This window comes from Pedobacter jeongneungensis (assembly GCF_039538295.1).
In the GTDB taxonomy this organism is placed as follows: Bacteria; Bacteroidota; Bacteroidia; order Sphingobacteriales; family Sphingobacteriaceae; genus Pedobacter; species Pedobacter jeongneungensis.
Genome location: NZ_BAABBY010000014.1, coordinates 1 through 57,671 on the forward strand (window position 1 = coordinate 1; position 57,671 = coordinate 57,671).

Here is a 57,671-nt window from a genome sequence, read left to right on the forward strand (position 1 = left end):
CGTAATTAATGCCGTTAGAAACAAAATAGCGCTAAGAATTGCTGCTGTTATTAAAAACCAGGAGAGCTATAAAAATAACTTTAATATTGCCGCTTAAAATTTGTTTTTATCATAACAATCATTTCGACTGTAGCGAAGCGAAATGGAGAAATCTATTTAAAAAGATCCTGAAACAAGAGTTTAGAATTACTATTAGAAAATGGGCGGACAGTCGTTTTTGGAGGCCTGCTGTCCCGCTCTTCGTTACAAGTCCTCGCCCTCGTGCTTCGGTCTGCGGGCTTTACACTACGATCGGGTTTAGGTACAATGGTTCAGTGCCTTAAATTCTAATTCTGCGCAGATCTTAATAGAATCGTCATTTCGACCGCAGTGGAGAAATCTATTTAAAAAGATCCTGAAACAAGAGTTTAGGATGGCTATTAGAAAATGGGCGGATAGTAGTTCTTGGAGGCCTGCTGTCCCGCTCTTCGTTACAAGTCCTTGCCCTCATGCTTCGGTCTGCGGGCTTTACACTACGATCGGGTTTAGTTACAATGGTTCAGTGCCTTAAATTCTAATTCTACGCAGATCTTAATAGAATCGTCATTTTGACCGTAGAGTTTAGGATGACTATTAGAAAATGGGCGGATAGTAGTTCTTGGAGGCCTGCTGTTCCGCTCTTCGTTACAAGTCCTTGCCCTCATGCTTCGGTCTGCGGGCTTTACACTACGATCGGGTTTAGTTACAATGGTTCAGTGCCTTAAATTCTAATTCTGCGCAGATCTTAATAGAATCGTCATTTTGACCGTAGAGTTTAGGATGACTATTAGAAAATGGGCGGATAGTAGTTCTTGGAGGCCTGCTGTCCCGCTCTTCGTTACAAGTCCTTGCCCTCATGCTTCGGTCTGCGGGCTTTACACTATGATCGGGTTTAGGTACAATGGTTCAGTGCCTTAAATTCTAATTCTGCGCAGATCTTAATAGAATCGTCATTTTGACCGTAGAGTTTAGGATGACTATTAGAAAATGGGCGGATAGTAGTTCTTGGAGGCCTGCTGTCCCGCTCTTCGTTACAAGTCCTTGCCCTCATGCTTCGGTCTGCAGGCTTTACACTACGATCGGGTTTAGGTACAATGGTTCAGTGCCTTAAATTCTAATTCTGCGCAGATCTTAATAGATTCGTCCTTTCGACCGCAGTGGAGAAATCTAACAGATAAGGTCCGGATACAAATCCATACCAACAAAAGAAAATTCATGATGATTTCATATTAAATCTTTACTTTCGCCTTTTGAAAGCAAAGCGCATCGTATAAACACAAAAGCAGGAGCTTACCTTATTAAAAAACCACAACAAACGTGTTAGATAGTTTAGTCATCATTCCCACCTACAACGAGAAGGAAAATATCGAAAAGATCATTAGAAAGGTTTTTTCTTTAACCCAGCCTTTTCATGTCTTAATTATTGATGATGGTTCGCCGGATGGAACTGCCGAAATTGTAAAATCTTTACAGGCCGAATACGACGGGCATCTTTTTATCGAAGAACGTGCAGGTAAACAAGGCCTGGGCACTGCATATATTTACGGTTTTAACTGGGCTTTACAAAGGGCATACCCTTATATTTTCGAAATGGACGCCGATTTCTCACACAACCCGGATGATTTGGCCCGTTTACGCGAAGCTTGTGTAAACGGTGCAGATGTGGCCATAGGTTCGCGTTATGTAAAAGGTGTAAATGTGGTAAACTGGCCAATGGGCAGGGTTTTAATGTCGTACTTTGCTTCGATGTACGTACGCTTCATTACCAGAATTAATATTCAGGATGCTACTGCTGGTTTCAAATGTTACCGCAAAATCGTGTTAGAAACCATTCCGCTCAACAAAATTAAATTTGTAGGCTATGCCTTTCAGATCGAAATGAAATTTACCGCCATTAAATTCGGTTTTAAGGTTGTCGAAGTGCCTATTATCTTCACCGACCGTACCGAAGGAACTTCTAAAATGAGTACCAAAATTTTTAGAGAGGCTTTTCTAGGGGTTATTCAAATGAAAATGAACAGTTGGTTTAGAAATTATAGTCGGAAGGTTTAAGTTTGGAGCCGGGAGACTGTAGTTGAGAGTTGCTAAATGTCAATCGTCCCAAGCTCAGAAATTTGAATTTAACCGTTAAATGTTTCTGCTCTTTGTAAACTCCGCACTCAAAATTCCAAACTTACAACTTACTTTCCCTCATCATTGCGCCGAAATCCTGCCCCTTATCCATTGCTTTAACCGTCATGGTAAGTCGTTTTGTGCGTGTGGCTTCGGTTTTCGCCTGATTGATCCAGTTGATGTAATAATTCTGGTGTGATTTAGGTTGTTTTAAGAAATTTTCCATTAGATGCTCCTCTTCCGAAAGGCAGATTTCGAGATCCTCAGGCATTTCGATTTTAAAATCTTTATCTTCTTCTAAATACAGTTCGATAGCTGCTCCTGCTTCTTTTTTCAGTTTTTTACGGAGTTCGCCTTTTAAGGCAATAATAAAATCGCCCTCGCCCATTGGGATGGTTGCCAGTCCGACTACCTCAACCTGATCTATTTTCCCTTTTACCCTGAAACTCTTTTTACAACCTGGCTTCATTTCGCTGGCTAAAGCAGCAGAAATAAATACATAACTCCAGCCGGTTTTTTCGCCCATGGCTTCGAAACGTTCTATTTCTGCTTTAAAGTGGATCATGGCTCTAGAAATTAAGATTCCTTTATTTTATAATGTATGTTTCTTCCACCACCAAAAGCGGCCAGAATACCTAAACTTTCTAATTCTTGCAAATCTCTGGTAGCAGTAGCTTTTGAGGTTTTAGTAATAGATATATATTTTTTAGCCGTCATTCCTCCTTCAAAACCATCTACGCCGAAGCTGTACATTTTATGTAAGACTTTCTTTTGCCTATGATTTAACTTTTCCTTAAATAAATCAAAAACCTTAATTTTATTAAGTGTAAAATCAATCATTTTCTTTGCATCAAACTGTGCCTGCAGGGCAACAGTTACAAAAAATTTTAACCATTCAGTAATTTCATTGCTTCTTTGAGCAACTTTTAAAGCCTGATAATATGCAGACCTGTTGCCTTCAATAGTTTTTGATAAACTTAACATTACTGGTCTTCCCAATGTTTGAGAAATTGCCTTTTCAGCAATTGCCCTTCCAATACGGCCATTACCATCTTCAAATGGATGAATTGTTTCAAAATACAGATGAGCAATTGCTGCCCTTATCAAAGGATCTTTAATTTCTTTAGGTCCAAATGGCTTTGTTTCGTTAAACCATGTTATAAATGCCTTCATTTCTCCTACAACACGGGCAGATGGCGGTGCCTCAAAATGGACTTCTTCTTTTCCAAAGCTACCGGATACAACCTGCATCGGATCGTCACTTTTTCTCCATGCACCCGCAGCTATATGTTTACTTTCCCCGAACAAATAATTATGCCAATTCCATAAGGTTTCATTGCTCAGTACGTCAGAAAATGTATTCCTAACATCAATCATTAAATTGGCTATTCCAGAAGCCCTTTTATCTTTAATAATATCAGGTGTTTTATTAAGTCCTAAATTATTTTTGATTGAAGACATTACATCTTTCCTGCTTAAAAACTCGCCTTCAATCTCAGAGGTTTTTATTGCTTCCGACAATATCGTTTCTAATAGTGCTTCCCGCCCAACATCTTCAGGCAATAACTTTAATAAGGCATTAACTTCGCCTGTTTCTTGCGCAAAATCGTACAATTGATGCTCAATTTCTCTGGTAGAAAAAGTAAAATTTGGCCATGTAGGAAGTTCCCAATTATATTGCATGAGCCGAATATACCATTTATTCGGCTCAAAAAAAAGCCATTTTATGAGCCGATTAGCAAAATTATTCGGCTCATGATATTTAGAATGTATTTGAAATTTATAACAGTTGAGCTTTATTGTTTGTACCATAGGAGGCATTTAAGAACATATAAGTTTAATATCATCCTTCCCGCGCAGGCATGAATTTTAAAGCTTATTGCATTAAGATTCCCAATCAAGTTGGGAATGACGAATCCTTATTTTTTAATCAATCGCCACCGGGTTCATCTGGATATCCAGCTTGGCAAACTTTAATACTTCAATGCTCTGAAATCCGAAATCTTCAACCACTTTACCTAAAATGAGGTAACAGCCTTTTCCTTTAAAAGGGTACATCGGTGTGGTGTTAGGGAAATGGGTGGTATCGAAGAAATCGCCGTTTGCATCTAAAAAGGTACCGAACCACATTTTGGTATTTTTAATGGTATGCACTGTTTTTTCGCATACATAATTGCCTACCATCCTTACGGTTTTACCTAAATATTTGTGCAGATCGGCTGTCATTACATCACCGCGGTAAGGTGTTTTTAGAAAATCGAACATTTTATAATTAAGCGGATACCCCAGTAGTTCGAGTTCGGTATAGGCATTTTCGAGTTCCGAATCCATTAATGCAGGCAGCTCGTAAGTTTTGTAACTCAGCTTGAAAAGCTCCGCATGGTTTATCTTTTTCTGTTTAAAGCCAAGGTAATTATGCACGTCCCAAAGCAGGGTTTTGCGGTCTTTCCCGGTAAAGCGAAATGCACCCAGGCGGATTAAGAGAATGGCCTGTTCGAGCGAAACGCAGGTTCGTTTCACAAAGTCTTCGAGATCGAGATATGGCCCGTTTGCTTTGCGTTCCTGAGGAATAATTTTAATGTTTTTTTCTTCCAAACCCTGAATGCCAATGAAACCCAGATGGGCATCTTCGCCTGTTATGGTTACCACCTCATCGCTTTGATTAACACAGGGCAGATGCACCCTCGCGCCTGTTTTTTGCAGTTCGTGCACATATACCCAGCGACTATAAAAACCACCATAATTATTGAGCACCGCAACCATAAACTCCTTAGGGTAATAGGTTTTTAAGTAAAGGCTCTGATAACTTTCTACGGCAAATGAGGCCGAATGGGCCTTAGAAAAACTATAACCCGCAAAAGATGAAATCTGCCGCCATACTTCGTTAACCAGTTCTTCGGAATGCCCCTGGTTCCTGGCCGAAACTTTAAATTTGTTCACCAACTCTTCAAAAGCGAGTTTAGACCGGTATTTACCACTCATCGCCTTGCGGAGAATATCCGCATCGGCCAGATCCAGCCCTGCAAAATAATGGCAAACTTTAATTACATCTTCCTGATAAACCATTACACCATAGGTTTCGCCAAGCCGCTCTTTCATCACGTCACAGAGGTACACTACTTTTTCGGGCGCATGATAACGCTCGATATAGGATTTCATCATGCCTGAGCTGGCTACTCCCGGGCGGATAATGGAGCTGGCCGCCACCAGGGTAAGGTAATCATCACATTTCAGCTTTTTAAGCAGTTGCCGCATGGCCGGCGATTCGATGTAAAAACATCCGATAGGTTGTCCTTCTTTAAGAATATTATTTAGCTTCTGATCTTTTTTAAACTTTGGAAAATCGTGGATATCGACCTCTTTTCCTCTATTCTTTTTAATTAATTGCACGGCCTCACGGATGTGCCCGATGCCCCGCTGGCTTAAAATATCGAATTTTTCGTAACCTATGGCTTCGGCTTCGTACATGTCCCATTGCACCGTTGGAAAACCTTTTGGCGGCATATCTAATGCGGTATAATAGGTAATTGGCTCCTGCGAGATCAGGATCCCCCCGGCATGGATAGAGCGCTGGTTAGGCATACTTTTCATGTAGCGGTGCACAGCCAATAATTTCTGGTAAGTGGCATTGAGCAGGTTTTCGCGTTCTTTGGTGGGATCGGTAAAACTGTCTATTTCTTCTTTAGGTAAGCCCATTACCTTGCCAATTTCCCTGATGATTGCGCGGTCTTTAAAAGTACTCATGGTGCCCAAAAAAGCCACATGCCATTTGGGATAACTGTCAAAAATATATTGCTGTATGATCTCCCTTTCGTCCCATGAAAAATCGATGTCAAAATCCGGCGGACTTGTTCTTTTTTCGTGCAGAAAACGTTCGAAATAAAGGTCCAGATCAATGGGATCTACATCGGTAATGCGCAAACAATACGCTACGATGCTGTTGGCACCGGAACCACGGCCTACGTGGTAAAAACCGCAATCTTCCATGGCATAACGTACAATATCATAAGTAATGAGGAAATAGGCACAAAAGTTTTTAAGTTCGATAATCCGCAGTTCTTTTTCCAACCGCTTAATGGCAATGGCATTGTTCTCACCATAACGGTCTCTAAGTCCTTTTTCGGCCAGTTCGCGAAGCATCTTTTTATCACCATCGAAATTAGCAGTATAAAAAAACTTATTTTTTGAGGAAGGCGTGGGCGTATCTTCAAAATAAACACTTAAATCGCAACTATTGATCAACTTTTGTGTGTTTTGAACAATAAAAGGATACTGCTCAAATTGCTGCGTGAGGATTGCTTCGGGGATCAAAAATTCGTCGGGATTGCATTTTTGCTCATCGGGCACTTTACTTAAAAGGGTATTGAGTTCTATTGCCCTTAAATATTCGTGCAGCCGGTAAGTAATTTTATCGCCCACGGTAACGGGATGCCATACCAATAATTTTTCTTTCTGTTTTAAAATCGGATGCCCATACAAAAAATTGAGCTGTTTGCCCCGGATGCCTACGAATTCGTTCTCTTTTAATGTTTGGTTAAAAGTTTTTTGAAAGGGATAAATGATGTACACATTTTCCATTTCGGGCGGAACTTCCGGCAATGGAATATGATAAATGTTATGGTGACTTAAAAACTCGTTCAGCTCGCGCATACCTTCCTTATTTCTGGCAATCCCGACATACAACAACTTGTTACCGATCCTAAATTCGATCCCGGCCACAGGTTTGATCTGGTAAGGAATGTTGCCTCTGTGTATTTCGTCGGCTTCTTTGGCAATACCCTGTTTGTAGCACTCGCGGATAAATTCTACCGCCCCGGTTGAGTTGTTGATATCGGTTAATACCATCTGATGGATCCCCAAATGCCGCGCAGTAGCAATAAGCTGATCGATGCTCTGTGTACCATATTTCAGGCTGTAAGAAGAATGTACATTCAAAAACATAACTATTCGTAAGATTTAGTGCCTGTTATTCCTTTTTCGCTCATAAAACTCCTGATTTTTGAACGTTTTCTCACTTCCGGCTCCTGATTTGGCTCTTCTTCTTCAGTATTTTTAAGCAATACTTTCTTTTTTCGTGGATTGTACTTGATTATTTTCCCCTGTTCATCGCGGGGTGGCTGGGTAACAATACAGGCTTTTACCACGGCTTCGGCACCATAATTATTGCGCACTTTATCCATGGCCTGGTAAAGGCTATATTCTTCTTCGGCGATATTATACAGGCCGATCTGTTCGTAACCGCTTACCAGATGCGACAATTTAACGCCCACCAAACGCAGTAACATCCGCTTGGAATATACTTTTTCGAACAGGCTGTGTGCCTTGCTGATTAGCAGTGAATCGAGCGAGGTATAAGGGATCCGCTCCTGCTGGGTAACGGTTTCGAAATTGGTATAACGCACGGTTACGGTAATGCAGGCGGTCAGTTTTTTCTGGTTGCGGAGCTGAAAAGTAAGTCCGGTAACCATACCGGTAATGATGGCTTTGAGTTTGGACATGTCCATGGTATCACTTTCAAAAGTAGCCTGTGTACCGATCGATTTTCTTTCGCGGTAAGGTACTACGGGTGCGAGATCGATTCCGTTTGCTTTTTGCCAAAGGCTCAATCCGTGCTGCCCTAAGATTTTAAACATAAGCTGTTGGGGAATCTGCGTGAGGGTAAGGATTTCGCGGACGCCCATTTCGCTCAGTTTTTTATAGGTGGCATGACCGATGCCGGGAATTTTATGGATGGCGAGGGGATCGAGAAAAGGGCGCAGCTCGGGATAGGTAACCTGTAATTCACCACCCGGTTTTGATTCGTTAGTGGCAATTTTTGCTACCGTTTTATTAATGGACAAGCCAAAGGAAATGGGTAAACGCATTTCTTTTATAATGGTTTGCCGCAGTTCTGAAGCAAATTTCATGCAACCAAAAAAGCGGTCCATACCAGTCATATCGATATAATGTTCGTCGATACTGGCCTTTTCAAAAAGCGGGACTTTATCGGCAATGATTTCGGTAATATCATGTGATGCCTTGGAATACTCTTCCATGTCGCCCTTTAAAAATATGGCTTGCGGGCACAGTAATTTAGCTGTCCGGCCTGGCATTGCGGAATGTATGCCGTATTTACGGGCTTCGTAACTGCAGGAGGCTACCACGCCCCGATCGCCGCCCCCGCCTATAATAACAGGTTTGCCTGTTAGGTTGGGATTTTTTCTGATTTCTACCGACACAAAAAATGCATCTTGATCCATATGAATAATCTGCCTTTCTTTTTCCATTACTATACAATTGGGATGATTGAAAACAAAAATACTAATATTATTAGTTTTAAACTGATTTAAATTTAGTAATTTTTAAACATAATACTAAATATTTTAGTTTTATTTTTTGAAGTAATTTTAAAAATTGTCTTTCTGAACAGGCATGAATTTTGAAATTAAGGTTTGGTTAAAGGCACTGAAAATAACGCGGTGGTGCGTAAGGACACGAACCATGGGATTACCGGAGCAACGCGAAGTGGAGAGACTATTTAGACAGCATTAAATTATTCCATCATCCATTTTCCATCATTTTTGATCATTAAGGAGTTAAGAAAATTAAGCAGAGGAAATATTCAGTTAATGCATCGCGGTGGTGCGTTGGGACACGAGCCACGGAATTAAAGAAGTGGAGAGATCTATTGGACAGCATTAAATTATTCCATCTTACATTTTACATTTTCCATCATTTTTGACCATTAAGAAGTTAAGGACATTAAGCAGAGGAGATATTCAGTTAACGCATCGCGGTGGTGCGTGAGGACACGAACCACGGAATTAGCTAAGTTATCACATTGACAGATTCCAATAGAAAGATCGTCATCCCGACCGGAGCAACGCGAAGTGGAGAGATCTATTTAGACAGCATTAAATTATTCTATCATCCATTTTACATTTTCCGTCATTTTTGATCATTAAGGAGTTAAGAAAATTAAGTAGAGAAGATATTCAGTTAATGCATCGCGGTCGTGCGTGGGGACACGAACCACGGGATTAAAGAATTGGAGAGATCTATTTGGACAGCATTAAATTATTCCATCATCCATTTTACATTTTCCATCATTTTTGACCATTAAGGAGTTAAGAAAATTAAGCAGAGGAGATATTCAGTTAGCGGATTGCGGTGGTGCGTGAGGACACGAACCACGGAATAAACAAAAAATGCCCCTGATTTCACCAGAGGCATATACTAAAAAATTGAATATATTGTTTCCTTATCTGTGTTCTATTGTTTTACAATTTTAAACTCGGTACGTCGGTTTAACTGGTGCTCGGTGTCGCTACAATCTACTCCATTGGCACATTTGTTCAGCAATTGAGTTTCGCCATAACCTTTAGCGGTAATGCGGTTTTTATCGATCCCTCTTGAAATGATATACTGTACAGCAGATTCGGCTCTTTTTTGCGACAGGTTTAGGTTGTAATTATCTTTACCCCTGCTATCGGTATGTGAACCTAATTCGATCCAGATGGTTGGGTTATCTTTCATGATTTTAACCAGCTTATCCAGTTCAACAGCAGCATCGGGGCGTATATTCCACTTATCGAAATCGTAGTAAATGTTTTCTAACCTGATGGCTTTATCAATCACCACACCTTCTAAATACAGGTTTTGGGTAAGTACGCCCGAAGTGGTTAAACCAATGGTTGCCAGGTTTTCTACGTCAGACCGGTAATCTGTTTTTTCTGCTGAAACATTGTATTCGGTTTCTTTGGCCAGATTAAATTTATATCCCCCGTTATCGTCGGTTTCTGTTTTTAAGATCGATCCGTTTACTTTTGCTAAGGTTACCAATGCACCTGCAATAGGCTGATTTGTATTTTTATCAAAAACGCGGCCCTCTAATTTAAAAGCCAGGATCATTTTCTGATCGATGGTATAAATATCATCGCTGCCTAAACCACCATCGCGGTTAGAAGAAAGGTACACAATACCGCCTTTTTCGTTCAGGCTAAAGCCGAAATCATCCTGTGGCGAGTTAAAAGGATAACCCATATTTTCGACCTTACCAATGCCACCACCTTCTCTTAAAGCCTGATAAACATCCAGTCCGCCCATGCCTACCCTGCCATCGCTTGAGAAATAGAAGTTGTCTTTTTCATCAAAAACAGGACTGCGGTCGTTACCTTCGGTATTTACTTCTTTCAGGTTAATTGGTTTACCCCATTCGCCTGCATCGGTTTTTAAACATACATAAATATCGGTACCGCCCAATCCGCCCGGCATGTTGGAAGCAAAATAAAGGCTGTTTCCATCGGTGGTGATAAAAGGATCGCCAACAGAATATTCGTTTACATTGTTATAGGCGAAAGAAACCGGCTCGCTCCATTTGCCATCTGCATTTTTGGTGCTGCTATAAATTTCTACATTTACGGTACTCGGCCTGTTTTTTACTTTTTCGAGCTCGTTAGAGATGCGGGTTAAGGTAAAATACATGGTTTTACCATCGGCGGTAAAACTTGCAGAACCTACGTGGTACCTTGTTCCTGCTTTGATTGGAAATAATTGAAGGCTATCTTTTGGTGAAGCTTTGGAATACAGTTTCAAATATCCGTTACCTGTCCAGCCGTAAACCTGTTTATCGGGTTCTTTTGATCCGTCGAAACGCAGGAAAGGTTTGCTCTCTTCTGATGTTAAACCTTTGGCAGACCTATCGGAAGTAAACACTACCCCGCCCTGGTAATTAACCGCACCCCAGTCAGACTGCGCACTGTTTAAGGCAACCTGATTGATCAGTTCGATTTTTTTAGGGTTTTTGATCCATTTTAAAGCCGAATCGCAGGAAGCAATCCAAACGGCCTGTTGTTTTTCGGATACATCTTTCTTTTTATCGATGTAATTTAAATACTGAAGTTTGGCTTCGCTGTATTTCGAATTGCTTTGTAAAGCTTTGGCATAACCTAAAATATTTTCAGGTTTGCTTTCCGGCATTTTAGAGGCAATGGCGTACCAGCTTTCGGCCTGTTTGTAGTTATAAATCAATGCATAGGCACTGGCCAAGCGCTCTGCAACGTGTAAGGATTTTTTCTTTTTATAGGCCTGTTCGTACAAATCAATCGCCTTGCTATAATTAAACAGCTCGTACTGTTTATCGGCATCTTTGAGTACATACTGTGCTTTTGCTGAAAAATTGAAAGCGAGTAAACAATATGCAGAAAGGCAGGTACCTATTAAAATTTTCTTCATTATGTTGTTTGGATAATTTAGTCAAAAATACTGAAATACTTGGTTAAAACACCCTTGGAGTTGCCAGCCTGATGTTTGGTTTAATGAATGAATAAGATAGCGAAATTTCGTGCGTGCCGCCGCTGTAGCCCTGCAACGGACCAACGGAGAAATCGTATCCATAACCGATCCTGATTTTCTCTGATGGAAAAACCTGGATTGCTGCTACCGCTGAATTTCGCGGGGTAAGGTCTTTTTGAAGATAACTTTTATCGTACAACTTTACACCTGTACGGTAAGAGCCGCCCACCCAAAGGAAATCTTTGATCATTAAGAAGGCGTTTACATCTAAACTGGTCGGGCCGCCACGGTCATCTTTTAACAGGAAGGAAGGTTTGACCTGAAAATCTTCGTTAAGCGGGAACAATGCCCCGGCGGTTAAATAATAATGCGGTTTTGGCTGTGGGATAAAGGCATAGCGGTCGATATTGATGTAAGTGGCAATCAGGTTATCTACCGAAAAACCGGCATAATATTTATCGTTGGCGAAGTACACCCCTGCCCTGGCATCGGGCACAATGGTACTCTGCATGCCTACAGGCTGGTTAGGCTCCGGGTTATTTGGGTTGAGCATGGAGCCGTCGATACCCAATTGCACCATCCCTACCCCAAGGCCTAAAGCTAACCTCGAGCTGCCATCGTCGTTCATCCTGATGCGGTAGGCATAGTTGCCATAAATACTCAGGTTGTTCTGCGCACCAAGTTTATCGCTGGCCACCTGGAGGGCAAGCCCTACGTTACCGCTGTTGGCAATGGCATCTACTGCAAGCGACATGCTCCTTGGTGCTCCGGTAATGCCCGTCCACTGGCTACGGTAAAAGCTATGCACATTGAGCACTTCTTTGTAGCCCGCATAGGCCGGATTAATGTAAATTCCGTTAAACATGTACTGACTGTACTGGGCATCCTGTTGTGCAGATACCGGTCGCGAAAGCAACAAAAACGAACCTGCTATTAACCATATTAATTTCTTCATTATCTTAACATCTTAGTGTTCGGCCTGGTTTTAGAAACCTGGCCGAACTAAGTCTTATCCTATTTTTTAAACGCCCTGATTAATGTGATGTAACCTTTGTACACTTCGAACTCCTCGCTGTTTGCCTTTTTAACACGCAGTAAATAGTAATAGGTACCTTCGTTTAATCCTTCGCCCGTCCAGTTGTTCTGGTAACCTTTGGCATGGAATACTTCATTACCCCATCTGTTTACGATCTGCAGTTCGCTGGCCTGGTATTGGTTAAGGCCAATGATCTCGAAGGTATCGTTAATACCATCGCCGTTTGGCGTAAACAGGTTTGGAATGGTAATGCCGGTGAAGTTTGCCGTTAAGGTTACGGATGCAACATTGGTATAATAGCCGTAAGCATCTTTTACGCGGTAGGTAAATACATCATCGCCCACATAACCCGGATCCGGGGTGTAAGTTAACGTACCATCGGCATTTACTTTTACGGTACCATGTTTAGGCTGGCTTACAATCTCGACTGTTAATTTATCGAAGGTTGAGTTGCCCGGATCATCATTTGCCAGTACATTGATCACCACCGGTGCATTGGCAACGGTTTGCGCCTTATCATCAACAGCTGCCGGCGATTTAGGGAAAGTAGTAACGGTTGGTGTATTGTTCGTTTCGGCTGTTCCGGAAACGTCTGATACATTTGCACCACCCAGTGTTTTAGCATTTACGGTTGCGGTATTGGTTACCGTACCCAAATCCTTATCGGCCTGGGTTAAGGTGTAAACTTCCACATCGGTTGTGGTTGCACCCGGGGCAAGCCCGCCGGCAACGGTAACCACCTTATTGTTTAAGCCCAGTTTTGCATCAGATAAGGTAATGGTATTTAAAGTAATAGAACCTGTATTCTTAATGGTGAAGGTATAGGTTACTTTATTGCCATTAAATACCGACGTTTTAACCAGGGCAATTGATCCGGCATTCGGAACCTGTGTTACCGTTGGGGCATCATTATTCTCGGCTGTACCGGAAACATCGCTTACCGGAAGGTTTGCCGGTGTCCTTGCGTTCACATTAGCAGAGTTGGTTACGCTGCCCGCGTCTTTATCGGCCTGGGTTAACTGATATACATAGGTATCGGTAATGGTACCGCCCGGGGCAACATTGCCAGAATAGGTTTTGTTCAATCCAAGTTTGGCATCCAATAAGTTTACCACGTGCAGGGTAACATTTCCGCTATTCCTTATGGTAAAGTTATAGCTGATGCTGTTTCCATCAGCACTTAGCGTACCTGTTTTAACCAGGGTAATGGCAGATGCCGGAGCAATTACCGTTACGGTTGCATCACCAGTAGCAGGTGTATTCGGATCATCAGATAGTTTGCTGATTGTTGTACCACCCGGCGTTTGTGCAGTTGCTGAAGCCTGGTTGGTAAACGAACCTGCATTCACCTCGGTTAAAGTAACGGTGTGTTTAGCGGTTACGGTTACACTTGCACCTGGTAATAAGCTGACAATGCCTGCAGGAGTGATTGATCCTGCATCGGCACCTGCATCGGTTACCGCAACATTTGTTAAGGTTACGTTACCCGTGTTGGTTACCACGATGTTGTAATTGATTACATCGCCAACTTTGCTTACGCTGTTGGTGGCTACTTTGGTCAGGCTCATTGATGCATTTGCAGTGATTGATGTAACCGTAGCATCATTTGGCGTGGTGGTATTCGGATCGTCAGATACTTTGGTCACGTTGTTTCCTTGCGGATCTTTCGCCGTTGCACTGGCCTGATTGGTTACACTACCTGCATTAATATCGGCCTGAGTTAATACATGTGTTGCCGTTAAAGTTACCGTTGCACCCGGAGCAAGTGTTGCAACCGGCGATCCGCTTACGGTTGCATTGGCATCGGTTACCACAATATTTGTCAAGGTAACATTGCCGGTATTGATTACAGTTAAGTTGTAATTCAAAGTACCACCTACGACTGTCGGAACCGTGCCAGAAGCCACTTTGGTAAAGGTAAAGGCCGGCGATGGCGTTAACGACGTAACAGTTGCATCATTTGGCGCAGTGGTATTCGGATCGTCAGATACCTTGGTCACGTTGTTACCATTTGGATCTTTCGCCGTTGCACTGGCCTGGTTGATTACACTGCCTGCATTAACATCGGCCTGAGTTAATACATGCGTTGCTATTAAAGTTACTGTTGCACCCGGAGCAAGTGTTGCAACCGGCGATCCGTTTACAGTTGCATTGGCATCAGTTACCACGATATTACTTAAGGTTACATTACCAGTATTGGTTACCACCAGGTTGTACGTTAATGTAGCTCCTGCATTTGTTGGCACCGTACCTGAAACTACCTTGGTAAAGGTAAATGATGGTGATGGAGCAAGTGGCGTGATCGTTGCATCATTTGGTGTGGTGGTATTCGGATCGTCAGATACCTTGGTCACGTTGTTGCCATTTGGATCTTTCGCCGTTGCACTGGCCTGGTTGGTTATACTACCTGCATTAACATCGGCCTGAGTTAATACATGCGTTGCTGTTAAAGTTACTGTTGCACCCGGAGCAAGTGTTGCAACCGGCGAACCGCTAACAGTTGCATTGGCATCAGTTACCACAATATTGCTTAGGGTTACGTTACCGGTATTGGTTACCACCAGGTTATAGGTTAATGTAGCTCCTGCATTTGTTGGCACCGTACCTGCAACTACCTTGGTAAAGGTAAATGCCGGCAATGGCGTTAACGAAGTAACCGTTGGGGTATCATTTGTTTTATCAGTACCCGAAACATCGTTTATTGTATTTCCTGATGGGGTTTTAGCGCTTAATGAAGCAGAGTTGGTTACCGAACCGGCATCTTTATCTGCCTGGGTTAAGGTATATACTTCTGTATCGGTTAAACTCTGACCAGCTGCCAATGGTCCGGCTATTGTTTTATTTAAGCCTAGCTTAGCATCGGTTAATACAATGGTATTTAAATCAGTAGTACCGGTATTGAATACGGTAAACGTATAGGTAATATTGTTTCCGTCAGCAGAAATCGCCCCTGTCTTCACTAAAGCTATTCCGCCTTTTAACACTGGTGTACTCACGGTTGCCGAATTGTTTGCCTGATCAGGATCATTGGTGCCTGTTGCCGCAGCTACAGTTACCTGATTGGTTAACGTTCCGGTAAAGGTTGCATTTACACTTCCATTTACCACGAGCGTTACCGATTGACCTGCAGTTAAATCTGCAGCTAAAGTAAATGTGCCTGCGGTTGCACTATATGTACCTCCAGTTGCTATATAAGTTACATTTTCCAATCCTGCCGGAAGACTCTCTGTTATACCGATCGCTTTTCCAGCCAGAACCGTTGCTGGTCCGTTGTTGGTGATGGTAATGGTATAGCTGATTGTTCCATTGTTTTCTACTGAAGTTTTATTGGCCACTTTACTTACCGAGAGATCAGTAATCCAGTTCGGAATAACTACCGTTACGATAGCCGTTGATGATTGTGCCGGATCTAACTTATCAGTTATTTTATACTGTAAAGTATAGGTTCCAGGCAATGTACCCGCAGCTACATTAACACTTCCATCTGCGGGATTAATATTAATGTTTGCATTGCTGGTTGATAACTGCGTAATGGTTACACCTGCAAGGGTTGCAGCAGTACCATTATTGTAGGTATCGTTGCTTATGATATTAGCCACTGCTACCCCACCTGTAAATCCGTTTGCCGTTCCGCTGTCATCATTGGCCAAAATAATACCAGAAGTTACCGTAATGGTTACGCTGGTGGTTTTGGTTTGACCAGGGTTCAGCTTATCTTCAATCTGATAAGTAACCGTATAGGTTCCTACCGGCGTATTTGGCGCTACGATCACTTTTCCTGTGGTTACATCAAGGGTAACATTCGGGTTAGAGGTAGCTACCTGTGTTAAATTAACGTTAGCTAATGTAGCCGGGTTACCATTATAGGTATCGTTTGCCAGTACGTTTGCTACTGCTGTACCACCTGTAACTGCATTTGCGGTGCCAGAATCGCTGGTTGCAATCAGTTCAGGAGCTGTTACAATAATGGTTACGGTTGCATCTGCAAACTCACCAGGGTTTAATTTATCTTCAATTCTATAAACCAGGGTATAAGTACCGGCAGGCGTATTCGGCGCAACATTAACCGATCCTGTAGTAACATTTAAGGTTACATTAGCATTCGAAGTTGATACCTGTGTTAAGGTTACCTGAGCAAGAGTTGCCGGTGCACCATTGTAAGTATCGTTAGCCAATACATTACTCAATGCGGTACCACCTGTTAAACCGTTAACTGTACCTGTGTTTGCATTTGCAACAATTGCCGGTGCAGTTACCTCAATGGTTACTGTTGCCTGTTTAGTTTGACCAGGATTTAATTTATCCTCAATCTGATAAACCACAGTATAGGTTCCGGCAGGAGTATTTGGTGCAACATTAACCTGTCCGGTTGCCGGATCCAAGCTCACGCTGGCATTTGAAGTTGATAATTGTGTTAAAGTAACATTTGCCAAAGTCGCCAGACCACCGTTATAAGTATCGTTGGCCAGTACATTGCTTACTGCTGTACCACCACTGTAACCATTTGCCGTTCCTGAATCAGCATTTGCAGCCAATGCCGGTGCAGCAACCGTTACGGTTATACTTGCAGTTACGGTTTTACCAGGGTTTAATTTATCCTCGATCTGGTAAACCACAGTGTAGGTTCCGGCTGGTGTATTTGGAAGTACATTTACAGATCCGGTTGCCGGATCTAGGGTAACGTTTCCGTTTGTAGTTGATACCTGTGTTAAGGTAACATCTGCTAAAGTAGCCGGATTACCATTATAGGTATCGTTAGCGAGTACGTTTGTAACCACTACTCCACCGGTTACTCCATTTATGGTACCGTTATCTGCATTTGCAACCATTACCGGAGCCGTTACAATTATCACCGCATTTGCAGTTTTGGTTAAGCCAGGGTTCAGGATATCCTCAATCTGGTAAACCACTGTATAAGTTCCGGCTGGTGTGTTTGGTGCTACGTTTACAGCACCCGTTGCCGGATCTAGTGTTACATTGACATTATCTGTTGAAACCTGCGTTAATTTAACATTCGCAGCAGTTGCAGCAATACCATTATAGGTATCGTTTGCCAGTACATTTGATATGGCCGTGCCACCTGTTAAACCATTTGCCGATCCATTGTCGCCATTTGCAACCATTGCAGGTGCAGTTACGGTAACTGTAGCCACTGCAGTTTTGGTCGATCCCGGATTTAAAAGATCTTCGATAGTATAGGTTACTGTGTAGTTACCAGCCTGGGTACCCGGAGCTACAATTACAGTACCTGTTGTGATATCTAAAGTAACATTCGGATTATCAGTTGATGCCTGCGCCAGTTTAATATTTGTTAAAGTTGCAGCAGCACCATTGTAAGTATCGTTTGCCAATACGTTAGCGATGGCTGCTCCTCCTGTAAAACCATTTGCTGAACCGATATCGTTATTGGCCACCATTGCAGGGGCACTAACCGTAATGGTTACTGTTCCCGTTTGGAACGAACCAGGGTTTAGCTTATCCTCAATTCTGTACTCAACAGTGTAAGTACCTGCTTTGGTATCCGGAGCTACATTTATTGCCCCGGTTGTTGGATCTAAGGTAACATTCGGATCAGTAGTTGATAACTGACTCAGGTTTACATTAGCTAAAGTTGCCGGAGAACCATTGTAGGAATCGTTTGCCAGTACATTTGGAACCGCTACACCTCCGGTAAATCCGTTCGCCGAACCTGCATCAGTGTTGGCTACTATCACAGGAGCATCTACCACGACGGTAGCCATAGCCTGTTTGGTTAAACCTGGGTTAAGCTTGTCTTCAATCTCATAAACCACGTGGTACGTTCCTGCTTTGGCACCTGCCGAAACATTAACCTGGCCCGTAGCCGGATCTAAGTTTACATTGGCCGCATAATCAGATGAAATCTGTTTCAGGTTAACCGTAGTTAAGGCTGCTGCTGCGCCGTTGTAACTATCGTTAGCCAGCACGTTTGTAATGGCATTGCCACCTGTTACGCCGTTTACCTGCCCGTTGTCATCATTAGCAATTAATGCCGGCGCAGTTACGGTAACTGTAGCTACTGCAGTTTTGATTGATCCAGGGTTTAATAAATCTTCGATGCTATAGGTTACCGTGTAGGTTCCGGCTTTAGTGCCTGGAGCTACATTTACAGTACCCGTAGCAATATCTAAAGTAACATTCGGATTATCGGTTGCTGATTGTGCCAGTTTAACATTGGCCAAAGTTGCAGCAGTACCATTATAAGTATCGTTCGCCAATACGTTAGCAATGGCTGCTCCACCTGTAAAACCATTTGCTGAGCCGCTATCATTATTCGCAACCAGTACAGGCGCACTAACCGTTATGGTTACTGTTCCGGTTTGGAATGAACCCGGATTTAATTTATCCTCGATTCTGTACTCAATAGTATAAGTACCTGCTTTGGTATTCGGAGCTATATTTATTGCCCCGGTTGCTGGATCTAAAGTAACATTCGGATCAGTAGTTGATAACTGACTCAGGTTTACATTAGCTAAGCTTGCCGGAGAACCATTGTACGAATCATTCGCCAGTACATCTGGAACCGCTACGCCTCCGGTAAATCCGTTTGCCGAACCGGCATCAGTGTTGGCTACCATCACAGGGGCATCTACCACAACAGTAGCAGTTGCCTGTGTAGTTAAGCCCGGGTTTAACTTGTCTTCAATCTCGTAAACCACGTGGTAAGTCCCAGCTTTGGCACCTGCCGAAACATTTACCTGACCAGTAGCCGGATCTAAATTTACATTAGCAGCATAATCTGATGAAATCTGTTTCAGGTTAACCGTAGTTAAAGTAGCTGCTGCGCCATTATAGCTATCGTTAGCCAGCACGTTTGCAATGGCATTACCACCAGTTACACCATTTACCTGCCCGTTATCTGCATTGGCAACTATTGCTGGTGCAGTAACAGTAACGGTAACTGTTGCCTGTTTTACTTCTGTGGTGTTAATACGATCGGTAATGGTATAAACCACTTTGTAAACGCCTGCCGTAGTACCTGGCTGAACGTAAACCTCGCCATTACCTACATTTAATTTCACTTTTGGATTATCTGTAGATATTTCAGTTAAATATACTCCAGCCAATGTAGCAGGGGCGTTATTGAATAAATCGTTGGTTAATACATTTGAAACGGCTACCCCACCTTCGAAACCATTTTCGGTACCGTTATCATCAACCGCCAGCATTGGTGCAGCAGTTACCGTGATGGTTACAGTTGCCTGAGCGGTTTTGCCTGGATTTAACTTGTCTTCGATCTGATAAACCAGCGTATAAGCAGCTTCTGGTGTGCCAGCGGCTACATTTACTTTTCCGGTAGCAACATCTAAAGTTACACCCGGATTTGAAGTAGAAATCTGACTTAAAGTAACATTCGCCAGTGTTGCGGTATTGCCATCGTAGTTATCGTTTGCCAGTACATCTGCTATTGCTGTTCCGCCTGATATTCCATTAATTGCGCCTGCATCATTCACGGCAACAATTGCAGGTGCAGCAACCGTAATGGTTACCGAAGCCTGTTTGGTTAAACCAGGATTTAATTTATCCTCGATCTGGTAAACTAAAGTATAAATTCCTGCCGGAGTATTTGGCGCAACGTTAACTGCACCAGTGGTTATATCTAATGATAAACCTGGATTAGTAACCGAAACCTGGGTTAAGGTAACATTGGTTAAAGTTGCAGGACTCACGCCATTATAGGTATCGTTCGCCAGTACATTTGGTACCGCAACTCCACCGGTAAAGCCATTGGCTGTTCCGGTATCACCATTAGCATTCATTACAGGGGCGTTAACCGTAACGGTAACACTTGCCTGTTTGGTCTGACCGGGATTTAATTTATCCTCGATCTGGTAAACCACTGTATAAGTTCCGGCAGTTGTATTAGGAGCCACATTTACTGAACCTGTAGCCGGATCTAAAGTTACATTTGCATTTGTTGTTGATACCTGCGTTAAAGTAACATTGATTAAAGTTGCCTGACCGCCATTGTACATATCGTTCGCCAAAACGTTATTTACGGCTGTTCCGCCTATGAAACCGTTTGCTGTACCGGCATCAGCATTTGCAACCAATACAATCGGATCAACAGTTACAGTAACGTTAGCCGTAGTTTTCAAGCCCGGATTTAATTTATCCTCGATCTGGTAAACCACCGTATAAGTTCCGGCAATTGTATTAGGAGCCACATTAACCTCACCTGTAGCCGGATCTAAAGTTACATTCGCGTTTGTGGTAGAAACCTGTGTTAAGGCAACATTAGTTAAAGTTGCCGGAGCCCCATTGTAGGTATCATTCCATAATACATTTGATACTGCTACCCCACCGGTATAACCGTTAGCCGAACCAGTATCATTTGCAGCAACAATTGCAGGAGCAGCAACTGTAATGGTTACCGAAGCCTGTTTAATTTGACCCGGATTTAATTTATCCTCAATCTGGTAAATCAAAGTATAAATTCCTGCCGGAGTATTTGGCGCAACGTTAACTGCACCGGTGGTCACATCAAGCGATAAACCCGGATTAGTTGTCGACACCTGGGTTAAAGTAATATTGGTTAAAGTTGCAGGACTTACGCCATTATAGGTATCGTTTGCCAGTACATTTGGTACCGCAACTCCACCGGTGAAGCCATTAGCCGTTCCGGTATCACCATTCGCGTTCATTACAGGAGCATTAACTGTAACGGTAACACTTGCCTGTTTGGTCTGACCCGGATTTAATTTATCCTCGATCTGGTAAACCACTGTGTAAGTTCCGGCCGTTGTATTCGGTGCGACGTTAACTTTTCCTGTAGCCGGATCTAAAGTTACATTTGCATTGGTGGTTGATACCTGCGTTAAGGTAACATTGGTTAAAGTTGCCTGACCGCCATTGTACATATCGTTAGCCAATACGTTGTTTACGGCTGTTCCACCTGTGAAACCGTTTGCTGTACCGGCATCAGCATTTGCAACCAATGCAATCGGATCAACAGTTACAGTAACATTAGCTGTAGTTTTAAAGCCCGGATTTAATTTATCTTCGATCTGGTAAACCACCGTATAAGTTCCGGCAGTTGTATTTGGCGCAACATTTACGGTGCCAGTAACCGGATCTAACGTTACATTCGCATTTGTGGTAGAAACCTGTGTTAAGGCAACATTGGTTAAAGTTGCAGCGGTACCGTTATAAGTATCATTCCATAATACATTCGATACAGCTACCCCACCGGTATAGCCATTGGCCGAACCGGCATCATTGGTGGCGACAATTGCCGGTGCAGCAACTGTAATGGTTACCGAAGCCTGTTTAGTTTGACCAGGATTTAATTTATCCTCAATCTGATAAACTACGGTATAGGTACCTGCGGTTGTATTTGGTGCAACGTTAATTGCACCGGTAGTTACATCCAGGCTAACATTAGCATTTGTAGTAGAAACCTGGGTTAAAGTAATATTGGTCAGGGTAGCCGGATCGCCGTTGTAACTATCATTCGATAGTACATTCGGTACTGCTACCCCGCCTGTAAATCCATTGGCAGAACCTGTATCGTTATTTGCAGTTAATACAGGAGCATTAACCGTAACAACTACATTGGCATTTGTTTTTTGGCCAGGGTTTAATTTATCTTCAATCTGATAAACCAGTGTATAAGTATCTGCAGGAGTATTCGGTGCTACGTTAACTTTTCCGGTTGCCGGATCTAAAGTAATGTTGGCATTTGTGGTTGATACCTGCGTTAAAATAACATTGGTTAAGGTAGCCGGAGCACCGTTGTAGGTATCATTCACCAATACATTTGGTACCGCTACGCCACCAACATAACCATTTACCGAGCCATTATCTGCATTGGCAACAATTGCCGGAGCAGTAACGGTAACCGATACCGTGGCATCTGAAGTTAAGGTTGGATTTACCTTATCTGCAATGCGATACACCAAATTATAGGTTCCTGCCGGTGTATTTGCCGCAACGTTAACTGCTCCAGTAGCCGTATTTAAGGTTACTTTAGCATCTGAAGTAGATACAAGTGAAAGAATAACCTCATTAAGTGTTGGAGTTGTTCCATTGTAGGTATCGTTAACCAGCACATTGTTAACAGCTGTTCCGCCTGCGAAACCATTAATAGAGCCCGAATCGTTTACCGCCAGAATACCAGGTGCATTTACGGTAACTGTTACGTTAGCCGTTTTGGTTTGACCAGGATTTAATTTATCCTCAATCTGGTAAACCAAGGTATAAGTTCCTGCGGCTGTATTTGGTGCTACGTTAACCTCACCGTTTGTTACATTTAAGGTAACTTTTGGATCGGTAGTAGAAACCTGCGTTAAATTAACATTTGTTAAAGTTGCCGGATTACCGTTGTAAGTATCGTTCGCTAAAACATTAGGAACGGCTACCCCACCTGTAAAACCGTTGACCGAGCCATTATCTGCTGTAGCCACAAGTGCAGGTGCAGTAACAGTAATGGTTACTGTTGCCGTTGTTTTTTGACCGGGATTTAATTTATCCTCAATCTGATATACTAAGGTATAAGTACCCGCCTGGGTGTTGGCTGCTACATTTACCTGTCCGGTAGCCGGATTTAAGGTTACATTTGCGTTTGAGGTAGAAACCTGTGTTAAGGTTACATTGGTTAAAGTTACCGGAGTTCCGTTATAAGTATCATTCGCTAAAACGTTAGGAACCGCTACCCCACCTGTAAAACCATTCGCCGTGCCAAGATCAGCATTTGCAATCATTTGTGGCGCGGTAACCGTAACCACCGCATTGGCGGTTTTAACCTGAGCCGGATTTACTTTATCCAAAATCTGGTAAACCACGGTATAAGTACCTGCCGCTGTGTTTGCTGTAACATTTACTTTTCCTGTAGCAGGATCTAAAGTTACATTTGCATTAGTGGTCGAAACCTGCGATAAAGTAACCTGGGCTAAAGTAGCCGGATTACCATTATAAGTATCGTTGGCCAATACATCTGCAATGGCCAGGCCACCTGTAAAACCATTGGCAGTACCTGCATCATCATTGGCTACAAGCGCCGGTGCATCTACCGTAATGGTGACTGTTGCCGTTTTGGTAGAACCCGGATTCAGTTTATCAGCAATCTGATAAGTTAAGGTATAAGTACCGCCCGGTGTATTCGGATCAACATTTACTTTTCCTGTGGTTACATCTAAAGTAACTTTCGGATTTGAAGTAGAAACCTGCGATAAGGTTACTTCATTTAAGGTAGCTACATTGCCGTTATAGGTATCGTTTAATAAAACGTTGGCTACGGCAGTACCTCCTGTGGCACCATTTATAGTTCCGGCATCGTTGCTCGCCGTCATATCTGGTGTAATAACCGTAACTACAGCGTTAGCGGTTTTGGTTTGACCAGGGTTTAATTTATCTTCAATCTGGTAAACCACAGTGTAAGTTCCGGCCTGAGTGCCCGCAACAACGTTTACTTTTCCGGTCGCCGGATCGAGGGAAACTTTAGTATTTGTAGTAGATAACTGGGTTAAGGTAACATTGGTTAAGGTTGCCTGTCCGCCGTTATAATTATCGTTTGCCAACACATTATTAATGGCTGTGCCACCTGTAAAACCGTTAGTGGTTCCTGCATCGGCATTCGCCGCTAAAGCAGGACTGGTTACAATAACATCAACTGTAGCTGTTTTGGTTTGTGACGGAACCGGATTCACCTTATCCTGAATCTGGTAAACCAAAGTATAGTTTCCGGCAACAGTACCCGCTGCTACATTTACTTTGCCTGTAGTGGCATCTAAGGTAACATTTGGATTTGAAGTAGAAATCTGCGATAAGTTAACATTGCTTAATAAAGCAGTGCTGCCATCATATGAGTCGTTAGCCAACACATTGTTTACTGCAGTACCACCTGTAAATCCATTTGCTGTACCATTATCATTGTTGGCAATAATAGCAGGAGCCGTTACGGTTACCGTTACACTAGCCTGTTTAGTTTGACCAGGGTTTAATTTATCTTCAATCTGATAAACTACAGTATAAGATCCGGCAGGTGTACCGGCAGTTACATTAATTGCTCCGGTAGCAGGATCTAAGGTAACGTTAGTGTTAGTAGTAGAAATTTGGGTAAGGTTAACATTCGATACCGTAGCAGTAGCACCATTGTAAGTATCGTTTGCCAGTACATTTGAAACAGCAACACCGCCAGTATATCCGTTTGCCGTGCCATTATCAGGATTTGCAACCATTACAGGTGCATTTACGGTAACGGTAACAGTTGCATTTTTAAACAAACCCGGATTCGCCTTATCTTCAATACGATATACCAAAGTATAAGTTCCGGCTTTTGTATTTGCAGCAACAATTACTTCTCCTGTAGAGGTGTTCAGGGTAACCTTCGGATCAGAAGTTGAAACCTGGGTTAAATTAACTTCGCTTAGATTTGCAGTGCTTCCGTTATAAGTATCGTTTGCTAAAACATTAGCTACTGCTACCCCACCGGTTAAACCATTAGCCGATCCGTTGTCATCATTGGCAATCATCGGTGCAGGCTCAACAGTTACGGTTACAGTTGCCTGTTTGGTTAATGCTGGATTTAATTTATCAGTGATCTGATATACCACCGTATAAGTTCCGGCAAGTGTATTAGGTGCTACATTTACTTTTCCGGTAGTTACATCTAAAGTAACATTTGGATTTGAGGTCGAAATCTGCGCTAAGGTAACATCTGTTAAAGTAGCTGTATTTCCGTTGTATTTATCGTTTGCTAAAACATTGTTTACAGCGGCACCTCCGGTATAACTGTTTACAGTACCATTATCGGCATTGGCAATCATTTCCGGTGCTTCAACCGTTATCACCGCATTTGCTCTTTTCTTCTGCGCAGGATTTAAAAGATCTGTAATTTCATAAACCACAGTATAAGTTCCCGCAGGTGTTTTGGCATCTACAATTACTTTTCCGGTTGCGGGTTCTAAATGAACATTTGCATTCGATGTTGAAATCTGTGCTAACGAAACCTCGTTCAGCGTAGCAGTATTTCCATTGTAGGTATCGTTCAATAATACGTTCGCAATGCCTGTTCCGCCGGTTAAACCGTTTATTGTACCTGAATCATCAACTGCAACCATCGTTGGCAAACCAACAATAATGGTTACCACAGCCGTTTTACTTAAAGTCGGGTTAAGTTTATCGGTAATTTTATAAGTTAAGGTATAGGTTCCTGCCGGGGTATTTGGATCAACAGTTACATTACCATTGGTGGTATTTAATTTAATTTTCGGATCTGATGAAGAAACAAAATCTAAAGTAACGTCGTTTAAAGTGGCCGGATTACCATCGTAGGTATCATTTGCCAGCACATTTGTTAATGCAACACCACCTGTAAATCCGTTAACGCTGCCATTATCTGCATTTGCAACCATAACAGGTGCATTTACCAGCACGGTAGCTACCGCTTGCGATACTTTAGAAGCATCGAGCAAATCGGTAATTTTATAATTAATGGTATAGGTACCGGCAGGGGTTTTCGGATCAACATTTATTTTACCTGTGGTTACATCGAGGTTAACCTTAATGTTATCTGTTGATACCTGCTCTAGTTTTACGTTGCTTAAGGTAGCCTGCTGACCTCCGTTTACTTCATCATTAACCAATACATTATTGATGGCCGCACCACCTAATAAACCACCAATGCTTCCACTGTCGTTTTTAGCCAGGATATTCGCCGAGCTTACCGTAACGGTAATTTTAGCATTTGAAGTTTTGGTGATATCTAATTTATCAATAATCTGATATTCAATCACATAAACGCCGGCTGGTGTATTTGCCGCCACATCAACCGAACCGGAGACTAAATTAAGGGTAACTTTTCCTGAGCTGTTATTGGTGATTTCCTTAATGGTAACAGAAGAAGTGGTTGCGGCATTATCTACGCCATTATAAGTATCGTTGATTAAGATATTGGCAACTGCATTTCCACCAGAAGTTCCGGAAGTACCTGTATCATCTTTAGCCAGCAAAGTTCCGTTGGTAACGGTTACTACTGCATTGGCAGATGATGACTTTGTTCCGTCAAGTTTATCGGTAATGGTATAGTTTATAGTATAAGTACCAACCGGGGTTCCGGCAGCAACATTTACGATTCCTGTTGAGGGATCTAAGGTTACTTTACCATTGCTGTTATTAGTGTTTTCTGTAATGGCAACGTTTGAAGTAGTAGCAGCATTTGTAACACCATTATAGGTATCATTTGCTAAAATATTGGCAATTGCTGTTCCGCCTGTAGTTGCATTTTGAGTACCAGAATCGTTTTGCGCCAAGATTGTACCATTGGTTACCGTTACCACGGCATTGGCGGACGATGATTTTGTGCCATCAAGCTTATCGGTAATGGTGTAATTAATGGTATAAGTACCAACCGGGGTATTTGGAGCTACGGTTACCTCGCCAGTTGTTGTATTTAGGCTTACTTTACCGTTGCTGTTATTGGTATTTTGGGTAATGGTAATATTTGCGGCAGAGGCTACACCTGAGTTTGGCGTACCATTGTAGGTATCGTTACTTAAAACAGAAGCAATTGCTGTTCCACCTGTTGTTCCATTTTGTGTACCAGAATCGTTTTGCGCCAAGATTGTACCATTGGTTACCGTTACCACTGCATTGGCGGACGATGATTTTGTGCCATCAAGCTTATCGGTAATGGTGTAATTGATGGTATAAGTACCTGCAGGGGTTCCGGCAGCAACACTCACTACTCCTGTAGCAACATTTAAGGTTACTTTACCATTGCTGTTATTAGTGTTTTCTGTAATGGCAACGTTTGAAGTAGTAGCAGCATTTGCAACACCATTATAGGTATCATTTGCTAAAATATTGGCAATTGCTGTTCCGCCTGTGGTTGCATTTTGAGTGCCAGAGTCGTTTTGCGCTAAGATTGTACCATTGGTTACCGTTACCACGGCATTGGCAGATGATGATTTTGTGCCGTCAAGCTTATCGGTAATGGTGTAATTAATGGTATAAGTACCAACAGGGGTATTTGGAGCTACGGTTACCTCGCCAGTTGTTGTATTTAGGCTTACTTTACCGTTGCTGTTATTGGTATTTTGGGTAATGGTAATATTTGCGGCAGAGGCTACACCTGAGTTTGGCGTACCATTGTAGGTATCGTTACTTAAAACAGAAGCAATTGCTGTTCCACCTGTTGTTCCATTTTGTGTACCTGAATCATCGAAAGCAGCAATGGTTCCATTGGTTACCGTTACCACTGCATTTGCAGATGATGTTAGTGTTGCATCAAGTTTATCGGTAATGGTGTAATTGATGGTATAAGTACCAACTGGTGTACCAGCAGCTACCGTTACCTCACCAGTAGTTGTGTTAAGTGTAACCTTGCCCGCACTGTTATTTGTATTTTGGGTAATGGTTACATTGGCTGCAGTTGCTGAATTTGCGATACCATTATAGGTATCGTTGGTTAATACAGAAGTAATTGCCGTTCCACCTGCGGTTCCGTTTTGGTTGCCCGTATCATTTTGAGCCAAAATAGCACCATTTGCAACAGTGATAGTTACCGTAACCGGATCAGAAGTTACTCCATTTATATTTAACGTGTAAGTAAAGGTATTGGTTCCTTTAAATCCATTTGCAGGCGTGTAATTTACCGTTCCGTTCGCCTGAACAATAGCCGTACCGTTAGCCGGTGCAGTTACTATATTTACAGTTGCACCTGATACCGCTGCACCATCATTGGCTTTTACGTCCAGATTTTTTAAAGTGTTAATAGATGTACTGAAATTATCATTTACACCTGTAGGCTTCACCGTAATGGTTGCACTCTGGCCAATTGCTCTTGAACAGCCATTTGCATCAGAAACACTTACTAAGTTATAAGTAAAGATGCCCGGGGCGGCAGTCGATTGCGCTACCGTTGCAGTTGCTGTTGCACTATTTAAGGTAGCATTTGTACCGCCATTGATATTATAAGTAAATACGAATGGAGCCGTTCCTGCAGTAGCTGTAAAAGTTACATTCGGATTGGTAGCACCAATATTTACAGTAGTAGTTCCGGCAATTGTGGCGTTTGGTAATGGGTTAACTGTTACGGTTGTACCTGCTGAAGCAGCACTGGTACAACTGCCATTATTTGTGGTTACAGTATAAATACCAGCAGCATTGGCCGTATATGTTTTGTTGGTAGCACCATTTATTGCTATGCCTCCTAAATACCATTGGTTCCCACTTGCTGCGGATGAGGTTAATACTACGCTTCCACCGCTACATATAGCAGTTGAAGGCCCGGGGGTAATTACAGGCGCCGCTGGTGTTACCGGCTGTGCATTTACAACCACACTTGTTGCTGCTGAAGTACAGCTTCCGTTACTTGTGGTAACATTATGCGTACCCGGAGCAACTCCGGTAAAAGTTGAAGAAGACTGGAAAGCCCCGCCATCCAGTGAATAAGTGATACCAGCACCTTGTGCAGGGCTGCTCACCACAATGGTTCCCGTTGCTACTGAACAAGTTGGTTGTACAGTTGTACTCGCTGTCGGAGCGGCTGGAGTTACAGGCTGTGCATTTACAACAACACTTGTTGCCGCTGAAGTACAGCTTCCGTTACTGGTAGTAATATTATGCGTACCTGGAGCAACTCCGGTAAAAGTTGAAGAAGACTGGAAAGCACCGCCATCCAGTGAATAAGTGATACCAGCACCTTGTGCAGGGCTACTCACTACAATGGTTCCCGTTGCTACAGAACAGGTTGGCTGTACAGTTGTACTCGCTGTAGGAGCGGCTGGAGTTACAGGCTGTGCATTTACAACCACACTTGTTGCCGCTGAAGTACAGCTTCCGTTACTGGTAGTAATATTATGCGTACCCGGAGCAACTCCGGTAAAAGTTGAAGAAGACTGGAAAGCCCCGCCATCTAATGAATAAGTGATACCAGCACCTTGTGCAGGGCTGCTCACCACAATGGTTCCCGTTGCTACTGAACAAGTTGGCTGTACAGTTGTACTCGCTGTCGGAGCCGCTGGTGTTACAGGCTGTGCATTTACAACCACACTCGTTGCCGCTGAAGTACAGCTTCCATTACTGGTGGTAACATTATGTGTACCCGGAGCAACTCCGGTAAACGTTGAAGAAGACTGGAAAGCCCCGCCATCTAATGAATAAGTGATACCAGCACCTTGTGCAGGGCTGCTCACCACAATGGTTCCCGTTGCTACTGAACAAGTTGGCTGTACAGTTGTACTCGCTGTCGGAGCCGCTGGTGTTACAGGCTGTGCATTTACAACCACACTCGTTGCCGCTGAAGTACAGCTTCCATTACTGGTGGTAACATTGTGTGTACCCGGAGCAACTCCGGTAAAAGTTGAAGAAGACTGGAAAGCCCCGCCATCAAGTGAATAAGTGATACCAGCACCTTGTGCAGGACTACTCACCACAATGGTTCCCGTTGCTACTGAACAGGTTGGCTGTACAGTTGTACTCGCTGTCGGAGCCGCTGGTGTTACCGGCTGTGCATTTACGACCACACTTGTTGCCGCTGAAGTACAGCTTCCGTTACTGGTGGTAACATTATGCGTACCCGGAGCAACTCCGGTAAAAGTTGAAGAAGACTGGAAAGCCCCGCCATCCAGTGAATAAGTGATACCAGCACCTTGTGCAGGGTTGCTCACCACAATGGTTCCGGTCGCTACTGAACAGGTTGGCTGTACAGTTGTACTCGCTGTCGGAGCCGCTGGTGTTACCGGCTGTGCATTTACAACCACACTTGTTGCCGCTGAAGTACAGCTTCCGTTACTTGTGGTAACATTATGTGTACCCGGAGCAACTCCGGTAAACGTTGAAGAAGACTGGAAGGCCCCGCCATCCAGTGAATAAGTGATGCCAGCACCTTGTGCAGGGCTGCTCACTACAATAGTTCCCGTTGCTACTGAACAGGTTGGCTGTACAGTTGTACTCGCTGTCGGAGCCGCTGGTGTTACCGGCTGTGCATTTACAACCACACTTGTTGCCGCTGAAGTACAGCTTCCGTTACTGGTGGTAATATTGTGTGTACCCGGAGCAACACCGGTAAAAGTTGAAGAAGACTGGAAAGCACCGCCATCTAATGAATAAGTGATACCAGCACCTTGTGCAGGGCTGCTCACTACAATGGTTCCCGTTGCTACTGAACAGGTTGGCTGTACAGTTGTACTCGCTGTAGGGGCGGCTGGTGTTACCGGCTGTGCATTTACAACCACACTCGTTGCCGCTGAAGTACAGCTTCCATTACTGGTGGTAACATTGTGTGTACCCGGAGCAACACCGGTAAACGTTGAAGAAGACTGGAAAGCACCGCCATCTAATGAATAAGTGATACCAGCACCTTGTGCAGGACTGCTCACTACAATGGTTCCGGTCGCTACTGAACAGGTTGGCTGTACAGTTGTACTCGCTGTAGGAGCGGCTGGTGTTACCGGCTGTGCATTTACAACCGCATTGTTAGATGCAACAGAGGTACAGCCATTTGAATTAGTTACTGTAAAAGTATATGTCGCACCAGCTGGGATGCCACTTATCGTTGTTGTAGTCGTATTACCCGTTGTGGTTACATTGCCTGGTGATCTGGTAACCGTCCAATTACCCGAAGGAAGGCCACTAAGTGCAACACTTGCAGTTGCAGTGGCACAGGTGGGTTGAGTAATTGTTCCAATAACTGGTGCTGCTGGAAGTGGGTTTACTGTTACGGCCGTACCTGTTGAAGGCAAACTCGAACATCCTCCGTTGTTTGTAGTAATTACTGTATAGGTTCCTGTTGCATTGGCCGTATAGGTTTGACCAGTAGCGCCACTAATGGCTATTCCACCTACATACCATTGATTGCCCGTAGTAGCAGATGAAGTTAAAACCACGCTTCCTCCATTACAAAATGTAGTAGATGAACCAGATGTGATTGTTGGCGTAGTTGGTGTAGCGGTCATCACTTTACTACCTGGCATAGTTTTGCTACATGAAGTAGAATTGGTTGCTAAAACCGTATAGGTCCCGGCAGCTGTTCTTGATCCGAAAGAAATTAAACTTCCATTGCCGGTACTTGTTACCGGTGCTCCGGAATTCACCCCATCTAGGAGAAGCTGATAACTTACCCCATTTTCACTTCCATCCAATCCAAAAGTAGTAGTAGATCCGCCGGTACACAAAGATCCTGTTGCCGTAATATTAAAATCAGAGGGTAGGTTATTTACCGTTACTGTTACAGCATTTGACATATCACTGGTACATGTTGAACTATTCGCAACAACGGTATAACTTCCTGAGGTACTAGCTGTATAGGCAGAAGAAGTGGCTCCGGAAATCAAAACACCATTTCTGTACCATTGATAAGAAACCGGGCTAGGCGTACCTGTGGTACTAGATGATAAAATTACTGAAGAACCACTACAAAATGTAGTAGAACTGCCCGCTGTAATGGTACGCGTTGCAGGTTTAGTGCCGCCAATCGTAACTGTCCATGCAGTTCTGCCCGAACTCACACATCCCGCTGATGTAACGCTCTGAACGTAGTAAGTCGTATTTACTGTTAAAGCGCCTGTTGTGTACGGAACCGTTCCTAAATAATTTCCGCCGGTAGCCGCATCATAAACATAATAGGAAAGCGAAGCATTTACCGGTAAAATATCCGTAGTATTTAACGTTGCTGTATTACCACTACATATTGTTTTACCTGCAACTGATGTTGGAGCTCCTGGATTGGCAGTCGAATTCGTTAAAACTACCGTACTATTTGAGTTTCCACAGGCTGCACTTGTAATGCTCCAGCGTAACGTTACCGAATTACCTGATGTTAATCCTGTAACTGTTGAAGTATTACTTGTTGGATTAGTGATGGTAGCACCATTTGCTGCTCCTACAATTGACCACACTCCAGTGCCATTTGCTGTCGGATTGCCGGCCAGAGTAAAGGTACCACTTCCGCAATTTGACTGATTGGAACCAGCGCTTGCAGTAGTAGGTGTAACATTAACAGTTACAGTTGCAGCAGGTCCTTCGCAACTTCCATTAGATTGTGTAATGTAATATAAGAATGTACCACCAACACTTGTATTAGGCACTGGTGGATTTACACTACTAACTCCGCCTAAATTTGTATAATAAAGTAAAGTGTAAGCACTATTTGTCCTGGTAGCAGAAATTGCTGTTGCCGTTGCACCAACGCAATAGTTATAGGTACTTGTGGTTACCGTTGGTGCAACTGTAGGAGCTGTTACAGCATTAAGCGATGCTACGTTATTGGCTGTATTTGTTTCAACATTTGATGTTGGTGTATCATCAAGTGTATAAGCAACACTTGCACTGTTATTATAACTGGTAGTGCCTGCCGGAGCCTTTATCGTAACTACAATCGGATTGGCATCGGTAGCACCGGCAGCCAGTGCAGTATTACTTTTATAAAAAACATAGGTTCTTGCCGCCGGTGCTGTCCCGGTTATGGTTGGTCCTGTCCAGCCAGTGTGGGTTTCACTAACCACCGTATAATTGGCCGGAATATTTACAGTAACACTGATCCTTCTGTTTGTGGTAGTTGTGGCCGTAGTTGATGAAAGATTCGTAACCGTATAAGTGTATGTATTTCCATTGGTTAAATCTAAACAGGGATTATTAATGGTACTATTTAAAGTTAAGTCAACATCAGAAGAATATATCGGTGTTTCAACTTTAGAAGTATTGTTGTCCAGATCCTGGTCGGTTATATCTGTTGGTAATGCAACAACCTTATTAATAATTTTGCTTCCCGGAGGCATGCCAGCTCCCGCCTTAAAAGTACCATTAACAGTAATTGTACCAGTGGAGTTTCTGAGCATATTTACAATTGCCGCAAAATTATTTACAGCGGAGGTTGAAGGCATCGAAGTTCCACCGTTAAAACCTGAATAACTAATGCTGTTAATGCTATAATCAGCCAGTGGATAGGTTCCTCCGGCGGCATTCTGGATCGTATCAGTTACATTAATATTTGAAAGATCTGCATCTGTATCATTTATAACTTTAATCGTATAATTGAAGGTTTGATTTGTGCCAAGCGTTAAATTATTTTGAGTAGTGGTTTTAACAACCCTTAAATTCCCAGGAGTAGTAACCAGTAAATTTCTGATTTCATGAAAATTAAATCCTCCACCTGTTGACGCAGCGAAGCCCAGCTTAAGATACTGTGGTGGAGCAGTAGTAGTCGTATAACTGATCAGATCAACAAATGCACCATTAGGTGTTTTAGTCCATCTAACCGTAATTTTATATTTTCCGTCAGCCGTCGGGGTGATCTCGATCTGAACCCGGCGGTAAAATGTACCGTCAGCCGGTCTTGTGGCCGTAACGGTGTTATAATCTAATTCATTTGCGGTAGCATCGGTACTTAATTGTACACTTGTTAAATATTTATTGGTAGGATCTATCCCGTTTACTACTGTTGGATTGGCATTGGTTGTTGTTGGTCCCCTCATCGTTACAGAGTTGGGTCTCAAACCCGGACCACCGTTTCTACCCTCATTGGAATTAGAGAAATTCCCGTACTCATCTAAACCTACGCCTACATAGCCTCCCGCAAGGCCCGTTGTAACCGGATTAGTACCACCAGTATTAGGTGCATATCCGAGTGATCCACCCAATCCACCCAAAGCAAAATTGGCATTGGCATCAAACAAAAATACCCCTATACCGTCCGCTCCGTTATAACTATCTGCTGCGCTCCTCCAGGTTTTATATTCAAAATCCACCAATACTCCTAAAGTAGATGGAAACGATTTATTTACATAGGCATAACCTTTTTGATTACCCGTACCTTTTGTTAATCTTAACCAGCCATCACCAGCTAAATCGTCGCTGCCAGAAGTTAAATAAGCGGTACCTTGGGTACCTCCTCCACCCCCAAGGGTAATTCCGGTAGCATTATTATTTTTAAAGTTTTCTGTGATGGTAAACTGTGCAAAAGATGTTTTTGCTCCAAAACATAACAATATTGAAATGAGTGCTATTTGTGCGAAATATTTACCGAAACCATTCGTTAAATAATTGTTAGTCCTCGAAAAATTTCGCGCAGGGATACACGAAGAGAGTAAAATTTTATTCATACACGGGATGATAGAGCGGCTACCTCATTGGGGATAATGTAACCATTATAAGCTATTTGTCGGTTTTAGAACCACTTACGTAATTTCAAAACCTATGGTTTAAAAAAAATGAACGTAACTTATTATTTATCGCTAAATGTTCATTCTGTTCATTTCAGGCCACAAAGATATATTATTCAGTATGTTTCTTTTTACTTAAGTGGTAATATACGTAGTATAAAAACTACAAAAAATGCAAAATTTGATATTTGTCATAAAAAATATGGTCATAGGCTAAATATGGCCGCTTTTTTAAAAGCCTGGAATCCAAGCGCATTTGATTTAGATCAATTAATTGAGCACAACTAATAGCTATATAATATTTTTGTCATAATAGACGACTGTATTCTGGTGCTTAAATTTTAGCAGTTACGCCTGAGAATATCCAATTGAAATCATGCTAACAGCATTAATAATTAGTTATATCAGGATAATCTGTAAAGACGATAATTTCAGGTAGGATTAAGGATATACCATTAAACATAAAACTTTAGGTATTTTATCTTGTTATATCAGTAATTAAATTGAATGATATGAAAACGGATAATAAAGAAAACGGAACTAAAACCAAAGGAAGTTCAAAAGAAAAAGCATCATTTGACCAGAACGGAAAAGGCGCTTCAGATAAATTTGGACAGGCCGGATCAACCCCGAACGAATCAGGAACGGCAGGAGCCGGTACCGTTAATAAGGATAAAAAGGCATAGAAAAGATAAAAAGAGTAAAATACTCTTTTTATCTTTCGTAGATACTCATCTTTTCAGCAAGTTCTATAATACTTTTTATTTTCAGTTTTTGAAAAAGCCTAAGTTTATATGTACTTACGGTACCCATCTGAAGATTCAGCTGATTAGAAATTTCCAATACGCCAATACCTTTTGTAAGTAATTCTGCTACTTCTAATTCCCTGCCCGAAAGTTTGGTGAAAGGATTATCAGCATCGTTACCCAATATGCTATTGAACATATTTTCTTTCACGTTTCTGCTTGAATAGCGACTTCCGGCTAAAATAGTTGTGATGGCAGTTACAATTTCTGATTCTTCTGCATTTTTGGTCAGGTAACCTGATGCACCAGATTTTAAATAAGGAACCGCATAAATATTCTCATTTAAAGATGAAAATACAAGGATTTTAGCATTCGGCTGAACTAACTTTAACTGATCAATTACTTTCAGGTTATTACCCCCCGGTAAGTTAACGTCAATAATAATTAAGCTTGGCGATTTTTCCGTTTCGATAAGCGCCTGTTCCAATGTGGATGCATGGATGATTTCAACACCAGGCCAAAAGTCTGATATTAAACCTTTTAAACCACGGCGGATGATTTCATGATCATCAGCGATGAGTACTGTAAAAGTACTTACTGCATTTTTTGTTTTCATTATTTATAAGAATATTCTGCAAGTTAGTAAAAAGTTATTTTTTTGTACGCAATTGTAGTAAAATTTTCGCTTAAATGTGTAAATATTATTATACACAATTAAAAATTTTTGTTTAAAACACTCTTGGGGTTGCCAATCTGATGTTTGGTTTAATAAATGAATAAGACAGAGAGATCTCATGCGTCCCGCCGCTATAACCTTGCAACGGACCAACTGAGAAATCGTAGCCATAACCTATCCTGATTTTCTCTGAAGGAAAAACCTGGATTGCTGCTACCGCTGAGTTACGCGGGCTAAGATCCCGCTGTAAATAGCTTTTATCATACAACTTTACACCTGTACGGTAAGAGCCGCCAACCCATAAAAAATCTTTAATCATTAAGAATGCATTTACATCTAAACTGGTCGGGCCGCCACGGTCGTCTTTTAACAGAAAAGAAGGTTTGATCTGAAAATCTTCGTTCAGCGGGAACAATGCCCCGGCGGTTAAATAATAATGCGGTTTTGGCTGTGGGATAAAGGCATAGCGGTCGATATTGATGTAGGTAGCAATCAGGTTATCAACCGAAAAACCGGCATAATATTTATCGTTGGCGAAATACACCCCTGCCCTGGCATCGGGTACAATGGTACTTTGCATGCCTACAGGCTGGTTAGGTTCCGGATTATTTGGGTTCAGCATAGAGCCGTCGATGCCCAATTGCACCATCCCTACCCCAAGACCTAAAGCTAACCTCGAGCTGCCATCATCGTTCATCCTGATGCGATAAGCGTAATTGCCATAAATGCTCAGGTTATTCTGCGCACCCAGTTTATCGCTGGCCACCTGGAGGGCAAGCCCTACGTTACCACTATTGGCAATGGCATCTACTGCAAGCGACATGCTCCTTGGTGCTCCGGTAATGCCCGTCCACTGGCTACGGTAAAAGCTGTGCACATTGAGTACTTCTTTGTAGCCCGCATAGGCCGGATTAATGTAAATTCCGTTAAACATGTACTGACTGTACTGGGCATCCTGTTGTGCCGCTACCGGCCGCGAAAGCAATAGCAACGCTCCTGCTATTAAGCCTAATATTTTCTTCATCATATCTCCGCTCATTAATTTTTAAACGCCCTGATCAGGGTGATATAGCCTTTAAATACCTTCCATTCGTTATTTCCACCTTTTTTAGCACGCAGCAGGTAATAGTAAGTACCTTCGTTCAAGCCCTCGCCTGTCCAGTTGTTTTTATAACCTTTGGCGCGGAAAACTTCATTGCCCCAACGGTTTACAATGGTTAGTTCGTTTTCTGCAAACTCAGCAAGTCCGTTTATTTCGAAAGTATCGTTTATACCATCACCATTTGGCGTAAACAGGTTCGGGATCAATAAATCATCACCCGAAATGGTAGCCGCATCTGCAAGTACCAGGTTATTATTATTTACCGGATCTGGCTGATCTGCTTTTACCGCTGCCGAATTGTTTAATGTACCCGCCGCCAGCGTTCTCGATTTAAAGGTTAAGGTTGCAGTTTGATTAAAATCCAGACTTCCCGCCAACCAGACAAAATCTCTTGTTGTAGCAGAGTAAGTGGTGGTACCGATGGTAACGGTGATCCCTTTCGGTGCATCGATCATGGTAGAAAGACGATCGGTAATGGTAACACCGGTTGCCCTGTTCGGTCCTTTATTGGTAACGGTAATCTTATACATTACATCCGATCCCGTTTTGATCTCGCCTTTAGTCAACAACTCTTTGGTAACCATTAAATCAGCCGATTTATCCACCTCTATTGCAGCTTCCGGACTTAAATTTTTTCCATTTGGAGCAGTCATTACAGCCACATTTTTAATGGTATTGTAACTGTTCACATCCGGAGCCACCCTGGCATCTAAATTTAACACTGTGCTCGAGTTAGCCTGCATGTTGATGGTCCATTTTAAAGTATTACCCATTACAGTGCCATAGCCAGAAACCGACCCCGGAACATAGGTTAATCCTGCCGGAAGTTCGTCAATAATGGTTACGCCGTTCAATGCAGATCCGCCCGTATTTTTTACAGTTAACGAATAGGTTAAGATTTCGTTGGCCTGTGCCCTGCCATCTTTATTCCCTTTGATATCAGTTACGGCTTTACTTCCTTCCAACATGCCTTCGGTAGGAATTGAAACACCAGGATTTAAAGGCGTTGAAGCATTTGCCGGATCAGTTACTGAGGCGGTATTGTTGATGGCCAAAGTACCTAAAGGAAGAGCCGCATTTACACTAACTTTAAAGTTAACCACCACTTGTCCGTTGGCCGGAATAATTAAATTACTCCAATTGATGGTGTTACCAGTTAAGATACCACCATGATCAGCGCTGGCATTTACATAAGTAGTATTTACCGGGATTGGATCTACAATTTTAACCCCTGTCCTTGCGGTGTTACCATTGTTTTTAACCGTAATGGTATAAGTTAAAATTTCATTGGCTTCTGCTTTACCATTGTTATTGGCATCGGTAACGGTTTTAGCGCTCACAATTTTTGGCAATTCCAAAATGGTAGGATAATCGTTGTCTTCTTCCGTTCCTGAAACATCAGAAATTGAGGTTCCTGCTGGCGAAGTTGCTGTTAATGTAGCGGTATTTCTTACCGAACTTGCATTTTTCTCAGCCTGACTAATGGTGTAAAATGCCGTAGCCGTTGCGGTTTCATCAGGTGCAATACTGGCCGGGCTGAAGGTAATGTTTGATGAGATTTTTGGATCAACCAAACTGAAATTCGTTAATGTTACATTACCGGTATTTTTAGCAGTAAAAGTATAGGTTACCGAATTTCCGTCGGCACTTAAAACGCCTGTCTTAATCAGGGCTAAACCTGGTGCTTCTTTGATCAGGAACATAGTAGGATCATCAGGTGCCAAAGTTTTCGGATCATCCGACAGTTTGCTTAATTTACCAGCGCCGGCAAATTTTGCCGTTAAACCGGCCTGATTTATAAACTTACCATAATCAATTTCCGACTGTACAAGTGTATGTCTGGCCAGGATCATAGCCGTTTCGGCAGGTTCTAGTTTACTAATTACTGATGGAGTGATACTTCCCGCATCTGCTCCCGGATCCGTAACAACTATATCGGTTAAGGTAATATTACCGGTATTGGTAACCTGGATGCTGTACTCAATGGTTTTTACGATACCTGCGCTATTGGCAACCATTTTGGTAAACCTTACGGATGGATCAGGCACAATTGCAGTAAAGGTTGCATCATCTGCAGCAGGTGTTGCCGGATCATCAGATACTTTTGCAATTGTATTTCCTTTAGGATCTTTCACCGTTGCGCTAACCTGGTTACTGAAACCTCCTGCATTTACATCACTTTGTTTTACAGTATGTTTAGCCGTGATATTCACGATAGCACCCGGCAATACCGAAGTAATATTGGCTGGGGTTAAACTGCCCGCATCTGCATTGGCATCTACTAAAGTGATATCGCTTAGGGTAACATTACCCGTATTTTCGAATACAATGTTGTAATTAATTACGTCACCGGCTTTAGTTGCGCCATTGGTAGCCGATTTGGTTAATGTAAAACCTGGTGCAGGTGTTAATTTGGTTACAGTCGGATCATTCGGCGCCGGAGTAGAAGGATCGTCGGATACCTGATTGATGACATTGCCTTTATTATCAGTCAATTTTACCGAGGCCTGGTTGGTAAATGATCCCTGGTTAACATCAATCTGTGTTAAAGTATGTTTCGCTGTAACCGTTACACTGGCGCCAGGTGCTAATGTTGAAATATTTGCAGGATTGATCGAACCCGCATCAGCTGCTGCATCAGTTAAATTTAAATTGCTCAGTGTAACCGTTCCTGTATTGGTGATAGTGAAAGTATAATCAATTGATTCGCCAACTTTTGTTCCAACAGCAGTTGCAACTTTCGTAAAAATGAATTTTGAAGCGCCTGAAACCGGCGTTTCGGTCGGGTTGTCATTCGAATAATCTGTTCCCGAAACATCTGTAATGATATTTCCCGCAGGTGTTTGAGCACTAACAGAAGCCGAATTGGTTACCAAAGCCGCATCTTTATCATTCTGACTTAAAATATAAACCTGACTGTAGATGAAGCTTGCCCCTGCTGCCAATACATTCGGAAAAGTTTTGTTCAAACCCAGCTTGGCATCTGTTAATGTGATGCTGTTTAATTCTACATCTCCAACGTTCGTAACCTTGAAAGAATAAGTAATATTATTGCCATCTGCGCTTAAAACACCTGTTTTAATTAAGGCTATTTTCCCTTTCAATAATGGCGTGGTAACGGTTGCCTGGTTATTTACACTTTCGGGATCATTTGTTTTAGACGTTGGTGTTAAGGAAACACTGTTAACTAAATTTGTCCCTGTAAAACCTGCTGCAACTCGTCCATTAACAGCTAAACTAACCTGTTGTCCGGCGACTAAATCGGCTGTTAAAGTAAAGCTGTTTCCAGTTGAACTATACGTTCCACCAAATGCATTATAGGTTATATTTTCCAGTCCTGCCGGAAGATTCTCGATCAGACCAATCGACTCACCGCTTAAAACAGTAGCTGGTCCGTTATTTTTAATATTAATGGTATAACCAATATTTTCATTGCTTTCTACACCAGTAACATTAGCTGTTTTACTGATCTGAAGATCAGTGATCCAGTTAGGAACAGTTACCGTTACTACCGCAGCAGAAGATTTTGTTGCGTCTAATTTATCGGTTATTTGATAGTTTAAATTATAAATCCCCGGAAGCGTTCCCGCAGCAACATTTACTTTTCCGGTTGCAACATCAATAGTTATTTTTGGATTTGAAGTTGAAATCTGGCTGAGGGTAACATTTGCAAGGGTTGCAGTATTTATGTTGTTATAGGTATCGTTAATCAATATATTTTCGACCGCAACTCCCCCACTGAAACCGTTTGCCGTTCCGGAATCATCTTTAGCGAGGATGACACTTGTTCCTACCGTTACGGTTACTGTAGCAGTTGTTCTCTGTCCAGGGTTCAGTTTATCTTCGACCTGGTAAACCACTTCATAAGTTCCTGCCGGGGTGTTTGGCGCTACGTTTACTTTTCCGGTAGTTACATCTAGAGTAACGTTAGGGTTGGTAGTTGAAACCTGGCTTAATTTAACTTCTGTTAATGTTGCAGGGTTACCATTATAGGTATCGTTAGCCAATACATTTTCAACTGCGGTTCCGCCGGTATAGCCGTTTGCATTTCCTGAATCGGCTATGGCAACCATCGCTGGGGCACCAACAGTTACGGTTACAGTAGCGGTTTTCGTTAGACCCGGGTTTAGTTTATCTTCGATCTGGTAAACAATCTCGTAAGTCCCTGCCGGAGTGTTTGGCGAAACATTCACTTTTCCAGTGGTTACATCCAAAGTAACGTTAGGGTTGGTAGTTGAAACCTGGCTTAATTTCACTTCTGTTAATGTTGCAGGGTTAACATTATAGGTATCGTTAGCCAATACATTTTCAACTGCGGTTCCGCCGGTATATCCGTTTGAATTTCCTGAATCGGCTGTGGCAACCAGTACAGGCGCACCCACCGTTACGGTTACGGTAGCAGTTTTCGTTTGACCAGGGTTCAGTTTATCTTCGATCTGGTAAACAACCTCGTAAGTCCCTGCCGGAGTATTTGGCGCAACGTTCACTTTTCCGTTAATTACATCTAGAGTAACGTTAGGGTTGGTAGTTGAAACCTGACTTAATTTTATTTCTGTTAGTGTCGCAGGATTGCCGTTGTAAGTATCATTCAATAATACGTTTTCTACAGCTGTTCCACCGGTATAGCCGTTTGCGTTTCCTGAATCGGCTGTGGCAACCATCGCTGGCTCACCAACAGTTACGGTTACAGTAGCATTCTTTGTTTGGCCTGGATTCAGTTTATCCTCAATCTGGTAAACCAATTCATAAGTTCCTGCCGGAGTATTTGGTGCAACGTTTACTTTTCCGGTGCTTACATCTAATGTTACGTTAGGATTACTAGTTGAAACCTGGCTCAGTTTTACTTCGTTTAAGGTAGCCGGATTACCGTTATATGTATCGTTCAACAATACATTTTCAACTGCTGTTCCACCAGTATAGCCGTTAACATTTCCAGAATCGGCTATGGCAACCATCGCTGGGGCACCAACAGTTACGGTTACGGTAGCGGTTTTCGTTAGACCCGGGTTTAGTTTATCTTCGATCTGGTAAACAACCTCGTAAGTCCCTGCCGGGGTATTTGGTGCAACGTTTACTTTTCCGGTAGTTACATCTAAAGTAATATTAGGATTAGTGCTTGAAACCTGGCTTAGTTTAACTTCATTTAAAGTAGCCGGATTACCGTTGTAAGTATCGTTAACCAATACATTTTCAACAGCGGTTCCTCCGGTATAGCCGTTTGCATTTCCTGAATCGGCTGTGGCAACCAGCGACGGTGCAGAAACAGTAATGGTTACGGTAGCCATTTTAACCTGACCAGGGTTCAGTTTATCTTCGATCTGGTAAACCACTTCGTAAGTTCCTGCCGGAGTATTTGGTGCAATGTTCACTTTTCCGGTATTTACATCTAAAGTAATATTAGGATTAGTGCTTGAAACCTGGCTTAGTTTAACTTCATTTAAAGTAGCCGGATTACCGTTGTAAGTATCGTTAACCAATACATTTTCAACTGCTGTTCCGCCAGTATAGCCGTTTGCATTCCCTGAATCGTTTGTGGCAACCAGTGCAGGAGCACCAACAGTTACGGTTACAGTAGTCGTTGTTTTCTGTCCAGGGTTCAGTTTATCTTCAATCTGGTAAACAACCTCGTAAGTCCCTGCCGGGGTATTTGGTGCAACGTTTACTTTTCCGGTAGTTACATCTAAAGTAATATTAGGATTAGTGCTTGAAACCTGGCTTAGTTTAACTTCATTTAAAGTAGCCGGATTACCGTTGTAAGTATCGTTAACCAATACATTTTCAACTGCTGTTCCACCGGTATAGCCGTTTGCATTTCCTGAATCGGCTGTGGCAACCAGTGCTGGTGCAGAAACAGTTACGGTAACGGTAGCAGTTTTCGTTTGACCAGGGTTCAGTTTATCTTCAATCTGGTAAACTACTTCGTAAGTTCCTGCCGGAGTGTTTGGCGCCACGTTTACTTTTCCGGTAGTTACATCTAGAGTAACGTTAGGGTTGGTAGTTGAAACCTGGCTTAATTTAACCTCGTTCAAAGTAGCCGGGTTGCCGTTGTAGGTGTCGTTTGTTAATACATTTTCAACTGCGGTTCCGCCGGTATAGCCGTTTGCATTTCCTGAATCGGCTGTGGCAACCATCACTGGCTCACTAACAGTTACGGTTACAGTAGCATTCTTTGTTTGGCCTGGATTCAGTTTATCTTCAATCTGGTAAACCACTTCATAAATTCCTGCCGGGGTATTCGGTGCAACGTTCACTTTTCCTGTGGTTACATTCAAAGTGACGTTAGGGTTAGTGGTTGAAACCTGGCTTAGTTTAACCTCGTTCAAAGTAGCCGGGTTGCCGTTGTAGGTGTCGTTTGTTAATACATTTTCAACAGCGGTTCCACCGGTATAGCCTTTTGCATTTCCAGAATCGGCTGTGGCAAGCAGTGCAGGGGCACCAACAGTTACGGTTACGGTAGCAGTTTTTGTTTGACCAGGATTCAGTTTATCTTCAATCTGGTAAACCACTTCATAAATTCCAGCAGGAGTGTTTGGCGCCACGTTTACTTTTCCGGTATTTACATCTAGAGTAACGTTAGGGTTTGTGCTTGAAACCTGGCTTAGTTTAACTTCATTTAAAGTAGCCGGATTACCGTTGTAAGTATCGTTAACCAATACATTTTCAACTGCTGTTCCGCCGGTATAGCCGTTTGCATTTCCTGAATCGGCTGTGGCAACCATCGTTGGTGCAGAAACAGTTACGGTAATGGTAGCAGTTTTCGTTTGACCAGGATTCAGTTTATCTTCAATCTGATAAACCACTTCGTAAATTCCTGCAGGAGTATTCGGCGAAACGTTTACTTTTCCGGTATTTACATCTAAAGTAACGTTAGGGTTTGTGCTAGAAACCCGGCTTAGTTTTACTTCGTTCAAAGTAGCAGGGTTGCCATTGTAAGTATCGTTTGTTAATACATTTTCAACAGCGGTTCCTCCGGTATAGCCGTTTGCATTTCCTGAATCGGCTGTGGCAACCAATACAGGCGCACCAACAGTAACGGTTACAGTAGCGGTTGTTTTCTGTCCAGGGTTCAGCTTATCCTCGATCTGGTAAACCAATTCGTAAGTTCCTGCCGGAGTATTTGGTGCAACGTTCACTTTTCCGGTATTTACATCTAAAGTAATATTAGGATTTGTGCTTGAAACCTGGCTTAATTTAACTTCTGTTAATGTTGCAGGGTTACCATTATAGGTATCGTTAGCCAATACATTTTCAACTGCGGTTCCGCCGGCATAGCCGTTTGTATTTCCTGAATCGGCTGTGGCAACCAGTACAGGCGCACCAATCGTTACGGTTACGGTAGCAGTTTTCGTTTGACCAGGATTAAGTTTATCCTCGATCTGGTAAACCAATTCGTAATTTCCTGCCGGAGTATTCGGTACAACGTTTACTTTTCCGGTGCTTACATCTAATGTTACGTTAGGGTTTGTGCTAGAAACCTGCCTCAATTTTACTTCATTCAAAGTAGCCGGATTACCGTTGTAGGTATCGTTAACCAATACGTTTTCTACCGCGGTTCCGCCGGTATAGCCGTTTGCATTTCCTGAATCGGCTGTGGCAACCATCGCTGGCGCAACAACAGTTACGGTTACAGTAGCAGTTTTCGTTTGACCAGGATTCAGTTTATCTTCAATCTGGTAAACCACTTCATAAATTCCAGCCGGAGTGTTTGGCGCCACGTTTACTTTTCCGGTATTTACATCTAATGTTACGTTAGGATTAGTAGTTGAAACCTGGCTTAGTTTTACTTCGTTTAAAGTAGCCGGATTGCCGTTGTAGGTATCGTTTAACAATACATTTTCAACTGCGGTTCCGCCGGTATAGCCGTTTGCATTTCCTGAATCGGCTGTGGCAACCAGTACAGGCGCACCAATCGTTACGGTTACAGTAGCTCGTTTTGTTTGGCCAGGGTTTAGTTTATCTTCAATCTGGTAAACCAATTCGTAAGTTCCTGCCGGAGTATTTGGTGCAACGTTCACTTTTCCGGTATTTACATCTAAAATAATATTAGGATTAGTGCTTGAAACCTGGCTTAGTTTAACCTCGTTCAAAGTAGCCGAGTTGCCATTGTAAGTATCGTTTGTTAATACATTTCCAACTGCTGTTCCACCGGTATAGCCGTTTGCATTTCCTGAATCGTTTGTAGCAACCATTGCTGGTGCAGAAACGGTGATGGTTACAGTAGCAGTTGATGCCTGACTAGCATCTAATTTATCAACAATTTTATAAATTATCGTATAAACTCCAGCTGGGGTATCAAGTGCTACATCTACCTGGCCGGTCGTAGCATTTAGTGTTACATTAGGATTTGAAGTAGAAATTTGTGAAAGATTTACTTCATTTAAAGTTGGCGCAATAGTAGTTCCATTATAGCTGTCATTGGTAAGTACGTTGACTACTGCTACCCCTCCTATTAAACCATTTGCATTTCCTGTATCATCTTTCGCTAGCAAAGCTCCCGAAGCAACCGTTACCTTAATGGTTGCGATTGATGTTTTTGAAGCATCAAGTTTATCGGTAATGGTATAAGTTAAAGTATAAATGCCTGCCGGGGTATTTGCAGCAACATCCACTTTTCCGGTTAATGGATCTAAAGTTACTTTGCCATTGCTATCATTTGCACCAGCGGTAATGGTTACATCAGTCAATGTCGGAGCAGTAGCGGTTCCGTTATAAGTATCGTTCGCCAAAACATTTGCCACCGCAATACCACCGATTACCGAGTTGGCTGAACCAGCATCGTCTTTAGCAGTCAAAGCTCCCGAAGCAACTGTTACTTTTATAGTAGCGATTGATGTTTTTGAAGCATCAAGTTTATCGGTAATGGTATAAGTTAAAGTATAAATGCCTGCCGGGGTATTTGCAGCAACATCCACTTTTCCGGTTAAAGGATCTAAAGTTACTTTGCCATTGCTATCATTTGCACCAGCAGTGATGGTTACATCAGTCAATGTCGGAGCAGTAGTGGTTCCGTTATAAGTATCGTTCGCCAAAACATTTGCAACCGCAGTGCCACCGCTTACCGAGTTGGCTGAGCCGGCATCGTCTTTTGCAAGCAAAGCGCCCGTGATTAAATGAACCCTAACCGTTGCCTGTTTCACATTTCCCGGGTTAGCTTTATCTTCAATTTGATAAACCAGGGTGTAATCACCAACCGGGGTGCCGGGTAATACATTAACCTTTCCGGTAGCAGGATCAATAGTGATATTTGGGTTTGTAGTTGAAACCTGACTGATCGTTACATTCACCAGTGTAGCCTGATTACCGTTAATTTTATCGTTAATCAAAACATTATTAACTGCCACACCACCGGTTACCGCGCTTAAAGTTCCTTCATCATCAACCGCATAAACACCGGTATTGGTTACAGTTGGATTATCATTGCCCTCTGCTGTACCCGAAATATCAGATACATTACCGTTCGACGGATTTTTACCCGTCACCGTAGCCGAGTTACTCACAGATCCAGCTGCTTTTTCTGCCGCAGCTATCATATAAGAGGCCGTTGCCGTTGTACTCGCACCAGGCGCTAAAGTTGTAGCACCCAAAGTAATTGCACCGGTAATTTTACTATCTGTTAAAACAAGATTATTCAGCGTAACATTACCAGTGTTTTTAACCGTAAACAAATAACTGATGGTATTTCCACTGAGGTTTAATGTACCTGTTTTCACCAAAGTAACAGCAGGATTTAAAATAATATTTACATCAGCCGTCGCAGTTTTTTCCGCAGGAAGTTCTGTGGTTTTAACACTCGCAGTATTACTGATCTTTCCTGAATTATTGGTTGGATTACCGTTATTGTTTAAGTCAGCCTGAAGTACGGTATAAGTTCCGGTATAAGTCCAGCTCTCCCCTTTTTCTAAAATATTATTGGTATTTCCAATTTTTACAGGATTGTTTAAGTTTCCACCCAATAACGGATCGCTCACCACAACATTGTTCTGATTCGTATTACCTGTGTTCGCTACAGTAACCGAATAGTTAATTACGTTTCCTGCCTGATTAACCGAACTTACATTTGCAGATTTTGTAATCGATATTGACGAACAAGCAGGTACATTTACAGTAATAGTAAATGGATTGCCATCGCAGGCACCCGCAACCGTTGCTTTTGGTGTTACCGTATAAATTATGGTTTGCGCAGTGTTGCTGGTATTAACTAAAGTTTGATTGATAGTATTACCCGATCCGTTAGCTGCACCAGCTACATTAGCGTTCGGATTTACCGTCCAGATAAACGACGAAGGAACTGAATTACCTCCATTTGCTGAACTATTGATATTTTGCGTTTGGATATTATAATTAAAAGCTCCGGTACAATCCAAAGTTTTGGTATCATTAAATCCTTTCGGACTTTGATAAATCGTTACGGTAACCGAAGCCCGGGCCGGACTCTCACAACCGTTAATGGTCTGACTGGCATAATAAGTTCCGTTCGCCAAGGCAGCAGTCGAAGCTAAAGCTGTTCCACCGGTTAACTGGCTATACCACTTAACAGCTGTTCCTGTGGCAGTAAGGTTTGCAACCGTTGCGTTAGAAATTTCACAGAAAGTCTGGTTGCTGGCTGTGGGTGCAGGTGTTGTTGTAATTCCTATTGTACCACTTAAAGAAACTGCTGTGCACGGAGCAGTTTGCCCAACCGTACTCACGCTAAAATTTCCTGCTGAAGTTGGTACCCCACTAATGGTTAAAGTATTGCCGCTCTTTGAAGCCGTAAGTCCGGCAGGCAAATTATTCACAGTTACATCTGTTGCAGCGCCCGACCAGGAATAAGTGATCGGAATAATCGGACTACCTACACATACAGTTTGGTTATTTGCCCCGCCTCCAGCTACTAATCCGGCTGAAGAGTTAACAGTTATGTTGCTTGTAACGGCAGCCGGAGTGCAAGGACTAAGCTGACCTATTGTGCTTACCGTATATGTGCCACCCGAAGTAGGCGTTCCACTAATAGTTAAAACCTTTGTGGCTACATTTTTACCAGCTGTTAAACCGGCTGGAAGTGAAGTATAACTAACATCGGTAGCAGCACCACCCCAGGTATAAGTTATCGGTGTTATTGCGCCGCCGGCACAAGTACTTTGGTCAATATTTCCACCCCCGGTTGTCAATGTTCCTGCAGGGTTTACAGTGATTGCTCCTGTCGCACTTAGCGCACCACATGGTGATGTTTGTCCAATTGTTGTAACCGTATATTGTCCTGAAACAGTTGGCGTGCCACTAATAGTCAGTACTTTTCCACTTTTAGAAGTAGTTAAACCTGCCGGAAGATCAGTCACCGTTACATCCGTAGCACTGCCTCCCCAGGTAAATGTTGTAGATGCAATAGGCGATCCGGCGCATACGGTCTGAGTAGCATTACCACCTGTAACTAAGGTTGGGGCCTGATTAACGGTAATATTATATGCGGTTGATTTTGGTCCGTTTGAGCCATAAGCAATTGCAGTTATCGTTGCTGGTCCGTAATAATCTGCAGCCCATGTTACCGTTGCCGAAGCTGTACCAACATTGGCACTAACCGTCATGGCTGAAGTGCTAACTGTACCAGCATTGTTCGGACTGATGGCAAATGCCATTGAAGTTGCAAAACCTGAACTTGCCGTATATGAAGTATTTCCTGTACCCTGGCACCTCAAATTAATGCCTGAACTAAATGTTGGCGCAATAACATCAGGAGATATGTTTATGGTCACAATAGCATCATCGCAGGTAACCGTTCCGTTAATGTTCGTACAAATGGTGTAGGTAAATGTATCCTGGCCATAATAACCGCTGTTTGGTGTATAGGTAACAGTGCCATTTGCATTTTTAACAATTGTACCATGTGCAGATGAAGCCGGAACGGTATAAGAAGATAGCGCTGCCTGATTGTTAGGCTGATCATTTGCAAGTATGTTGATGTTTACCGGAGCATTTAACGTAGTTGCCGCCTGATCGTCATTTGCTGTTACCAGACTGATAAATTTGGTATTGAAAGCGATAAAAGCAGGATCACTGCTCCCACCAAGTTTATATCTTAAAACAAGCGGCTGCGAATAATTTGAACTGTTAATACCAAAGGCACTCGCATCTGCTGCCCAGATCCGGATAGGTCGGTCTGTTTTGATAAAACCTGGTTGTATTACCCCTGTATTGGGATCATAGAAATCAGGCAGCCATGTACCTATCACCGGAATAACAGATTGATCGATACTGATCTTATTCCCGACCAGATTTCCGTTTCCATCTTCAAAATATACCTGATCTAATGCACCTGTAGCCTGAGCAACCTGTGTAATCAAAATATCAGGAATACCATCACCAATTTGAGTATCATTAGTAATTGCACCAAAATTAAAACTTAACGGGGCGGCTGTTGACGGAATATTAGTGATACACGACCCCATATCTAAGCCCCTGACACCTCTGGTAAGAATCTGTGCAACGGTAACAGGTACAGAATAAGGATATATTCCACCATTATCAACACCATCTTCCATTTGACCAAGGCCTACAAAATTTGAAGCTGTTCCGGGTAGTGGAATGTTTTTAACAGGAAAAGCCTGATAAATACCAGGTGTAAAAGAAACAAGTTTCGATGTAAGCAATAAATCATTTACACCGGTAGAATAATTTATATTATTAAATGTAAATGCAAGCAGGTTGTTTTTATTATCAGGCCAAACAGGATTAATTGCCCCTTGTTTTGAAGTCCAGTAACCCTTATAATCTGTAAATAAACCAGTAACGCTATACTGAGCAGATACCCGACTAATTCCTAATACAAAAAGAAGCAAAACAAAACATAATATCCTGTTAGGTAGATTAGTTTTATAAAAAAAATGTTGTATAATTTTATTCATTCTTCCCATTGGGATAACCGGGTTTTTACTGCTTAAAATTGGCCTCATACGATGAGCACAAAATCTTCCTGAAAAAGGAGTTTGCTTATAAAAAATTTCCCTTTAAGAAATGCGGTAAAAACAGCGTATATACACTGATTATAAAACACTTTTGAAGAGATAGACACTATAAAAAAACTTCGTTTTTGAGGGCGGCAAAAGTATATTATTTTTAACATTCATACAAGTGCCAAAAAGTGCCGGTTTGAGCAGTATTTTATGTACTTCAATTGTAAAAAACTGTCTTTGCAATACTACAAAGCAAACAAAAATAGAAATCGACCTGCCTAACTCACACCTTTGACTGTCGGTCGCCGGTATGATTTTTTGACAATAATCAACAACTATATAACAAATTGACTTATTTATACTACAAACAAAATAGAAAAATGAAAATTTAAAAGAAGAAAAAAGAGGGTTAAAATGTCTTTACATTTTAACCCTCTTAATTGAAGAAAACAGGAAAATAATTGTTATTCGGATGGCTAAATTTTTGCCCTGATCCTGCTCAGCGTTTCTAACCTGATTGCTAAAAAGGACGCGATATGTTTTAGTGAAACCCTGTTAATTAAACCCGGAAAGGAAACAAGAAAACGTTTATATCTTTTTTCTGCAGACGAGATCCGGCACAAGTAAGCCCGCTCCTCTGCAGATCGGTAATACAGTTCCATCATCTTTCGGCCCACTATATTTGCCTCCGGAAAATTTTCGTATAAGAACTCTGATAAAACATGTGGTATAGCAATTAAATCTACATCCTCTAAAGCCTGAAGATACTCTTCCGAATCGCCTTCTATCCACAAATTGCGTATCGTGCCGATTACTTCGTTCTCCTTGGCTATCCATGTGGTAATTTCGTTACTTCCATCCTTAATAAAGCCTCTGACAACCCCTTTTACAATTAAAAAAAGGAATTTATTACGGTCGACCGGAGAAACCAGGTATTTATTTTTTTTATAACTAACCGGAAATGTATGCTGATTGATGCGTTTTTCAATCTCAGCATTAAGGGGATGAAATTTTTTAAAAATCGAGACTAGAGGAGAAAAGTTATTGTATTTTTTCCACCTATCTTCATCAGATAAATTAACTGTGAGCATAGAGATAACGATTGGGATAGACTGCAATTACACTGTAGAAAGTACAATCACATGGTAATTATAAGAAGATTAGAACTGAAAAAAGAATTTTTTTTCAATTTATAAAATTTTTAACATGATTAAAACACTTTTTCTACGCCTAGCCCAAACAACGCAAAATCGTATCTTACAGGGTCTTTGGGATCAAATTGCCTTAAATTTTCGGTTAACTCAACTGCAGTTAACCAATCAGTTTGTTTCCGGCTAATCAAGCCTAATAAACGCCCTACCCGATCTACATGTACATCACACGGACAAATCAGTCCTTCCGGTTTAAGGGTATTCCAGATCCCGAAATCAACCCCATGGTTATCATTCCTTACCATCCACCTTAAAAACATATTTAAACGCTTACAGGTTGATTTCTGCTTTGGCGAAGAGATATGCTTTTTTGTACGGTGCGGAAAATCTTCCAGCGAGAAAAAATAAGCCCTGAAATGGTTCAGTGCCTGCTCTGTCGAAAAATTAAGATCAGCAACAGAAGAAACCGCTATGTTATTTCCCATTGCCGAAACCTCCGGATATTCAGTTCTGAAAGTATCCTGCCGGGGAATAAAAGCATCTTCCAGGCTCTTAAAATTCTGATAATGCTGCTTAAAGAATGAAATAAAATAAAGCAGATCGGTATCATTAAAAGTACGGTGCTTAAAATTCAGCAAACGCCGCAAATCATCATCGGTGTGGTTAAGCACAAAATCGTGAGGTGCATTATCCATCCGGTTAAGCAATTCCCTGCATTTATTGATAATCGTTTTCCGCTGGCCCCAGGCCAAAACCGCAGCAAAAAAACCAGCTATTTCTATATCCTGCTTTTTTTCAAAAAGATGTGGAATACAAACCGGATCGTTTGTTATAAAATTAGGCTGATTATATTGTTCAACTTTACCATCAAGAAAATTTTTCAGCTCCAGAAATTGCATATAAGTAATTATTTAAACGAAAATAGCAGCACAACAGTAGCCACCTAAACCGGATTGAAACGGTATCCTTTTTTGTTTGCAGATTTTAATGAAGCAGGTACTTCAACAAAAAAGATTTAATGTAAAGCCGGACAAACATTAACCCTGGAATGGAACCGGCTTTACAAAAAAAATAAAAAACCGGGCAAATGCTATTCATAATGCCCGATTGAAATTTTATGCCAATGCCCTTTCGAGATCTTCCAAAAGATCGTCAATATCCTCTACCCCTACGCTTAAACGCAATAAATTATCCGTCACACCAACTTTTTCCCTCTCCTCTTTCGGAATAGAGCCGTGTGTCATGGTAGCCGGGTGATTGATCAGTGATTCTACTCCACCTAAAGATTCGGCAAGGGTAAATACTTTAAAATTAGAGGAAATCCTGAACGTTTCCGCCAGGTCAGCGCCTTTTAGGGTAATCGAAATCATACCCCCAAAACCACGCATCTGCTTTTTAGCCACATCATGGTTAGGATGATCTTCAAAACCCGGCCAATAAATTTTATCAACCTTAGGATGAGTTTTTAAATAATGTGCAGTACGTTCGCCGTTTTCGCAATGGGCTTTCATCCTCAGGTGAAGCGTTTTAATTCCCCTTAACACTAAAAAGGCATCTTGCGGACCCGGAGTTGCACCACAGGCATTGTAAATAAACCAAAGGTCTTTGTACAATTGCTCATCATTGGTTACCAAAGCACCCATTACCACATCAGAGTGACCGCCAATATACTTGGTTACCGAGTGCATTACAATATCAGCGCCTAAATCGATCGGGTTTTGTAAATATGGTGAAGCAAAAGTATTATCAACCGTAAGGATTAAATTTTTCTCTTTAGTAATTTTAGCTACCCCTTCAATATCGATAATCTGCATAGTTGGGTTGGTGGGTGTTTCAATCCATACCAGTTTCGTTTTATCGTTGATGTACGGCAACATATTTTCTGGTTTAGAAAGATCCAGAAAATGAAATTTGATGCCATATTTGGTATAAATTTTAGTGAAAATGCGGTAAGAACCACCATAAAGATCATTTCCGGTAATTACTTCATCGCCCGGTTGCAATAACTTTAATACTGCATCTGTAGCACCCATCCCACTCGAAAAAGCCAGACCGTATCTGGCATTTTCTAAAGCAGCTAAACAATCTTCCAAAGCTTTACGCGTTGGGTTGGTTCCCCTAGAATATTCATAACCTTTATTATCGCCAGGAGATTTTTGCCAATAAGTTGAGGTTTGATAAATCGGTGTCATTACGGCACCTGTTGTTGGGTCAGGCTCCTGGCCTGCATGTATGGCTTTTGTTGCGAATTTCATTTTTTTTAGATTTGAGATGTGAGACACTAGATTTGAGACATTATATTTGAGAAACGAGATTTGAGACAGGAGATTACATCTCGTCTCAAATCTCAAATCTCCCTTCTCATATCTACTTAATACGCTCTTGCGAACAATACTCTCTGAATAGATGGTTTGCCTGAATAAATGCAAACTCCATCTTCCAGTTTATTATCTAAAGGAATACAACGGATAGTTGCTTTAGTTTCCTCTTTAATTTTTTGTTCTGTTTCTGGTGTTCCATCCCAGTGTGCAGCTATAAAACCGGCTTTTGTATCCAACAGTTCTTTAAACTCTTCGTAAGAATTTGCTTCTGTAATATGTTCATCACGGTAAGCCAATGCTTTGTTAAACATGCTTTGCTGAATATCTTCCAGTAGTTTTACAATGTAAATATCCAAACCTTCCTGTGGTACAGTCTGCTTTAGTTTGGTATCCCTGCGGGCAACCTCAACAGTTTTATTTTCAAGATCACGTCCGCCAATGGCAACACGGATCGGCACACCTTTTAATTCGTAATCGGCAAATTTAAATCCCGGGCGCTGTGTATCCCTGTCATCATATTTTACAGAAACACCTAAACCTTTTAAACGCATGGTTAATTCGTTTACATAAGTAGAAATTTTTGCCAGATCTTCGTCGCTTTTATAAATCGGAACAATAACAACCTGGATTGGTGCCAGTTTTGGCGGAATAACCAATCCCGAATCATCACTATGTGCCATAATTAAGGCGCCCATTAAGCGGGTAGAAACACCCCATGAGCTGGCCCAAACGTAATCTAGTTTTCCATCTTTACCTGTAAATTTAACATCAAAAGCTTTAGCAAAATTTTGTCCTAAAAAGTGCGAAGTACCCGCTTGTAAAGCCTTTCCATCCTGCATCAGAGCTTCAATACAATAAGTATCCAAAGCTCCGGCGAACCTTTCATTAGGCGATTTGCGTCCCCTTACTACCGGTACAGCCAACCAGTTTTCGGCAAAATCGGCATAAATATGCAACATACGTTCTGTTTCTTCAATGGCCTCTTGTGCAGTAGCATGTGCGGTATGACCTTCCTGCCATAAAAATTCGGCAGTACGCAAAAACAACCTGGTACGCATTTCCCACCTCACCACATTGGCCCATTGGTTAATTAATATTGGGAGGTCGCGGTACGATTGAATCCAGCCTTTGTAAGTGTTCCAGATAATGGTTTCGGAAGTCGGACGAACAATTAACTCCTCTTCCAGTTTGGCAGTTTCATCAACTACAATATTACCATTACCGTCATTTTTTAAACGATAGTGTGTTACAACGGCACATTCTGTCGCAAAGCCCTCAACGTGAGAAGCTTCCTTAGAGAAAAATGACTTTGGGATGAATAATGGAAAATAGGCGTTCTGATGGCCTGTATCCTTAAACATTTTATCTAAAACAGCCTGCATTTTTTCCCAAATAGCATAGCCATTGGGCTTAATAACCATACAACCACGCACTGCAGAATGCTCTGCTAAATCTGCTTTAATCACGATGTCATTATACCACTGGGAATAATCTGCTTCTCTACTTGTAATTTCTTTGCTCATGTTATGTATTTGGAACGTAATTTGTACGTTAAAAAGTGTAAAATTCGATAGCAAATTTATAAATTTATGCCTACAAACGATTAAGAATTGAAATCAATTATAATTTAACGTTTTTAGACTAACTAAATAGTTAAGAATTAATTACTTTTGAAACCTGTTTATCAATATTCGTGAACACACACAACTAATATAAACACAATGAAACCAATTAAATTTTTACCCATTGTTATGATTGCTGCTGCTGGGTTGGTGGCTTCATGCTCTACATCAAAACTGGCTCAAACCAAGCCGGCTGATGATGTTTATAATTCTGTGGCGAAAGCCAGGGAGGTGGAAATTGCACCTCAACCTCAAAACCGACAAGGCCAGCAATATCAGGCCCAGGGTCAGGAAGAATACGATGAATATTATGGTACCAGTAATCCTTATTACGATATGGATTATTCGTCAAGGATTAACCGTTTTTACAATGGTTACAGTTTTCAGGGCTACTATGATCCATATTTCGACAATTATTATTACGGCAGCAGCTACGGACCATCCAACTATTTAGGTATTGGATTAGGTTGGGGTAACGGTTACGGCTTAGGTGGCTGGGGCGGAGGCTTTGGATATGGTTACGGATATGGAAGCATCTGGAACAACCCTTTTTACTATGGCAATTACGGTTACGGATGGAACAATCCATACGGCTGGAACTCGTGGGGACCTAACTCTTACTACGACCGTTATGGTTGGGGCGGTGGCGGATATTACGGCGGTGGCTGGGGTATCGGCGGCGGATACTATGGTGGTGGCGTTTATACCAACAGAGGCAGCTACAGACCAAGACCGGGAAGTAACGACAGAGGTGTGCCAAGATATGGAAATTCTAATGGAGGAAATGTTGGCAGACCAAGCAGATCCGGTATAAGTAATCCAAACGGTGTTTCTTATGCACCAAACAATAACGCAGGCAGACCAACAAGAAACCAGGGAGGATATACTCAAAACCAAGGTAATCAAAGCGGAAGACCTACAAGAAATGATGGTTATGCACCACAAGGCGCCCAAGGCAGCAGACCTACAAGAAACGAAAACTACACTCCTCAACAGCCAACCAGAACCGAAAGCAGGCCAAGTTATTCACCTCCACCATCAAATGGCGGCGGCGGTGGTTCAATTGGAGGCGGCGGCGGTGGTGGCGGTTCACGTCCATCAAGAGCAGGAAGAGGTTAATTTTAAAATCTAAACACACAAATGAAAAAAATCATCTTGGCTTCTCTAGTAGCTACAGTAGCTGCTATGGGAACAACATACGCCCAAAGTTATGCGCCTGATGCCTTCCGTTTCTCGCAAACCAATTATGGCAGCTCGGCAAGGTTTAAAGGAATGGGCGGTGCCCAAATTGGTGTTGGTGGCGATATCGGTTCGATTAATGCCAACCCTGCCGGGTTAGGTTTATTTACCAAATCGGAATTCAGTATTACACCCGAATTTAACTCAGTATCTAACGGTAGTGCATATTTAGGAAATAATACCTCAGCAAATAAAAGCCAGCTCAATCTGAACAATATTGGTGTTGTATTTTATAGTCCGGCTGCTAAAATGAAAGGTGCTGATGTAGATAAAGGATTAGTAAGTAGCGTATTCGGTTTAAGTTATACGCGCAACAATGATTTCTTAAATAACATTAACTATGGCGGGATTAATAAGAACAACTCAATAAGAAATTCTTACGCCGAGCAAGCCAACAATTACGGCACTTCCAATAGTATAGCTGGTGATGCTTATAACAGTTATTTAATAAACAGAAATACTCCTACTTTTCCTAATCAGTATTCTGCAGAGCCATCAGGCACCAACTTTAATCAAAATTGGGATGAGGCACGTTTAGGTTCTACTTCAGAGTTTAATGTGGCAGGAGCCCTGAATTTTGGAAATAAAGTATATATTGGTGCGACAGCAAGTTTTGTAAATGTAAAATATACCAGTGATGCTACATTTACCGAATCAGGTATCCTTAATTCGTATGACGACGACGCGACTTTACCAAATGTTCCTAAATACAACGGGAATGAAAATTATAGCCTTACCCATTTCAGAAATCAGGAAACTAAAGGTGGTGGTTTCAATTTAAAATTAGGTGCTATTTTCAGGCCGGTTAGCGAGTTAAGGATCGGATTAAATTTCCAGACACCAACCTGGATGAACATTGAAGATAATACGAGTGAAACCTTACAGGCCACTACTGCCGGCAATGCGAATACTTCTCCAACTAAATCAAATAACCCTACTCAATATTATTCATTCACCTACAATTTACGTACACCTTTAAAAGCTTCTGCTGGTATCAGTTACGTAATTGCTGGTACAGCGTTAATATCTGCTGATGTGGATTATGTAGATTACTCTTCGATGCGTTTTTCTGATTCTAACGGATCTGACCGTGCAACTATTAACGATAATAATGCCTTTATTAAAGCATCATATAAAGAAGCAGTTAACTATAGAGTAGGCGCTGAGGTTAAAGTAACTAACGAATTTAGCTTACGTGCCGGTTATGGTGTAAATGGAAACGGTGTTAAAGGCGGCGATAATAAATTTTACCAAGGCCAGTATTATACTGGTGGACTTGGCTATCGCATCGACAACTATTATTTCGACGTAGCTTATCAGAACTA

Annotated in this window: 18 protein-coding genes (1 of these 18 running past the window's edge); 4 read left to right on the forward strand and 14 right to left on the reverse strand. The window is 42.1% G+C overall.

Annotation, left to right across the window (positions count from 1 at the left end):
- Nucleotides 1-1,335 precede the first annotated feature (1,335 nt).
- Nucleotides 1,336-2,070, forward strand: a complete 735-nt coding sequence (locus ABD769_RS22155) for a polyprenol monophosphomannose synthase (RefSeq protein ID WP_344853539.1) — start codon at nucleotides 1,336-1,338, stop codon at nucleotides 2,068-2,070.
- A gap of 121 nt (nucleotides 2,071-2,191) precedes the next feature.
- On the opposite strand, the gene ABD769_RS22160 is transcribed toward ABD769_RS22155, so the two are convergent.
- From ABD769_RS22160 to ABD769_RS22190, 7 genes are all read right to left on the reverse strand, one after another.
- On the reverse strand, nucleotides 2,192-2,695 hold the full coding sequence (locus ABD769_RS22160; protein WP_344853540.1) for a YdeI/OmpD-associated family protein: 504 nt from the start codon (nucleotides 2,693-2,695) through the stop codon (nucleotides 2,192-2,194).
- A gap of 11 nt (nucleotides 2,696-2,706) precedes the next feature.
- On the reverse strand, nucleotides 2,707-3,942 hold the full coding sequence (locus tag ABD769_RS22165; RefSeq protein WP_344853541.1) for a Fic family protein: 1,236 nt from the start codon (nucleotides 3,940-3,942) through the stop codon (nucleotides 2,707-2,709).
- Between the two features lie 114 nt (nucleotides 3,943-4,056).
- Complete coding sequence (locus ABD769_RS22170) at nucleotides 4,057-7,071, reverse strand: DNA polymerase III subunit alpha (protein ID WP_344853542.1); 3,015 nt, start codon at nucleotides 7,069-7,071, stop codon at nucleotides 4,057-4,059.
- A gap of 2 nt (nucleotides 7,072-7,073) precedes the next feature.
- On the reverse strand, nucleotides 7,074-8,396 hold the full coding sequence (gene dinB / locus ABD769_RS22175; RefSeq protein ID WP_344853543.1) for a DNA polymerase IV: 1,323 nt from the start codon (nucleotides 8,394-8,396) through the stop codon (nucleotides 7,074-7,076).
- A 985-nt stretch (nucleotides 8,397-9,381) separates the two neighbouring features.
- Nucleotides 9,382-11,343 carry an OmpA family protein gene (locus ABD769_RS22180; protein WP_344853544.1) on the reverse strand — a complete coding sequence of 654 codons (1,962 nt, stop codon included), beginning with the start codon at nucleotides 11,341-11,343 and terminating at the stop codon, nucleotides 9,382-9,384.
- 43 nt (nucleotides 11,344-11,386) lie between these two features.
- A complete protein-coding gene (locus tag ABD769_RS22185) occupies nucleotides 11,387-12,358 on the reverse strand; it encodes a PorP/SprF family type IX secretion system membrane protein (RefSeq protein WP_344853545.1) in 972 nt (323 codons plus the stop codon).
- A 59-nt stretch (nucleotides 12,359-12,417) separates the two neighbouring features.
- Nucleotides 12,418-34,500 (reverse strand): DUF7507 domain-containing protein, encoded by a 22,083-nt coding sequence (locus ABD769_RS22190; RefSeq protein WP_344853546.1) that lies wholly within the window; start codon nucleotides 34,498-34,500, stop codon nucleotides 12,418-12,420.
- 572 nt (nucleotides 34,501-35,072) lie between these two features.
- On the opposite strand from ABD769_RS22190, the gene ABD769_RS22195 reads away from it, so the two are divergent.
- Nucleotides 35,073-35,246, forward strand: a complete 174-nt coding sequence (locus ABD769_RS22195) for a hypothetical protein (protein WP_344853547.1) — start codon at nucleotides 35,073-35,075, stop codon at nucleotides 35,244-35,246.
- A 28-nt stretch (nucleotides 35,247-35,274) separates the two neighbouring features.
- Here ABD769_RS22195 and ABD769_RS22200 read toward each other — a convergent pair whose 3' ends face one another.
- The 7 genes from ABD769_RS22200 to proS all read right to left on the reverse strand — a co-directional run bounded on the left by ABD769_RS22200 (nucleotide 35,275) and on the right by proS (nucleotide 55,008).
- Entirely contained in the window at nucleotides 35,275-35,922 is a 648-nt protein-coding gene (locus tag ABD769_RS22200; protein WP_025146884.1) for a response regulator, read from the reverse strand.
- 112 nt (nucleotides 35,923-36,034) lie between these two features.
- Entirely contained in the window at nucleotides 36,035-37,009 is a 975-nt protein-coding gene (locus ABD769_RS22205; RefSeq protein ID WP_344853548.1) for a PorP/SprF family type IX secretion system membrane protein, read from the reverse strand.
- Nucleotides 37,010-37,020: 11 nt separating this feature from the next.
- Complete coding sequence (locus ABD769_RS22210) at nucleotides 37,021-49,899, reverse strand: DUF7507 domain-containing protein (protein WP_344853549.1); 12,879 nt, start codon at nucleotides 49,897-49,899, stop codon at nucleotides 37,021-37,023.
- Between the two features lie 590 nt (nucleotides 49,900-50,489).
- Complete coding sequence (locus ABD769_RS22215; RefSeq protein ID WP_344853551.1) at nucleotides 50,490-51,104, reverse strand: Crp/Fnr family transcriptional regulator; 615 nt, start codon at nucleotides 51,102-51,104, stop codon at nucleotides 50,490-50,492.
- A 119-nt stretch (nucleotides 51,105-51,223) separates the two neighbouring features.
- Nucleotides 51,224-52,063: a TIGR02757 family protein gene (locus tag ABD769_RS22220; protein ID WP_344853552.1), complete on the reverse strand. Its 840-nt coding sequence runs from the start codon at nucleotides 52,061-52,063 to the stop codon at nucleotides 51,224-51,226.
- 216 nt (nucleotides 52,064-52,279) lie between these two features.
- Complete coding sequence (locus ABD769_RS22225; RefSeq protein ID WP_344853553.1) at nucleotides 52,280-53,419, reverse strand: cystathionine gamma-synthase; 1,140 nt, start codon at nucleotides 53,417-53,419, stop codon at nucleotides 52,280-52,282.
- A gap of 116 nt (nucleotides 53,420-53,535) precedes the next feature.
- Entirely contained in the window at nucleotides 53,536-55,008 is a 1,473-nt protein-coding gene (gene proS, locus ABD769_RS22230; protein ID WP_344853554.1) for a proline--tRNA ligase, read from the reverse strand.
- A gap of 198 nt (nucleotides 55,009-55,206) precedes the next feature.
- Here proS and ABD769_RS22235 point away from each other — a divergent pair, with 198 nt between their 5' ends.
- Both ABD769_RS22235 and ABD769_RS22240 read left to right on the forward strand, forming a co-directional pair.
- Nucleotides 55,207-56,226 carry a hypothetical protein gene (locus tag ABD769_RS22235; RefSeq protein WP_344853555.1) on the forward strand — a complete coding sequence of 340 codons (1,020 nt, stop codon included), beginning with the start codon at nucleotides 55,207-55,209 and terminating at the stop codon, nucleotides 56,224-56,226.
- 21 nt (nucleotides 56,227-56,247) lie between these two features.
- Nucleotides 56,248-57,671 carry the 5' portion of an OmpP1/FadL family transporter gene (locus ABD769_RS22240; RefSeq protein ID WP_344853556.1) on the forward strand. Its footprint extends 112 nt past the window's final position, so only the first 1,424 of its 1,536 coding nucleotides appear in the window; its start codon is at nucleotides 56,248-56,250; the stop codon falls past the right edge of the window.

Bases quoted from the DNA above. Each gene is read 5' to 3' on its own strand.
- ABD769_RS22215 (WP_344853551.1), bottom strand. From the start codon at position 51,104: ATGCTCACAGTTAATTTATCTGATGAAGATAGGTGGAAAAAATACAAT.
- ABD769_RS22165 (WP_344853541.1), bottom strand. From the start codon at position 3,942: ATGGTACAAACAATAAAGCTCAACTGTTATAAATTTCAAATACATTCT.
- dinB (WP_344853543.1), bottom strand. From the start codon at position 8,396: ATGGAAAAAGAAAGGCAGATTATTCATATGGATCAAGATGCATTTTTT.
- ABD769_RS22185 (WP_344853545.1), bottom strand. From the start codon at position 12,358: ATGAAGAAATTAATATGGTTAATAGCAGGTTCGTTTTTGTTGCTTTCG.
- ABD769_RS22220 (WP_344853552.1), bottom strand. From the start codon at position 52,063: ATGCAATTTCTGGAGCTGAAAAATTTTCTTGATGGTAAAGTTGAACAA.
- ABD769_RS22225 (WP_344853553.1), bottom strand. From the start codon at position 53,419: ATGAAATTCGCAACAAAAGCCATACATGCAGGCCAGGAGCCTGACCCA.
- ABD769_RS22190 (WP_344853546.1), bottom strand. From the start codon at position 34,500: ATGAATAAAATTTTACTCTCTTCGTGTATCCCTGCGCGAAATTTTTCG.
- ABD769_RS22195 (WP_344853547.1), top strand. From the start codon at position 35,073: ATGAAAACGGATAATAAAGAAAACGGAACTAAAACCAAAGGAAGTTCA.
- ABD769_RS22170 (WP_344853542.1), bottom strand. From the start codon at position 7,071: ATGTTTTTGAATGTACATTCTTCTTACAGCCTGAAATATGGTACACAG.
- ABD769_RS22160 (WP_344853540.1), bottom strand. From the start codon at position 2,695: ATGATCCACTTTAAAGCAGAAATAGAACGTTTCGAAGCCATGGGCGAA.
- ABD769_RS22235 (WP_344853555.1), top strand. From the start codon at position 55,207: ATGAAACCAATTAAATTTTTACCCATTGTTATGATTGCTGCTGCTGGG.
- ABD769_RS22200 (WP_025146884.1), bottom strand. From the start codon at position 35,922: ATGAAAACAAAAAATGCAGTAAGTACTTTTACAGTACTCATCGCTGAT.
- ABD769_RS22205 (WP_344853548.1), bottom strand. From the start codon at position 37,009: ATGATGAAGAAAATATTAGGCTTAATAGCAGGAGCGTTGCTATTGCTT.
- ABD769_RS22180 (WP_344853544.1), bottom strand. From the start codon at position 11,343: ATGAAGAAAATTTTAATAGGTACCTGCCTTTCTGCATATTGTTTACTC.
- proS (WP_344853554.1), bottom strand. From the start codon at position 55,008: ATGAGCAAAGAAATTACAAGTAGAGAAGCAGATTATTCCCAGTGGTAT.